Origin of the sequence: Vibrio sp. M250220 (assembly GCF_036533795.1) — a bacterium.
Taxonomy (GTDB): domain Bacteria; phylum Pseudomonadota; class Gammaproteobacteria; order Enterobacterales; family Vibrionaceae; genus Vibrio.
In genome coordinates this window covers 1-55,478 of the sequence record NZ_JATABI010000018.1, presented here as the reverse complement: position 1 = coordinate 55,478, position 55,478 = coordinate 1, and the positions used below count along the sequence as shown (strand labels likewise).

The following is a 55,478-nucleotide window of genomic DNA, read 5'->3' as shown; positions in this document are numbered from 1 at the left end:
GAAGATACGTCTTACCTAAAATTGGTTCGTCATCTTCTGTTGTTTCTACTTTCTCGCCATCCAACCAGATCTCAGCGTACGCTTTGGTTTTTGGTAGCAAGTGCTCGCTGATCTTCTTCGCCCATTCATAAGCTTCTTGATGTAACTCAGACTCAATTGGGTTGGTGGTACATAGGACGTTACGGTTTACGTCACCAGCCGTCGCTATTGAGTCAATCCCAATGCTGTTTAAGGTTTGGTGCATGAGCTTGATATTTGGCTTTAGTACACCGTGAAACTGAAACGTTTGACGTGTCGTTAGACGAATACTGCCATAAAGCGAATGTTCGGTAGCAAACTTATCAATCGCAAGCCACTGTTTTGGTGTAATGATGCCACCTGGCATGCGCGCGCGTAGCATTACATTGTGCAATGGTTCGAGTTTTTGCTTAGCACGTTCATTTCGAATGTCGCGGTCATCTTGCTGGTACATTCCGTGGAAACGAATCAGCTGAAAGTTATCTGCTGTAAATCCACCAGTAATACGGTCCTGTAAATCTTGCTCGATTGTGCCACGTAAGAAATTACTTTGAGTTTTGAGGCGTTCGTTATCCGAAAGAGGTCCTAGAACTTCACCCAATACTTCCTGCTTATTACTCATTAGTACACATCCCTTTGGTAACGTTTTGCTTTACGTAAGTCGTTAATAAATTCTTCTGCATCATCACGAGACATCTTGCCTTGTTGCTCAGCAACAATTACCAATGCTTCGTGCACATCTTTTGCCATTCGAGTTGCGTCACCACAAACATAGATATAGGCACCATCATGAATCCACTGCCAAACCTGCTCAGCATTTTCTAGGATGCGGTGTTGGACGTAGACCTTCTCTACTTGGTCACGGCTAAAAGCAACATCTAGACGATTAAGTAATCCAGATTTGAGGTACTTCTGCCACTCCACTTGATAGAGGAAGTCTTGAGTAAAGGTGCGGTCACCGAAGAATAACCAGTTCTTGCCTTCAGCATCGCGGTTATCTCGCTCTTGAATAAAGCTACGGAAAGGCGCAATACCAGTACCAGGACCAATCATAATGACGGGAGTGTTGTCATCTTGAGGCAATTTGAAGTTATTGTTGTTTTCAACAAACACTTTAACCTCCCCCCCCTCTTCCAGTCGCTGTGACAAGAAGCTTGAGGCACCGCCGTAGCGCTTATCGTCACCTTTATCATATTCAACAAGGCCAACGGTTAGATGAACTTCTTGGTCTACTTCTGACTGACTCGAAGCGATTGAGTATAGGCGAGGAGTCAAACGACGCAGCAAACCAATCAGTTGATCTGCGGTTAACTTGGTTTTCTTTTCATCAAGAACATCAACGACCTGGGTATTGGTTGCGTATTCACGCAATTGGTCTTTATCTTGAGCCAGTTTTTGTAGTTTTTTACTACCGGACAGTTCGGCGTACTTCGCGACCAGTTGTGGGTTAGATGCAGTGATCTCATATTTAGCCACCAGCGCACTATGAATTGACAGGCTTTCACCATCCACTTCAACGCTTTCCACCCCAGATAAACCCACTTTTGCTAAAATTGCGTTAGCGAGCTCAGAGCTGTTTTCAAACCATACCCCAAGCGCATCACCCGGTTGATATGTTAAGCCCGAGCCGTCCAAGTCGATTTCGATATGACGAACATCTTTCCCTGAATCACGGCCTGTAATTTTTTGGCTAGTCAGCAAAGTGGCGGTATAAGGTTTTTGCTTACTGTACTGAGAGTGTCCAGCAGCCTGAGCCACTGGAAGCTGGACTATATCCGCTTCTTGCCCAGAAGAGAGATCTTCTTTCACTGTCTCCAGCGCTTTAGCACGCCATTCAGACGCGGACGCTTCATAGTCAACATCACAATCAATTCGATCAATGAAAGCCGTCGCGCCTTGCTTCGCAAGGTAAGCGTCAAAATCTTTACCAGTTTGGCAGAAGAACTCATAGCTAGAGTCACCCAGACCAATCACACCATATTTCAGGTTCGCTAATTTAGGTGCTTTCTTAGACTGCAAAAACTCATGCAATTCAATCGCATTGTCCGGCGCTTCACCTTCACCATTCGTTGAAGCCACAATAATTACATGTGTTTCTTTGGCTAGGTTCTTACCTTTATAGTCACTGGCATCGAATAGCTCTGCTTCAATACCCAAGGCTTTTGCTTCTTGCTCTAGCGCTTCTGCAACACCTTTAGCATTGCCGGTTTGTGAAGCAAAAATAATTGATAGTTTGCCAGCAGGCTTTGCCGCTACAGCAGCAACGGCTTGGTTGATTGGTGCGGCAGCAGACACGGTCTGTGTTTGGGCCAATCCCCAAAAATATCCACTCACCCATGCCAACTGCTGAGAAGACAAGTCTGCAACGGTCTGTTGTAGCGAGTTCAGCTGTTGATCATTCAGAGGTGCTGCGATCGATGGTAGTTCTTGTGGCGTGTTTCCTTGAGAGGACACGTTCTTGTTTAAAGACATGGTCTCGACATCCCTATTCATTGCGTGATGATAGATTAACCACTCTCTTTAATAACAAGAAAGAATAGAAGTGAATGTTTTATAACTTTTTGAATTAAAGAATAGGGAGACAACAATCATCAAATGCTATTTTGCCTCTACGCGAACCTGCTTGAAACCTACCGCCATTGCTGACTTTGACGCTAGATCGAGGTCCATATAATGACACTCTTCACCGTGAGAGTCGGTCAGAAGAACAAAGCCACCACGAGCATGGCGAAATTCCACAATCCAGCTTCCTTCTTGTGCTGAAGGCTCGATAATGGCTTCTACTAGCTGATTCTCACGATATAGATTTCGAAGTTCAGTGATAGTCATGAGGTTCCTTTCTCTGGCGAAAATTCCTTATTAAGCATGGCCAATGACAGAAAAAGTGCTAAACGAAATGAACGGATATAATCAATAGATATAAAAAAACGCCGCTTTAGATAGCGACGTTTTAAAAAATAGACTCAGATGTTTAGAAAGAAAACTCTGCGCCAGCAAAGAAGCCATTAGCAAAAATAAACGGGTCGCCCTTAGTATTCGGGAACTCTTCCGACTCCAAATCAATCACGCGGTAACCACCACGGAAAGCCAATGTATTCTCACCAACAGGTAAGCGGTACTGTACACCTGCCATCAAGTCGGTACTCTTAATACCGCTACTATCACCAAAGTTCATTTCACCGATGACATCGAAATTGGTGTTAGGCACCGTGATTTCTGCATAACCGTACCAAGCCCAAATGGTTTTATCAAACGTTGTGCTAGCGCTATTTTCAGGGTTGATATATTTAGTATTACCTAGGTCACTGAACGTCATACCCGCATCGAAATGCATTAAATCATGCTCCATAACACAGTAGTACAAAGTTAAATCCAGTTTATCAAAAGCCATGTAATCAGCATCAACGCTCGTGTAGCGCAGACGTGCATCAGGCACATATTTGATACCGTGTTCAACCGCTACATAAACACTTGGTGTTGTATTACCATCTCGAGTGACCTCGTTCACTTTAGTGTCTGTTAGCCACGCTTCAGCGCCAAACTTAGTTGTTAGAGAGGACTCAGCGAAAGCTGACGCAGAAACGACAGCCGCGATGGCGATGGCGAATGCACTGGCGGTTTTAAAACCCATGGGATTAGTTCTCCAAGTATTCACTTCAGACAGCCCCGAATCGAGCTGCACATGGCTAGATAAGTATGATGTTCGTCAAATTCTAACATAGACATACCTCTAGCCAGTAAATATTTCTCAGTAGAGTCCTGTTATCGAGGCTGAACCACATAGTTCTTGAAGAACCAAACGCCAATAGCAATCATAATCAACCATGGAATGAGCTTGATCACTGCGCCAACCATTCCTAAAAGCAACATGACTACCAGAGAAAAAGCAACTCCGACAAACACGGTAACCATAGTCACTCCAGTGACCAGTAATGTTGCTACAAATACCAAAATAAAGATTAGCTCAAACATATCAATCTCCTTTGTTGTTACTAACCTCTGTTTCAGGATGCGTGCCAACCTTGACCAACATGCTAAGACATTGAAAATATAGAAAAATAAAAAAGAGCGCTATTAAATAGCACTCTTTTCTTCGATAGATAATGGTAATTTTCACCAACCCCGTAGGTAATTTTTACACATTCAACTCTTTTGGAATTTTCGCTAGTGCCGCTTCGACCACTTCTATGCCCGATCCTGGCTTATGAGCGTTTTCACTAATATGGCGGCGCCATTGACGAGCACCCGGCATGTTCTGGAACAAACCCAACATATGACGAGTAATATGACCTAAGTACGCCCCATTCGAAAGCTGCTGTTCAATGTATGGATACATTTCTTCCACAACCTGAGTACGCTTTTTAATTGGCTTATCTAATCCAAAGATCTGTTGATCGACCTCAGCTAAGATATAGGGATTCTGATATGCTTCGCGCCCTACCATCACACCATCAAGATGCTGCAAGTGCTCTTTAGTCTCTTGCAGAGTTTTAACGCCACCATTCACAGCGATCACTAAATGAGAGAAGTCTTTCTTTAGTTGATATGCGCGTGGGTAGTCCAGTGGTGGGATCTCTCGGTTCTCTTTTGGACTAAGGCCAGAAAGCCAAGCTTTACGGGCATGGATAGTAAATTGCTCACAACCGCCTTTCTCTGAGACGATAGAAACAAAGTCTGTCAGGAATTCATACGAATCTTGATCATCAATACCAATACGGGTCTTTACTGTTACAGGTACATCAACCACATCACGCATAGCTGCAACACAGTCTGCCACCAACTGAGGCTCGCCCATTAGACAAGCACCAAAGCGGCCATTCTGTACACGGTCAGATGGACAGCCAACGTTTAAGTTAATCTCATCGTAGCCACGCTCTGCCGCCAGTTTAGCGCAAGTAGCCAAGTCCTTAGGATTTGAACCGCCTAATTGCAGGGCGACTGGATGCTCTTCCTGGTTATATGCTAGGAAGTCACCTTTACCATGAATAATTGCCCCCGTGGTGACCATCTCTGTATAAAGCAGAGTCTCGTTAGTCAACAAGCGGTGGAAGTAACGGCAGTGTCGATCCGTCCAATCGAGCATGGGTGCAATGGAAAAGCGGTTAGCCGCGTATTTACTAGTATTGTCAGGTTTCATAAGGTGAGTCTCGCTATACAGTGAGCATCGTGGTCAAAACAGAATCCGCGATTATACACACAGAAGAGAAAACATTCAGGAAAAATGAGGGAATACTAAGGAATGACAATAAGCGGTTAAGTTATCTATTGATAGATCATGTGCTTGTCTATCTACACCAGTTAAAGTGCATAAGAGCATGCCACCATGACGTAGTGGTTGGATCAACACTGTGTCGAAATAAAAAAGGCCAACCCTTCGGTTAGCCAACATTTTTATAGTGTAAGACTGGGATACTCCAAGATCAATTCGTTGTCAGTGAACGTACAAACCGAGAAATAGTTAAAATACTGCACAAGCTCTCTACGGTCTGATTCAGTCATCGCTTCTTTCAATGCTACACTGGTTCGGTGTAATCCGTGTAGCCTATCGTTACTGATTTCAGCATGAATGCTATCGACCAACGTCCTTAAGTTTGATCTATCCATAAGTCTCAACCTAGCCTCTGTTGATGAATCAAAGCTGATATAAATATGTGAAACCATCTCCATATTGTCAATACAGTCAATAAAAAATAAAACTAACGAGGTAGCGTGTTAATTTCTATCATCAATGGACTGCAATCTGGGCAGCAAATTGGTTTGTCGCGAAACCAGCTCTCTGAGCTGACTAAGGCACTGGAAGAATTTGATTTTGAGCGCGGTTTACAGATCTTGGACACAAGCCGGCAATGAGAAGTGAGTAAAATGCTGTAATTTGTATCGTTTTTATTGTAGATAATGTAACTTATGCCATTAAAGTCAGGCTACTACTATTCATCCTTCGAATAAGTAACCTGCTGACATAGCGAATTGATATTACCTACAGAGCGACGATAAACCGCAAGAAATGGTATATTATTAAAAATGTCCATTGGTAACGGTGATAAGTTTGGACCAGCAGTTAGTAAAGCAAATAGAAGATATATGTGCAGCCAGAGGCGTAAGGCTTACCGCCCAACGCAAAAGAGTGTTTGAGCTGATTTGCTCAAGTCCAAAGGCTGCAAGTGCTTATGAGCTTTTAGACGAGTTAAAAGTAAGTGAACCCCAGGCCAAACCACCTACTGTGTATCGAGCCTTGGACTTTTTGCTCGAACAGGGATTCATCCACCGTGTTGAATCAACCAACAGCTATATTCAATGCTGCTCCTGCAATGCCCATAAGCATCACTCGCATCTTTTGATTTGCGACAGATGCAGCAACGTTATTGAACTGCAAGATGATAGTTTGGTAGCCTTGCTAAAGAAGAATGCGGAAGTACATGGTTTTTCCATCAACAATCACGTTATTGAATCACATGGTATTTGTCAGTCATGTGCCTCTGACAAAGCGAAATAAGATATAGAAGAAGATTATGCGCGCTGAATTTGTAAACCCGTTTTTAGCTTCATTGATGAATGTTTTGAAAACGATGGCTTCACTGGAATTGAAGCCACAGAAACCTCGTGTCAAAAAAGATGAAATTGCACGTGGAGATGTTTCAGGTTTAATCGGGATGGTAGGTCCGCAAAGCCGCGGTTCTATGTCGATTACTTTCGATGAAAACCTCGCTCTTGAAATTATGCAGAATATGCTTGGTGAACGCCCTAATGGGCTGAACGATGAAGTGACAGACATGGTGGGTGAAATCACTAACATGGTAACGGGTGGTGCAAAACGTATCCTAGCCGAAAGTGGTTTTGATTTTGATATGGCGACGCCTGTCGTTGTCTCTGGTAAAGGCCACACCATCCGTCACAAGTGCGAAGGTTCTATCATTATCATGCCGTTCACTTCTCAATGGGGTAACGCATTTATTGAGATCTGTTTTGAATAACCCTTAACAGATAAACAAATAAAAAAACGCTTCTCTAGAGAAGCGTTTTTTATTTATGCAATCACCTTACGGGCTTTCAAAACTTGTAAGCAGTCATCAACCAGCTCATCAATTGACTTTTCACCTGCCCGAAGATCAATTTCTGGATTGAGTGGTGCTTCATACTCAGAATCGATACCAGTAAAATTAGTAATCTCCCCTGCACGCGCTTTTTTATACAGACCTTTAGGATCCCTTTGTTCACACACTTCCAATGAAGTATTGACGAACACTTCTAAAAACTCGCCCTCTGGCAGCATTTCACGTACCAACTGCCTCTCTGCACGATGAGGAGAGATAAAAGCGGACAAGACGATCAAACCAGCATCCGCCATCAGCTTAGCCAATTCACCGATGCGACGGATGTTTTCACGGCGATCTTGCTCAGAGAACCCGAGATCACTACACAAACCATGACGAACATTGTCTCCATCTAACAAGTAAGTGTGATGCCCCAATTCAGCCAAACGCGTTTCTAGAGCACCGGCGACGGTCGACTTACCTGCGCCAGACAAGCCAGTAAACCAAAGTACAACGGGTTGCTGTCTTTTGAGTTTGGCGCGAAATTCTTTGTCAATCGAGTGATGATGCCAAACAACATTTTCGTCTTTAGTCGGTGTTTCCGTAGTCATAATTGAGTCCTTTTAAAACGGAAAGAAGAGTGGAATCAGCGTTAACACCAACACGGAGTAAACAATCGATAAAGGAATTCCCACTCGAACATAATCAGTAATTTTGTAATTTCCTACGCTATAAACCAAAAGGTTAGTTTGATAACCGTAGGGTGAAATAAAGCTCGCACTTGCACCAAACAACACCGCCATAATAAATGGCATAGGATCGACCCCGTAGCCCAAAGCCATACTGTAACCAATTGGAAATGCTAATGCGGCCGCAGCATTGTTAGTAACAAGCTCAGTTAAAATAAGAGTAAGCAAGTAAGTCGCAACCAAAGCACCAAAGACTCCCCACCCATTGAATCCTTCAATAAACATCTGACCCAAACTGACCGATAAACCGGATGACAACATCAGTTGTGCGATTGACAGTGCCGAACCAACGATCACAACAATATCGATGGGAAAGCGTCTACGCAATTCGGCAAGTTGGATGACGCCAGAAAAGAGCGCCGCTAAAAGAAAGACGGACAAACCTTTTATCAATGGAAACAAGTCAAGCAAAGCTAAGGATATGACACCAGCAAAACCCAATAACACACAAGTCGATTTATTCGTGTCTAGACGAGCACTTGAACCAAGCGCATTGATCAACACAAACTCTTTGCGATGGGCTTGTCTCTCTTGTTCAAAACGCTTACCAGGAACAAGTACTAAGGTATCCCCTGCATTTAGAGTGATATTCCCCAAGCCACCTTGCAAACGCTCGTGGCCACGACGAATAGCTACCACTACTGCATCAAATCGATCTCGAAAATGACTCGATTTCAGCGTCTTATTACAGAAACTGGCCGAAGAGCTGACAACGACTTCAACAAACCCTTGTCCATTAAGGTGGTGCTGACCAAATAGGGTTAAACCTTGAATCTCCTGTAAAGTGGCGACACTTTCGATATCACCACAAAACAACAATCGATCACGAGCTTGAAGGACAAAATCAGGTTCGACCGAAGGCATAGTCTGACCATCACGAACCACTTCAGCCAAGAACAACTTACGTAACGCACGTAGGTTGTTTTCACTGATGCTACGTCCAACTAGCGGCGAACCAGGCTCGACGCGCGCTTCTAAGAAATAAGGCAGCTCATCCTGTGTATGATCTTCATAATCAGGCAGAAAGTAACTCATGGGGATCAAGATCATCAAGCCACCAAGCAGCACAGACAAACCGATCAACGTGGGGGCAAAAAAACCTAAACTCGGCAAACCGGCATCTTCAACAAAGCTATTGATGATCAAGTTTGTGGATGTACCGATCAAAGTGAGCGTACCACCCAAAATCGCCGCATAAGAGAGAGGGATCAACAGTTTAGATGGGGCATGCTGCTGATTGCGCTTAATGGCACCAATCAGAGATACTACCACCGCGGTGTTATTGGTAAATGAAGAGAGTAACGCGGTTGAAATTCCAAGTTTTGCAACCACAGTGGCTAGACGACCATTAGACAATGAACGACTGACCCAACTCACCAAACGCGTTTTCTCCAATGCTGCTGAAGCCAAAATCAGCAGCACCAAAGTCAGTAGAGAAGAGTTAGTAAAATTCGTGGCAACATCACCGAGCTCAATCATTCCGCCAAGAAAAGCAATGAATGCTGCACCTGCGAAGATATAACTCGGTTTAATCCGCGTAGCCAACAGGCAGGTTACTATGCCTAATAATATTGCTAACACAAATCCTTGTTGCCACATATTACTTCCCTACCAGTAAGACGGTTACTTAAGTAACTGACTGATATCTTTTGATTCCCAGTGTGGGAAATGCTTGCGGATTAACGCGTTAAGTTCGATCTCAAATGCAGAGAAATCACCGACTTTCGTTTCCACCTGAGTCAAGCTTTCACGTACCAAGCCAGCACCAACTGTCACATTGGTTAAGCGGTCAATAATGATAAACCCACCAGTATCTTGGCATGAGGTGTAGCTATCGAGTGCCACTGACTCAGTCAGCGTCCATTCACACAAACCGATACCGTTGAGTGGTAATTCAACCGCACTATGGGTTGAAAGGTTATTGATGTCATACTGATGACGAATGGACTCAACACGACCCACTGTTTTCTTGCCAGCAATCTTGATGTCATACTCACGCCCCGGCTGAAGCGGTTGCTCTGTCATCCAAACCACATCAGCTAGGAGATGGTTACTCGATTCAATCTGCGCCTTTTCTAGAACAATTAGATCACCACGGCTAACATCAATTTCGTCTTCCAAAGTGAGCGTCACTGCCAGTCCAGCTTGTGCCTGCTCTAGGTCGCCATCAAAAGTCACAATACGAGCAACTTTCGATGTTTTGCCTGAAGGTAACGCCTTAACCTCATCACCAACGTTGATAGAACCTGACGCAATCGTGCCAGAGAAACCACGGAAATCTAGGTTTGGTCGATTCACATACTGGACTGGGAAACGGAACTCACCAACGGCCTTGTCACGATCAACGTTTACCGTTTCAAGGATCTCAAGCAAAGATGGACCTTCGAACCAACTCAAGTTCTCACTTGCATCTACAACATTGTCACCCTCTAAAGCCGACAGCGGTAAAATCTGAATATCGATTTCACCCTGTAGATTCTTAGAAAACTCCAAATATTCGTCGCGGATCTGTTCAAATCGTTGCTGTGAGTAGTCGACAAGATCCATTTTGTTCACGGCAACAACAAAGTGTTTTAAACCCAATAGATTTGAGATAAACGAATGACGACGAGTTTGATCCAACACACCTTTACGTGCGTCAATTAAGATCACCGCCAGATCACACGTTGATGCCCCTGTTGCCATATTGCGTGTGTACTGTTCATGCCCCGGGGTGTCGGCAATGATGAACTTACGTTTTTGGGTAGAGAAGTAACGGTACGCGACATCAATCGTGATCCCCTGCTCTCGCTCTGCCTGTAATCCATCGACCAACAACGCTAGGTCAGGACGCTCGCCAGTTGTGCCCACACGTTGACTGTCGTTATGTACGGCCGCTAACTGATCTTCATAGATCTGCTTTGAGTCATGCAGTAATCGGCCGATTAAAGTACTTTTGCCATCATCTACTGATCCACAGGTAAGGAATCTAAGCAGTGATTTGTATTGATGCTGTGTAAGGTAACCTTCGATACCTAGCTCTTCTAATTGAGCTTCTACTACGCTGTTCATGTTTCTTTCCTTAGATCCTAAATTAGAAGTAGCCTTGACGTTTTTTCAGTTCCATCGATCCAGACTGATCGTGGTCGATCGCGCGGCCTTGACGTTCACTCGATGTTGCCACCAACATCTCTTCAATAATGCCAGTTAACGTATTCGCATCTGACTCAATCGCCCCCGTAAGCGGGTAGCAGCCAAGAGTACGGAAACGTACGCTCTTCTCTTCAATCACTTCTCCCGGCTCTAACTTCATACGATCATCATCCACCATGATCAGCATGCCATCACGCTCAACAACAGGACGCTTTTCTGCTAGATACAGCGGAACAATGTCGATGTTCTCCAAGTAGATGTATTGCCAGATATCCAGTTCAGTCCAGTTCGATAGCGGGAAGACACGAATGCTTTCACCTTTGTTGATCTGACCGTTGTAAGTACGCCATAACTCTGGACGTTGATTCTTTGGATCCCAAGTGTGGTTCTTATCGCGGAACGAATAGACACGCTCTTTAGCACGTGATTTCTCTTCATCTCGACGAGCTCCACCAAAAGCCGCATCAAAACCATATTTATTCAGAGCCTGTTTCAGGCCTTGTGTTTTCATAATATCGGTATGCTTAGATGAGCCGTGCGTAAACGGACTACATCCCATCGCTAAACCTTCAGGGTTCTTATGCACCAAAAGCTCAAAACCATACTTTTCAGCCGTACGATCACGAAACTCAATCATCTCTTTAAATTTCCAGTCAGTATCCACGTGCAGCAGCGGGAACGGGATCTTTCCTGGGTAGAAAGCTTTGCGAGCGAGATGCAACATTACCGACGAATCTTTACCGATCGAGTACATCATCACTGGGTTATCAAACTCAGCCGCCACTTCACGGATGATATGAATACTCTCCGCTTCGAGTTGCTTGAGGTGGGTTAAACGTTCTTGGTCCATGTTAGTGCTTCCTTTACGGCTCAATACGAGCTTCTGACTAATCAAATAATGAGTTATGCGAATTGGCGCTGTTGTACGCTAGGCTGTGGAGTGAACCACGCCAGCTTGTCTGACAGTGACACCACTTCACCAATGACGATGAGAGACGGCGATTGCGCGTCTTTTGCAAGTTCAGCCAGTTGAGATAGCTGACCTTTGAATATTCTTTGGGTTGACTGAGTCCCACGCTCAATAATGGCGATTGGAGTCTCAGGGCTACGGCCGTGCTCAATCAACTGATGCTCAATATAGTCAGACTTCATTAAGCCCATATAGATCACCAGCGTTTGGTTGCCGCGAGCCAACGTAGACCAGTCCATCTGGTCACTTTCTGCTTTCAAATGCCCTGTTATAAACATTGCTGATTGAGCGTAATCTCTATGGGTTAACGGTATGCCCGCATAAGCTGTCGCACCCGCTGCGGCGGTAATACCAGGAACAACATGAAAAGAAACTCCAGCGTCCGCCAATACTTCAAGCTCTTCACCACCGCGGCCAAAAATAAACGGATCACCGCCCTTGATGCGAGCGACACGGTGACCTTGTTTAGCAAAGTCCACCAATAGCTGATTGGTTTTTTCTTGAGGGACACTATGGTGGCCAGCGCGCTTACCAACACACACCGTAATCGTGTCACTAGGAAGGAGAGACATAATGTCTTCAGAAACAAGATAGTCGTATAGCACGACATCCGCTTGCTGTAAGAAACGCATTGCCTTCAGCGTTAGCAACTCTACGTCACCAGGGCCTGCACCGATAAGTGCTACTTCACCTTTACCGAGCACGCTGCGACCAAAAGTATTTAAATCCATCTGATTGCTACGCTGTGCACGTTGAGCGTTCAAAGGGAATTGAGAAACGGTTTCCTTGCGAGCCATAATGTCATCCTTCAATGTCTATGGAAGCATTATGTATCTGTATCTTTATTACCTGAAATTCTAAAATTTCATTTTTTATATCAATTTCTGATAAGAACAATAAACCGTACCATATTCCCTTTATCGAATTTTGAGAGATTCTTTGCATAACACCAATACATAACTGCTCTAGATCACAATTAATTACCTAGTGAAACAATTGTTTCACTTCATTTTGTTAAATTAGACGGGTCTTATTTAACGCTATCGGAGCTTAAAAAATGAAAGCAGCAGTGAACCCCCTGTCTCTTGCAGTACTTGGTGGTATGTTGGCCATGGCTGGTCCAGTAATGGCAGATACGATCAAACTTCGTATTGTCGAAACGACTGATATTCACACTAACGTCATGGACTATGACTACTACAAAGACAAGCCATCGCAACAGATTGGTCTTACTCGCACTGCTACTCTGGTTAAACAAGCTCGTGCCGAAGTAGAAAACAGTGTACTTGTTGATAATGGTGACCTAATTCAAGGCAGCCCTATGGGAGACTATATGGCAGCGAAAGGCATTGAAAAAGGCGAGGTACACCCAGTATACAAAGCGATGAACCAGTTGAATTACGATGTGGGTAACATTGGTAATCATGAGTTTAACTACGGTTTAGAGTTCCTTGCAGAAACTATCAACGACGCTGATTTCCCTTATGTCAGCGCAAACGTATTCGACAAGAAAACTGGCGAGCATTACTTCAAACCATACATCATTAAATCTCATACATTTAAAGACGTTGATGGCGTAGAACACGAAATCAAAGTGGGTTACATCGGCTTTGTTCCACCGCAAATCATGGTGTGGGATAAGAAAAACCTAGAAGGCAAAGTCTTCGCTAAAGACATCAAAGAAACGGCTGATAAGCTAGTGCCTCAAATGAAAGCTGAAGGTGCCGACGTCATCGTTGCGATTCCGCACTCTGGCGTATCTTCAGACCCACATAAAGTAGGTGCAGAAAACTCTACTTACTACCTTTCTCAAGTAGATGGTATCGACGCGATTGCTTTTGGTCACTCTCATGCTGTATTCCCAGGAAAAGGCTTCGATAACATTCCAGGTATTGATAACACAAACGGTACCATCAATGGTGTAGCTGCAGTTATGCCAGGTCGCTGGGGTAGCCACGTTGGTGTCATTGATCTTGAACTGAAAGAAAAAGGCGGTAAATGGACGGTTGTAAAAGGCCAAACTGAAGCTCGTCCGATCTACGACAAGAAAACAAAAACTTCACTTGCAGAAGCAGATGCTGAGATGGTTAAAGCGCTTGAAGCTGACCACAAAGGGACTCGCGATTTCGTTAACCAGCCAATCGGTAAAGCTAACGACGTGATGTACAGCTTCTTAGCATTAGTACAAGACGATCCAACAGTACAAATTGTTAACCTTGCACAAAAGGATTACGTTGAGCGCTTTATCCAAGGCGATCCTGACCTAGCAGACATTCCTGTTCTTTCTGCTGCTGCACCATTTAAAGCTGGCGGTCGTAAAAATGATCCGGGTAACTTCACTGAAGTCGAATCTGGTCAGTTGACTTTCCGTAACGCAGCAGACCTTTACCTATACCCGAACACTCTCGTGGCGATGAAAGTAACCGGCACTGAAGTGAAAGAGTGGTTAGAGTGTACAGCGGGTCAGTTTAAGCAAATTGATATCAACAGCACTGAGCCACAAAGTCTGATTGACTGGGATGGTTTCCGTACCTACAACTTCGATGTTATTGATGGCCTGAACTATCAAATTGATGTCACTAAGCCGGCGAAATATGACGGCGACTGCAAGGTGATCAACGAAGGTGCTGAACGTATTGTTAATCTTACTTATCAAGGTAAGCCAATCGATATGAAGCAAGACTTCATCATCGCGACAAACAACTACCGTGCATACAGCAATAAGTTCCCTGGCACAGGCTCTGATTTTGTCGCGTTTGACTCACCAGATGAAAACCGTTCAGTAATCGCGGCTTACATTACTCGCGTAAGCAACGAAAAAGGTGAATTCACGCCAAGCGCAGACAACAACTGGTCATTTGCACCAATTAAGTCAGATAAGAAACTGGACATCCGTTTTGAGACTTCACCAAGTGATAAGGCGGCGAAGTTCATCGAAGAAAAAGGCCAGTATCCAATGAAACGCATCGGCACTGATGATGTAGGTTTCGCGGTTTATCAAATCGACCTTCAGAAATAACCCTCTTTTCCATTGAAACAAAGCCGCACTGTTCGTTGCGGCTTTTTTTTCATCACAGGTCAATGGTAGCGAGTTGGGGAAGTGCGCTAGAATCTCTACCTATCCCATTCAAAGATAAACACGCCATGTTTGAAAACTTTCGACAGCAATTGACCCACAATGGATTTACCAGCCAAGAAGTTGATCAACTGATTCTGTCAGCACGACAACTTGAGCTGCCGACCCGTCATATCCTGCTACATCAAGGGCAGGTGGCAGAAGAGATCTATTTTCTCGTATCAGGTATCTGTCATTCATGTTACTTGACGGAAAAAGGCAAAGAGTTCAGCAAAGAGTTCTATTGGGAAAATGACTGGCTTATCGGTTTTGAAAGCCTAATCAAACAGCAGGCCTCACCTTATCTACTCGAATCTCTTACGCCCTGCACCATGATTTCTCTCCCTATTGCCGCCCTCCGTCAGTGGCGAGATGAAAAACACAGCATTTACCTAAAGCTGCTCGAAACTCAGTTAATGTATAAAGAAAACAAAGAACGATTTATGCTGCTCTACAGCCCGGAGGAACGTTACCAACTTTTCTGCCAGCATTACCCCGAATTGCTTGAACGGCTCAATGACTATCAAGTCGCTGCTTACCTAGGCATCACACCAATCAGCTTGAGTCGTATCAAAAATCGCCACCAAAATTAACAATTGTTAATGTCGCCAAGCGATTGAGTTGCTACATTCGCCTTAACAGATATCAACAAGGCAAAACACCTATGGTCACTTGGCTACTAACTCCCTTTTCACAGCTGACAACCACTCAGCTTTATCAACTACTTAAACTCAGAGTGGATGTATTTGTCGTTGAGCAAACATGCCCATACCCCGAGCTGGATGACAAAGATCATCAAGAGGGTGTATATCATCTACTTGGTTATAAAGATGGGCTGTTGGTTGCGTGCGCTCGGTTGATACCGAAGGGATTAAGCTATCCAAGTGTCAGCATTGGACGCGTTGCTACCTTAGCAAGCCATAGAGGTGGCGGGCTTGGCCATCAGTTACTCAAGCAAGCATTGGCTGGGTGTGAATCTTTGTGGCCAGGAGAGAAAATAGAGATTGGTGCACAAGAGCATCTGGCTGACTTTTATCAGCAACATGGCTTTGTCCAAACCTCAGATATGTATCTTGAAGACGATATCCCACATATTGATATGAAGTTGGACAAATAGACGTGGCAGCTTCAGCGACCTATGTCGCGATCCTCCTGCTTATCGTAGGCAACTTAGCGGCATCTTTGTCTGATGTCGCAGTAAAATTACTGGATGGTGATGTGTCTACCTTCCAGTATGTTTTCGTTCGCCAACTGCTTTCAACTTTAGTGATCTTTCCCTTTTGGTGGCAACAAAAGCCGACTCAGAAAAAGCTCTATAGCCCAGGTCTCAACTTATTCCGTGCACAACTGATATTGATTGGCAGTGGATGCATGGTCATTGCCATCACTCACCTGACCCTAGCGACGGCAAACGCAGTCTTTTATGCCGCCCCTTTATTGATGCTACCGCTAGCTGTATTGCTTCTAGGAGAGAAAATCGCTTGGACGCGTGCGGCCGCATCACTGTTCGGTTTTGTCGGTGTATTAGTGGTTCTCAGGCCTTCAGAATTTCATTGGGCGGCGACGTTTGCCTTAGGAACAACGTTAACTCTGGCACTCTTCAACGTCACTGCGCGTAAATTACCGGCGGAACAGACCATCATCAGCACGTTATTTTGGACATCATTGCTATCTCTGCCTCTCTCATCGGTATTAGCCTTGATTTACTGGGCGCCGATAACCTATCAGCAAATCATGCTGATTTTGGCAAGTGCTGGATTAATTTTGAGTTACAACGGGTTGGCGGTCATGGCTTATCGACGAGCGCCAGCAAGCCAGATTTCTGTAGCAGAAAATTCAGGGTTAGTATTCGTCGTTATTATTGGCGTGGTTTATTTTGACGAAGTGCCAGACTGGCTGACAGTGATAGGGATAACCATGATTATGCTACCCCTTGCCCCGTGGCAAACACTGATAAAAAGCGGAAGGATGAGTTACTTACTACGACCAAAGCCACCGTCAGAAAGACGGAAGAACATAACAGACTGATTGTTCTTTTCGAGTTGAAGGATATCCAATTGCCCATTCTCCGCTAACTTAAAGCGGACAAGCTGCCCTTGCTTAATTTGGCTTAGAGGTTTGTCCGCACCTTCTACTTTTACTAAAGCGTTGAGATCCGCCATTGCTAAACCATTGCTGCGAAACACTTGCGCCAATGTATCACCACTCTTAACCTGATACTCCTTCCAAGTGTCAGAAGCCAGTGATTGCTGCTGTCTGCTTTGTTGCTCGCTCAAACTGCGTGTATCAATGTCAATCTCGACTCGTTGGACTGGCGAGGTTTGTAATTTAGTACCACCCGTCGAATCGGGTAACGGAATCACCAATAAAACCAGCAAGACAGGCACTAAGATCATTAAACCACGTTGGTGAAGTTTAGGAAGCAGGTTCCAGCGTTGTAGGACTGCCCCCTTTAGTTTGAGCCAATCAATAGCACTAAACTTTTTCTTCACTACATCAACGTAATCAACTTGCTGCTGTTTTTTCTTTTTTCTGCGATTCATCGCACCTTGTCTCCAAACGGATTTCGCTCTAAGTATAAAAACCAAGCCCCCATGAGTATAGGAATTTTCGCTCAACAAAGTAATCGCTGGGTCAAAACTTGCTATCAAGTCATAGAAAGTCGATCTTAATCTCACATTCCCCTACTCGACAGACTATATGGGAACGACCGTTTCATCATGGCGCCATTACTGGTATCCTTTACTGCTTTATACACCATACAAAGAGAGACATCATGTCTGAAGTTAAATTTGACACTGTAGAGCAAAAAGCTAGCTACGGTATCGGTCTACAGATGGGTCAGCAACTTGCTGGTTCTGGTCTAGAAGGTCTAAACGTTGACGCCATCGCTGCCGGTATCGCTACAGCACTAGTTGGTGAGCAACCAGCTATCGAAATCGACGAGATCAACAACGCTCTTCAAGAGCTACACACTCGTGTTGAAGCTGCACGCCAAGAAGCAGCAAAGGCAGCTGCTGCAGACGGCGAAGCGTTCCTAAAAGATAACGCTCTACGTCCAGAAGTAACGGTTCTTGAATCTGGTCTTCAATACGAAGTGATCACTGAAGGTACTGGTGAAATCCCAACTTCAGACAAGCAAGTTCGCGTTCACTACCACGGTGAGCTAACTGACGGTACCGTTTTCGACAGCTCAGTATCTCGCGGTCAACCAGCTGAGTTCCCAGTGACTGGCGTTATCAAAGGTTGGGTTGAAGCACTACAACTGATGCCTGTTGGTTCAAAGTGGAAACTATACATCCCACAAGATCTTGCATACGGTGAACGTGGCGCTGGCGCTGCAATTCCACCATTTGCAGCTCTAGTATTTGAAGTAGAACTACTAGATATCCTTTAATTTCCAGCAAATTAAAGCGAACAAAACGGCGGCCATTGTGTCGCCGTTTTTTATGTATGATACTTATTCGACAGATCTATCAATGATCTCGTTTTATTAAGGAAAGAAGATGAATAAGAAAATTGTACTGGTAGCGATCGTGAGCATGGCGTTAATGGGATGCCAAACTAAATCAGGTAGCAACACCAACGCAGGCAGTGATAATGCCTACAGCAGCTTAGCAAATGCCGCTTTAATGGGCGCGGTTCAGACATGGTCTTCACAAAATAGAGGCAGCACCGATTTAGTTTCTACACTGCAAAATAGTGCCAACATTTCTTCTGAACAAGCCATTGGCGGTCTAGGCTCAATGTTAGCGCTGGCGCAAAACTCGCTTAATAGCAGTCAAAGCAATGAAATGGCGGGGTTGATATCTGGTTTTGACTCTCTACAATCAAGCGGCTTAACAGCAATGATTGCCAATAATGAAACAGTTAAAAGTGCATTCTCAGCATTAGGCATGGACCCATCGCTCATCTCTACCTTTGCTCCAATTATTATCAGCGCACTGCAGAGCCAAGGAGCAAGTAATGGACTGCTGGATAGCTTAGGGGCTGTTTGGCAGTAGCGAGTAGCGATAAATTTGAAGGGTTGGCACACTAGGTCAATCTTTTTTATACCGCGATAGTTGGGCGACTATCTCAAGCACTTTTCGGCAACAAACATTCCATTAGAAAATAAATCCGATACGTTTATGTCTGCCAGAAACAAAAAAGCCGAGCATATGCTCGGCTTTTTTGTTCGTACGAACCTGATTACTCAGCAGCTTCTTCAGCAGCTGGGCGATCTACAAGCTCAATGTAAGCCATTGGAGCTTTGTCACCAGCACGGAAGCCAGCTTTTAGGATACGAGTGTAACCGCCCTGACGAGCAGCGAAACGTGGACCTAGTTCGTTAAATAGTTTTGCAACTACTTCGTTGTCACGAGTACGTGCAAATGCTAGACGACGGTTAGCAACGCTGTCAGTCTTAGCTAGTGTAATCAAAGGCTCAACTACGCGACGTAGCTCTTTTGCTTTTGGCAGTGTAGTCTTGATAACTTCATGACGTACTAGAGAGCTAGCCATGTTGCTAAACATCGCTTTACGATGTGAGCTGTTGCGGTTGAGTTGACGACCACTCTTACGATGGCGCATGACCTAATCCTTCTAACTATTATCGATTAATCTTCAGCGATAGACGCTGGTGGCCAGTTCTCAAGGCGCATGCCAAGAGAAAGACCACGTGATGCAAGTACGTCTTTAATCTCAGTAAGAGATTTTTTACCAAGGTTAGGCGTTTTAAGTAGCTCAACCTCAGTACGCTGTACAAGATCACCGATGTAGTGAATCGCTTCTGCTTTCAGACAGTTAGCAGAGCGAACTGTTAGTTCAAGATCGTCTACAGGACGCAGTAGGATCGGATCGAATTCTGGCTTCTCTTCCTTCTCCTCAGGTACACGTACATCACGAAGATCTACGAACGCATCCAATTGTTCAGCTAGGATAGTAGCTGCACGACGGATTGCTTCCTCAGGGTCTAGAGTACCGTTCGTTTCCATGTCGATAACAAGCTTGTCTAGGTCTGTACGCTGCTCTACACGAGCCGCTTCAACAGAGTAAGCAATCTTGTCTACTGGGCTGTACGTAGCGTCAACCAGTAGGCGACCAATAGGACGCTCATCTTCTTCAGTATGGATACGAGCCGAAGCTGGAACATAACCACGACCACGTTCAACTTTGATACGCATTGCGATCTCAGCGTTGTCATCTGTTAGGTGACAAATTACGTGTTCAGGGTTAGCGATCTCTACATCACCATCATGGGTGATGTCACCTGCAACCACAGGGCCCGAGCCTGATTTATTCAAAGTAATGAACACTTCATCTTTGCCTTCGGCAACGCGTACAGCAAGACCTTTAAGGTTAAGTAGGATTTCAAGAATATCTTCTTGAACGCCTTCTTTAGTGCTGTACTCATGAAGTACGCCTTCGATTTCTACTTCTGTTACAGCACAACCTGGCATAGAAGATAGAAGAATACGGCGAAGTGCATTACCAAGAGTATGGCCAAAACCACGCTCTAATGGCTCAAGAGTTACTTTTGCGTGAGTCGTGCTAACCTGTTCGATGTCAACAAGACGTGGCTTAAGAAATTCTGTTACAGAACCCTGCATTGTGTCCTCTCTTTAGTTTAAACCTTACTTAGAGTAAAGCTCGACGATCAATTGTTCGTTGATGTCAGCAGATAGATCTGAACGCTCAGGCATACGCTTGAACGTACCTTCCATCTTACCACCATCTACTTCAATCCAAGTTGGTTTTTCACGTTGTTCAGCAACTTCTAGAGCAGCCTTGATACGAGATTGCTGTTTAGCTTTCTCGCGGATAGAAACAACGTCATTAGCCGCAACATTGAAAGAAGGAACGTTTACAACTTTACCGTTAACTAGGATAGCTTTGTGGCTAACTAGCTGACGTGCTTCTGCGCGAGTTGCACCAAAGCCCATGCGGTAAACTACGTTATCAAGACGACCTTCAAGAAGCTGAAGTAGGTTTTCACCAGTGTTGCCTTTTAGGCGAGCAGCTTCTTTGTAGTAGTTACGGAATTGTTTTTCTAGAACGCCGTACATACGACGAACTTTTTGCTTCTCACGAAGCTGAACGCCATACTCAGATAGACGACCGCGACGAGCGCCGTGTACACCTGGTGCGTTATCAATTTTACACTTGGTATCGATCGCGCGTACACCAGACTTAAGGAATAAGTCAGTACCTTCGCGACGGCTAAGCTTCAGCTTAGGACCCAAATATCTTGCCATGATCTTTCTCCAGTAATCTAAAAAACGTTATACACGACGTTTCTTAGGTGGACGACAACCGTTATGAGGGATTGGTGTAGCATCAACGATGTTTGTGATGCGGAAACCAGCAGCGTTCAGTGCGCGAACAGTAGATTCACGACCTGGACCTGGACCCTTAACCATAACTTCCAAGTTCTTTAGACCGTACTCTTTAGCCATTTCAGCACAACGCTCAGCAGCAACCTGTGCAGCGAACGGAGTAGACTTACGAGAACCACGGAAACCTGAACCACCTGCAGTAGCCCATGCTAGAGCGTTACCTTGACGGTCAGTAATAGTTACGATTGTGTTATTGAAAGAAGCATGGATGTGCGCAACGCCATCTGCAACTTGCTTGCGTACGCGCTTACGAGCGCGAGTTGGTTGTTTAGCCATTGTACTCTACCTTCCCGATTATTTCTTGATCGGCTTACGCGGACCCTTACGGGTGCGAGCATTGGTTTTAGTACGCTGTCCACGTAGTGGTAGACTGCGACGATGACGAAGACCACGGTAACAGCCAAGGTCCATAAGACGCTTGATGTTCATTGAGACTTCACGACGTAGATCACCTTCTACAGTGTACTTAGCTACACCATCACGCAGTTGATCGATCTGCTCTTCAGTTAGTTCACTGATCTTAACATCTTCAGCAATGCCCACTTCAGCTAGGATAGCTTGAGAGCGAGTCTTACCGATGCCGTAGATCGCAGTTAGTGCGATTACAGCATGTTTTTGATCAGGAATGTTAATGCCTGCAATACGGGCCATTATTCACTCCTAGTGTTTCATAAAAGAATTAGCCGCAGCAAAGCCCGTTTCGGATACGCTGCGGAATACTACTTCTTTTGCACGCAAAAGGTAGGCCGAGGAATATACTCGACACTACCTTATATTTCAAGTAAAAATTTCTGCTAATTAGCCTTGGCGCTGCTTGTGCTTTGGCTCACTGCAAATCACGCGAACGACACCGTTACGCTTGATAACTTTACAGTTACGGCAGATTTTTTTAACGGAAGCACGAACTTTCATTGCTAAACTCCGTAAATGAAACCTAAATTAACGACCGTAGCCTTTTAGGTTTGCCTTTTTCAACACAGAATCATACTGTTGAGACATCAGATGAGTCTGTACCTGTGCCATAAAGTCCATAATTACAACAACTACGATAAGTAGCGATGTACCGCCGAAGTAGAAACGTACGTTCCACGCGACCATCATGAACTCCGGAATCAGACAGATAAAGGTAATGTAAAGCGCACCAGCAAGGGTTAAACGCGTCATTACTTTATCAATATACTTAGCTGTCTGCTCACCTGGGCGGATGCCGGGTACGAATGCACCTGACTTCTTCAAGTTATCTGCTGTTTCACGCGGGTTGAATACCAACGCCGTGTAGAAGAAACAGAAGAAAATTATCGCTGCTGCATAAAGCATTACATACAGAGGCTGACCTGGGCTAAGAGCCAAAGACACGTCAGTTAACCAACCGAACGCGCTGCTCTCACCATTCTGACCAAACCACTGAGCCAGTGTTCCTGGGAACAGGATAATGCTTGACGCAAAGATTGCTGGAATAACACCTGCCATATTAATTTTAAGTGGCAAGTGAGTGCTTTGTGCAGCAAATACCTTACGACCTTGTTGACGCTTCGCGTAGTTTACAACGATTCGACGTTGACCACGCTCCATGAAAACAACGAAGTAGATAACTGCAAAAGCAAGTACAGCAATCAACAACAGAAGAAGTACATGCAATTCACCTTGACGCGCTTGCTCGATTGTTTGACCGATTGCAGAAGGCAATCCAGCAACAATACCTGCAAAGATAAGTAACGAAATACCGTTACCAATTCCACGCTCAGTAATTTGTTCACCTAACCACATTAGGAACATGGTGCCGGTTACTAAACTTACGGTAGCAATAAGCGTAAACATGGTTTGGTTGATAACAACCAGATTATCGACCATGTTCGGTAGGCCTGTTGCGATACCTATAGCCTGGAATGTTGCAAGTACAAGCGTGCCGTAGCGTGTGTATTGGCTGATCTTACGACGGCCTGCTTCACCCTCTTTTTTGAGTTCAGCTAACGCTGGATGAACTACAGTTAGCAGTTGGACAACAATAGATGCCGAAATATACGGCATGATGCCCAACGCTAATATAGATGCACGCTCAAGAGCACCACCGGAGAACATGTTAAACATTTCTACGATGGTACCTTTTTGCTGTTCGAACAAATCGGCAAGTACAGCAGCGTCAATACCAGGAATCGGCACGAAAGAGCCGGCTCGGAATACTAAAAGTGCACCAATTACGAATAATAAGCGCGACTTTAGTTCACTTAAGCCGCTCTGAGCACTACGAAAATCTTGTCCTGGTTTCTTAGCCATCTGTACCTCGTTCCTCGAGATTATTCCTCGATTTTACCGCCTGCAGCTTCGATTGCAGCTTTAGCGCCTTTAGTCACACGTAGACCTTTAACAGTCACTGCTTTGTTAATTTCACCAGATAGAACAACTTTTACGAATTCGATGTTCTTAGTGATAACGTTAGCAGCTTTAAGGCTGTTTAGATCTACTACGTCACCAGTTACTTTCGCTAGCTCAGCTAGACGAACTTCAGCAGACACTAGGCTCTTACGAGAAGTGAAACCGAATTTTGGTAGACGTTGTTTTAGAGGCATCTGACCGCCTTCAAAACCTGGACGAACAGTGCCGCCAGAGCGTGACTTTTGACCTTTGTGGCCGCGGCCACCAGTTTTACCTAGGCCAGAACCGATACCACGACCTACACGTTTAGCAGTAGTCTTAGCACCAGCAGCTGGTGATAGAGTATTCAAACGCATTCTGATTACTCCTCAACTTTAACCATGTAGTAAACCTTGTTGATCATACCGCGTACGCACGGAGTATCTTCAAGTTCTACTGTGTGGTTGATTTTACGAAGACCTAGACCACGAAGCGTAGCTTTGTGCTTAGGTAGACGACCAATTGAGCTTTTAGTTTGAGTTACTTTAATAGTTGCCATGGTGTTCTTACTCCGAAATAGATTCAACAGTTAGACCACGTTTAGCAGCAACCATCTCTGGTGACTTCATGCTACCTAGTGCATCGATCGTAGCACGAACGATGTTGATAGGGTTCGTAGAACCGTATGCTTTAGATAGAACGTTGTGTACACCAGCAACTTCTAGTACTGCACGCATCGCACCACCTGCGATAACACCAGTACCTTCAGCAGCAGGCTGCATGTAAACTTTAGAGCCCGAATGGCGACCTTTCACTGGGTGGTGAAGAGTACCTTCGTTAAGCGCGACCGTAGTCATGTTACGACGAGCTTTTTCCATTGCTTTTTGGATCGCTGCAGGTACTTCACGAGCTTTGCCGTAACCGAAACCTACACGACCGTTACCGTCACCAACTACTGTTAGCGCAGTAAAGCTCATGATTCGACCACCTTTAACCGTTTTAGAAACGCGGTTAACTGCGATTAGCTTTTCTTGCAAATCATTCGCTTGAACTTGTTGTTCTTTAGCCATCTTCCAACCCTACCTTAGAATTTCAGACCAGCTTCGCGAGCAGATTCTGCTAGCGCCGCCACTCGACCGTGGTATTGGAAACCAGAACGATCAAATGCAACTGCTTCTACGCCTTTTTCAAGAGCGCGCTCAGCAACAGCTTTACCTACTGCTTTAGCTGCATCGATGTTACCAGTGTTCTTAACTTGCTCACGGATCGCTTTTTCTACAGTAGAAGCTGCTGCGATAACCTCAGAGCCGTTAGCTGCAATAACCTGAGCGTACACGTGACGAGGAGTACGGTGTACTACTAGGCGAGTTGCACCCAGTTCTGCAATCTTACGACGTGCGCGTGTAGCACGACGGATGCGAGATGCTTTCTTATCCATAGTGTTACCTTACTTCTTCTTAGCTTCTTTAGTACGCACATTTTCATCTGCGTAACGAACACCTTTACCTTTGTAAGGTTCAGGCTCACGGTAAGAACGAATGTCAGCCGCAACCTGACCAACAAGTTGTTTGTCACAACCAGTGATCACGATTTCAGTTTGGCTTGGACACTCAGCTTTAATACCCTCTGGCAATTCATGCTCAACAGGGTGAGAGAAGCCTAGAGTTAGACCTACAGCGTTGCCTTTGATAGCAGCACGGTAACCAACACCCTTAAGGGTAAGCTTCTTAGTAAAGCCTTCAGTAACGCCAACAACCATGTTGTTAACTAGAGCGCGAGCAGTACCTGCTTGAGCCCATGCGTTAACTACACCTTCGCGTGGACCGAAAGTAAGATTGTTTTCTTCCTGAGCTACAACTACTGCGTCGTTAAGAACGCGAGATAGTTCGCCTTTAGCACCTTTTACAGTGATTTCTTGGCCGTTTAGTTTCACCTCTACGCCAGCTGGAATAGCGACAGGTGCTTTTGCAACACGAGACATATTCTACTCCTATTACGCTACGTAGCAGATGATTTCACCACCAAGACCTGCTTTACGTGCAGCACGGTCTGACATAAGACCCTTGGAAGTTGAAACGATAGCAACACCAAGACCACCCATTACAGAAGGAAGTTCATCTTTCTTCTTGTAAACACGTAGACCTGGACGAGAAACACGTTTAAGTTGCTCGATTACTGGTTTAGCTTGGAAGTACTTAAGAGTAACTTCAAGCTCAGGTTTAACTTCGCCTTCAACAGCGAAATCAGTGATGTAACCTTCAGCTTTTAGTAGTGCAGCAATTGCAACTTTAAGCTTTGAAGAAGGCATTTTAACAGCAACTTTGTTTGCTGCCTGACCGTTACGAACGCGGGTCAGCATATCCGAAATCGGATCTTGCATGCTCATATGATTTACTCCAAATGATTAAGTGGCAATTACCAGCTAGCCTTACGAAGACCCGGAATCTCGCCTTTCATGCAAGCTTCACGAACCTTAATACGGCTTAGACCGAACTTACGTAGGTAACCGTGTGGACGACCAGTTTGGTTGCAACGGTTGCGCTGACGTGATGCACTTGAATCACGTGGAAGAGATTGCAGTTTAAGAACCGCATTCCAACGATCTTCTTCTGATGCGTTTACATCGCTAATGATAGCTTTAAGCGCTGAACGCTTTTCAGCGAACTTAGCTACAAGCTTCGCACGTTTTGCTTCACGTGCTTTCATTGAATTTTTAGCCATAACAGTAACCCTTCACCTTACTTACGGAATGGGAAGTTAAAGGCAGCCAGCAGAGCACGGCCTTCCTCATCAGTACCAGCAGACGTCGTAATAGTGATGTCTAGACCGCGTACTCGATCAACTTTATCAAAGTCGATTTCCGGGAAGATGATTTGCTCGCGAACGCCCATGCTGTAGTTACCGCGTCCGTCAAAAGACTTAGCGCTAACGCCACGGAAGTCACGTACACGTGGAAGAGCGATTGAAATTAAACGCTCAAGAAAATCCCACATACGTTCGCCACGCAAGGTTACTTTACAACCGATAGGGTAGCCTTCACGGATTTTGAAACCTGCAACAGATTTACGCGCTTTAGTGATAAGTGGCTTTTGACCAGAGATCGTTGCCATATCAGCAGTTGCGTTTTCTAGCAGTTTCTTATCGTTGATTGCTTCACCAACACCCATGTTTAGGGTGATTTTCTCGATTCTAGGGACTTGCATGACGCTTGTGTAGCTAAACTGTTTGGTCAGTTCAGCGACTACAGACGACTTGTAGTAATCATGCAGTTTCGCCATAGTAGAACTCCAAATTACTTCTATTAGTTAGAAACGATTTCGTTGTTAGACTTAAAGAAACGAACTTTCTTACCATCTTCAAAACGGAAACCGATACGGTCAGCTTTACCAGTAGCTGCGTTAAAGATTGCAACGTTAGAAGCATCAATAGCTGCTTCTTGTTCAACGATGCCACCTTGTTGACCTAGAGCCGGAACCGGCTTTTGGTGCTTCTTAACAAGGTTGATACCTTCAACGATAACTTTACCAGTTGCTAGAACCTTAGTTACTTTACCTTTCTTGCCTTTGTCTTTACCAGCAAGAACGATTACTTCGTCATTACGACGGATTTTAGCTGCCATTTCTACGTGCTCCTTACAGAACTTCTGGAGCCAGTGAAACGATCTTCATGAACTTATCGCCACGAAGCTCACGTGTCACAGGGCCAAAGATACGTGTACCGATAGGTTGCTCAGTATTGTCATTAAGCAATACACAAGCATTACGGTCGAAGCGAATGACAGAACCGTCTGGACGACGAACGCCTTTGCGAGTGCGCACGACAACCGCCTTCAGAACATCACCTTTCTTAACTTTACCGCGAGGAATAGCTTCCTTCACAGTAACTTTGATGACGTCACCGATATGTGCATAACGGCGGTGTGAGCCACCCAGGACCTTAATACACATTACCTTGCGCGCGCCAGAGTTATCAGCTGCGTCAAGTGTACTTTGCATTTGGATCATTGTTAGTGCTCCGCTAAATATTAATAACTAGACCCATCACGGGTCGGGCTGCCTCTTTAAAAGGGACGCGAATTGTACCACCCTTTTTTGTGATTGGGTAGTCAAAAAATAAACGGCCCCAAAATAATTTTGGAGCCGTTTAATTTCATAGAATTAGCTAAGGATTAACCTTTCACTTTTTCTAGAACTTTTACCAAAGTCCAAGACTTAGTCTTAGACAGTGGACGACACTCTGCGATTTCAACTTTGTCGCCTAGGCCACATTCGTTGTTTTCGTCATGTGCGTGTACTTTAGTCGTACGCTTTACGAATTTACCGTAAATTGGGTGTTTAACCATGCGTTCGATAGCAACAACGATAGACTTGTCCATCTTGTCGCTAACTACACGACCTTGTTGAGTACGTTTTACTTCGCTCATTATGCGCCTGCCTTCTCAGTCAAAACAGTTTTCACACGTGCGATATCACGGCGTACAGCTTTCAGAGTATGAGTTTGCTGTAGCTGACCAGTTGCAGCTTGCATGCGCAAGTTGAACTGTTCGCGTAGCAAATTCAATAGCTCAGCGTTAAGCTCTTCAACGCTTTTCTCGCGTAGATCTTGTGCTTTCATCACATCACCTGCTTAGTTACAAATGTAGTTTTGAATGGCAGTTTGCGAGCCGCTAGACGGAACGCTTCACGAGCCAATTCTTCAGGTACACCACCCATTTCGTACATAACCTTACCAGGTTGGATTTGGGCTACCCAGTACTCAACGTTACCTTTACCCTTACCTTGACGAACTTCAAGTGGTTTTTCTGTGATAGGTTTGTCTGGGAACACACGGATCCAGATTTTACCTTGACGCTTAACGTGACGTGTCATTGCACGACGTGCCGCTTCGATTTGACGAGCAGTTAGACGACCACGGCCTACAGCTTTAAGACCGAATTCGCCGAAGCTTACATCAGTACCTTTAGCTAGACCACGGTTACGACCAGTCTGAACCTTACGGAACTTAGTACGTTTAGGTTGTAGCATCTGTCGACTCCTTACTTACGGCCTTTGCGCTGCTTCTTAGGCTTATCGCCTTTAGGCTCTACAGCGTTAGCTGCTGGCATACCGCCTAGAATCTCACCTTTGAAGATCCAAACTTTAATGCCGATCACACCGTATTGGGTGTGAGCCGAAGAAGTTGCGTAATCAATGTCAGCACGTAGAGTGTGTAGAGGTACACGACCTTCACGGTACCACTCAGAACGTGCGATTTCAGCGCCGCCTAGACGACCGCTTACTTCTACTTTGATGCCTTTAGCGCCTAGACGCATAGCGTTTTGTACCGCGCGCTTCATAGCACGACGGAACATAACACGACGCTCTAGCTGAGACGCGATGCTATCACCAACAAGCTGTGCATCTAACTCAGGTTTACGTACTTCAGCGATGTTAATTTGCGCTGGTACACCTGCGATTTTAGCTACAGCTGCACGTAGTTTTTCTACGTCTTCACCTTTCTTACCGATTACTACGCCTGGACGAGCAGTGTGAATAGTCACACGGATGCTCTTAGCAGGACGCTCGATAACGATGCGTGAAAGTGATGCTTTTTTCAGTTCACTTGTAAGGAACTGACGTACCTTGAAGTCGCCGTCTAGGTTGTCAGCGAATTCTTTGGTGTTAGCAAACCATGTAGCATTCCAAGGCTTAACGATGCCTAAACGAATACCATTAGGATGTACTTTTTGACCCATTGCTTACTCTCCTAGTCTCTTAGCGATCTGCTACAACAACAGTGATGTGGCTTGAACGCTTCAAGATACGATCCGCACGACCTTTAGCACGAGGCATAATACGCTTCATGATTGGGCCTTCATCTACGAAGATTTTTGCGACATTTAGATCGTCAATATCTGCGCCTTCATTGTGCTCCGCGTTAGCGATAGCTGACTCAAGAACTTTCTTGATCAGTTCAGCAGCTTTTTTGTTGCTGAAAGTCAGGATTTCTAGAGCCTGGTCTACAGATTTTCCACGAATTTGGTCCGCAACTAAGCGAGCTTTCTGAGGCGAAATGCGAGCAAAGTTATGTTTAGCTAGTGCTTCCATCATCTACTCCTTAACGCTTCTTAGCTTTCTTATCCACGACATGGCCGCGGTAAGTACGTGTTGGTGCGAATTCACCCAGTTTGTGACCGATCATTTCTTCGGTTACGAATACTGGTACGTGCTGACGACCATTATGGACAGCGATGGTCAAACCGATCATCGTAGGGATGATCATTGAACGACGGGACCAAGTCTTAATAGGCTTTTTGTCTCCGCTTTCCACCGCTTTCTCTACCTTCTTCAGCAAGTGTAGGTCAATAAATGGACCTTTCTTGAGAGAACGTGGCATGGCGATTCCTCTTTAAATAGATTACTTGTTACGACGACGTACGATGTACTTGTCAGTGCGTTTGTTCTTACGAGTCTTGAAGCCTTTAGTTGGCTGACCCCATGGTGAAACTGGGTGACGACCACCAGAAGTACGGCCTTCACCACCACCGTGTGGGTGGTCTACTGGGTTCATCACAACACCACGAACGGTTGGACGAACACCGCGCCAGCGGTTAGCACCAGCTTTACCAAGTTCACGTAGCATGTGCTCAGAGTTACCAACTTCACCGATTGTTGCACGGCCTTCAGATAGTACTTTGCGCATTTCGCCAGAACGTAGACGGATAGTTACGTATGCACCGTCGCGAGCAACGATTTGAGCATATGCACCAGCCGAACGAGCTAGCTGACCACCTTTACCAGGTTTTAGTTCAACGTTGTGTACTGTTGAACCTACTGGGATGTTACGCATTGGTAGAGTGTTACCAGCTTTGATTGGTGCATCAACACCAGACTGGATAGCATCACCAGCTTGAACACCTTTAGGTGCTAGGATGTAACGACGCTCACCGTCTGCGTACAGAACTAGAGCGATGTTAGCGCTACGGTTTGGATCGTATTCTAGACGCTCAACTTTCGCTGGGATACCGTCTTTAGTACGTTTGAAGTCAATTACACGGTAGTGGTGCTTGTGACCACCGCCGATGTGACGTACTGTAATACGACCGTTGTTGTTACGACCACCATTCTTAGAGTTTTTCTCTAGAAGAGGTGCGTATGGCTTGCCCTTGTGTAGGTCAGCGTTAACAACTTTAACAACGTGACGACGACCAGGGGAAGTCGGCTTACATTTAACAATAGCCATTTCTCAACTACTCCTGTTATTCCGCGCCGCCAACGAAGTCAAGATCTTGACCTTCTTTCAAAGTAACGTACGCTTTCTTAACGTCGCTGCGGCGACCTTGGCGTAGACCTTGACGTTTGGTCTTACCCTTATTGATAAGAGTATTTACAGACTTAACTTCAACTTCAAATAGCTTTTCTACAGCTGCTTTGATCTCTTTTTTAGTTGCATCTTTAGCTACTTTGAAAACGATAGTGTTCGCTTTCTCAGCTGCCATAGTTGCTTTTTCAGAGATGTGCGGTGCACGTAGAACTTTTAGGATACGCTCTTCAGTGATCATGCTAGCATCTCCTCAACTTGCTTAACTGCGTCTGCAGTCATTACAACTTTGTCGAACGCGATTAGAGACACTGGGTCGATACCAGCTACGTCACGTGCGTCAACTTTGTATAGGTTACGAGCAGCTAGGAATAGATTTTCATCTACTTCGCTAGTCACGATTAGAGCGTCTGTTAGCTCAAGCTCTTTCAGCTTAGCTACAAGCTCTTTAGTTTTTGGTGCTTCTACTGAGAAGTTATCAACAACGATTAGACGCTCTTGACGAACTAGCTCAGAAAGAATGCTCTTCATAGCACCACGGTACATTTTCTTGTTTACTTTTTGGCTGTGATCTTGTGGTTTCGCAGCAAAAGTAACACCACCTGTACGCCAGATTGGGCTACGAATTGTACCAGCACGAGCACGGCCAGTACCTTTTTGACGCCATGGCTTAGCGCCACCGCCAGATACTTCAGAACGTGTTTTCTGAGCACGTGTACCTTGACGAGCACCTGCTGCGTATGCAACAACTACTTGGTGTACAAGAGCTTCGTTAAACTCACGTCCGAAAGTAGTTTCGGAAACAGTTAGTGCATCAGCACCTTTAACCATTAGTTCCATTACTTACTCCTGAGACGTTATGCTTTAACAGCTGGTTTAACGATCACGTTGCCGCCAGTTGCGCCTGGGACTGCACCTTTAATAAGAAGCAGGTTGCGCTCAGCGTCAACACGTACGATCTCTAGGTTTTGAGTCGTTACACGCTCAGCACCCATGTGACCTGCCATTTTCTTGCCTTTAAATACGCGACCTGGAGTCTGACATTGACCGATAGAACCAGGAGCACGGTGAGACAATGAGTTACCGTGAGTAGCATCTTGAGTGCGGAAGTTCCAACGCTTAACAGCGCCTTGGAAACCTTTACCTTTAGATGTACCAGTAACGTCTACTTTCTTAGTATCGTTGAATAGTTCAACTGTTAGCTCAGCGCCAACTGCAAACTCTTCACCGTTTTCCAAACGGAATTCCCAAAGACCACGACCAGCTTCAACACCTGCTTTAGCAAAGTGACCTGCTTCTGGTTTAGTTACGCGGTTAGCTTTCTTAGCACCAGTAGTAACCTGGATTGCTGCGTAGCCATCTGTCTCAAGAGTTTTAACTTGAGAAACACGGTTAGCTTCAACCTCAACAACTGTTACTGGGATAGAAACGCCTTCTTCAGTAAATACGCGGGTCATGCCCACTTTACGACCGATTAGACCAATCATTCTTCTAATCTCCCTTAACCTAGGCTAATTTGAACGTCAACGCCCGCAGCAAGGTCTAGACGCATTAGAGCATCAACAGTTTTGTCTGTTGGCTCAACGATGTCGATTAGACGCTTGTGAGTACGGATTTCGTACTGGTCACGTGCTTTCTTGTTAACGTGTGGAGAGATAAGAACTGTGAAACGCTCTTTACGAGTAGGCAGTGGGATTGGACCACGAACCTGTGCGCCAGTGCGCTTAGCTGTTTCAACGATTTCCGCTGTAGAAGCATCGATTAGTTTGTAATCGAAAGCTTTTAGGCGGATACGGATACGTTGGTTCTGCATGAGACAGAGCTCCAATATTAAAAATTACACAAACAATATCGCCACTCAGACTCGTTAAAACGAGAGAATGCCGATTGATTTATGTGAAACCGTAGCATCCAAGATTAGGACGCATTGTCAGTTAATTTTCGATCAACCATCCCTACATGTCAGAGTCACCTCTGGGAATAGTTATTCCGAAGAATAGATAGCTAATTGTATTAACCGCGAACATAAGCTGAGTTTACATTACCTGACAAATCAATAAGATAAGTCAGCTCCTCGCTGCTCATTGGTTCACAACTGGCTTAACCAGTGCGCTGCATTATACAGATCACAGTTTTACTTGCAAGTGCTGGGTGAAAAATAAACGGGGGGAAGAGATGCGAGATGCGAGATGCGAGATGCGAGATGCGAGATGCGAGATGCGAGATGCGAGAAAGTTTTGAAGGGTTGACAGTGCGGGTCAACCCTTTTCTTTTAAATTCAGACAATTAGACTGAGAGACTAGCCTGCACTGCCTGCAACTTTCGACTCGCTCACCACAAGTTCCTCTCGAAGGACGAAGCCCGCTCTCGGAGCGAAGCGTTCTAGTCTCTCGCTATGCGAGTCTCTGGCGTACCGCTTCAAACAAACAAATGCCTGAAGCAACTGATACGTTCAAGCTTGAAACGGTTCCGGCCATAGGGATTTTAATCAGGTCATCACAGGTTTCGCGCGTTAGTCGGCGCATGCCGTCACCCTCAGCCCCCATAACAATAGCAAGTGGGCCAGTCAGTTTCGCTTGATAAATGTCATGAGTCGCTTCACCCGCAGTGCCTACAAACCAAATGCCCTGCTCTTGTAGCGTACGCATTGTACGAGCGAGGTTTGTAACTCGAACTAGCGGTACCATTTCAGCCGCACCACAAGCCACTTTACTTACTGTCGCCGTAATGTTGGCAGAGCGGTCTTTAGGCACAATCACCGCAGCCACGCCAGCCGCGTCAGCATTACGCAAACAAGCACCTAGGTTATGCGGATCAGTGACACCATCTAACACCAATAAAAGCGGGGCTTCGTGTTGAGCAAGGATGTCATCAAGGTCATGTTCGTTGAGCTGTTTCGCTGGCTTAACACGAGCCATAATACCTTGGTGGTTTGCCCCACTCGCTTTTTCGTCCAATGTTTTGCGCGTCATCTGTTGGATCGAAACACCACACACGTTAAGTTCATTGAGGATCGGCATCAGGCGATCGTCTTGGCGACCTTTAAGCACAAACGCTTCAATAAAGCGCTCTGGTTCACGACTTAGTACTGCTTTAACTGCGTGAATACCGTAAATATATTCGTTACTCATTTAAAAACCTGTTCGTTTAGTTCACTGTGCTGCTTTTTTGCTACGTTTGGTCTTCTTCGGCTTATTGCCAGCTTTCTTCTTGCGAGCTTTTGTCACCTTAGGCTTTTTCGCTGCCTCTTTAGGTTCAGGTCGCTTAGTCGGCTCGACTTCAGCCGCCGCTCGTCCACCCTTGGTCGCAACACGTTTTTTCTCTTTGGCTTTTCTCTTTGCCTCTGCGACACGTTTCTTGGCCGTCTTTCCTTCGCCGCGTAGCTTACGACTTGTTTCTACTAATTCAAAGTCTATTTGTCTGTCATCCAGATTGACCGACAGGACTTTCACTTTGACCGCATCACCCAAGCGATAAATCGCACCAAAGCTTTCACCGATAAGTCTTTGACCGATCGGATCAAATTGGTAGTAATCATTAGCAAGTGCCGAAATATGCACTAAACCATCAATGTGCAAATCCGTTAAACGAACAAAGAATCCAAAACTGGTAACATTGGCAATAACGCCTTCTAGCTCTTCACCGACGTGATCTTGCATGTATTCACATTTCAGCCAATCAGAGACTTCACGAGTCGCATCGTCAGCTCGTCGCTCTGTCATCGAACACTGCTCACCGTAAAAATCCATATCATCGAATGAGTAGTGGTATCCCCCTGTCGGTGTCCAACGGTCTTGATTACGCCCCTCTTCTTTCGCGATGAGATACTTGATTGCACGATGTAACAATAAGTCTGGGTAGCGACGAATAGGAGAGGTAAAATGCGCGTAACGTTTCAGTGCCAAACCGAAGTGGCCACAGTTATCCGCGTTGTACACCGCTTGCTTCATTGAACGAAGCAACATGGTTTGAATGAGCTCCCTGTCTTGACGCTCAGCAATCTGTTTAACCAGATCAGCATAGTCTGTTGGTGAAGGCTCCAAACCACCATTGAGGTGCAAGCCCAACTCGCCTAAGAAATCGCGGAAACCTTGTAGGCGAAGCTCACCTGGAGATTCATGAATACGATACAGTGCAGCTTCTTTTGCTTTCTCAACCAAAGATGCTGACGCGATGTTTGCCAAAATCATGCATTCCTCGATGAGCTTATGCGCATCGTTACGAATGACGGGCTCAATACTCTCAATCTTGCGCTCCGCATTGAAAATGAACTTGGTTTCTACCGTTTCGAATTCAATCGCACCACGGTTATCGCGAGCGCGTTTCAGAACTTTATACATTTTGTGCAGTTCTTCTAGGTGAGGAACTAATGGCTCATAACGAGTTCGTAGTTCTTCATTTCCCTCAAGAATGTCATGCACCTTGCTGTAAGTCAGACGAGCATGAGAGTTCATCACCGCTTCGTAGTGTTTGTAGCCCGACAGCTTACCGGACTCTGATATTGTCATTTCACACACCATACACAAGCGGTCAACCTGTGGGTTAAGTGAACAGAGACCATTTGACAGTACTTCTGGCAACATAGGTACAACTTGCGATGGGAAGTAAACTGAGTTACCACGATTTGTTGCTTCTTTATCTAAAGCGGTATCTGGTCTTACGTAGTAGCTCACATCTGCGATGGCGACCCATAAACGCCAACCGCCACCTTTTTTCGCTTCACAGTAAACGGCATCATCGAAGTCACGCGCATCTTCGCCATCGATTGTCACGAGTGGCAGCTCACGGAGGTCAACACGCCCTACTTTGGCTTCTTCAGGCACTTCTTCGCCTAAGTTGGCAATCTGCTTATCAACAGCCTCAGGCCATTCGTGAGGGATCTGATGTGTACGAATCGCAATTTGTGTCTCCATACCCGGCGCCATGTTTTCGCCAAGTACTTCAATAACCTTACCCATCATACCTCGTGAGCGCGTTCCGCGATCGGTGATCTCGATAACAACGACATTACCCATACGTGCACCTGCACGTAAATCGTTCGGGATCAGAATGTCCTGTGAGATTCGAGAGTCATCAGGCACAACATATGAGTAGCCATATTCCATAAAGAAACGTCCTACTATTTGTGTCTGACGCTCTTCTAAAACGCGAACTAACCGACCTTCCTTACGTCCGCGCTTAGAGTTTTCTGTTGGCTGAACCAGTACATAATCACCGTGGATGATATTTTTCATTTGGTGATGAGGCAGAACAATATCATTATCCTTGCCCACACTGCCTTCTGGACGAACCCAACCATGACCATCTTTGTGGCCAATTACGTAGCCCTTCACCATCTCCAGTTTTTCTGGCAAGGCGTAGCACTGACGACGCGTAAAGACCAGTTGTCCATCACGCTCCATCGCACGCAGTCTACGACGCAGACCTTCATAGTGCTCTTCTCCATTCAACTGCAATGCGTCAAATAGATCATTGCGGTTCATGGGAACACCCGCTTGATGCAAAAACTCAAGAATAAACTCTCGGCTTAGGATTGGGTTTTCGTAGTTCTCCGACTCACGATCTGCAAATGGGTCGTTAGGAATAATGTCTGACATAGGCGCGCCTAATAAAGGAAGGAATTTAAATCTAGTATATCTGACTCACTGATTAAGCTACAGGTAAGTCGAAACAAATTCTTGAAATTTCACTGCCTTTTCATCAGCACTATGGTTTGCTAAAAAACAACAATGCCCAGCGAAAGCTAGGCATTGTGTTGTTAGGTTATGGTCACCGGAGTGCAATCGGATAACTCTCTACCAGAATGTGTCGCGCTTCTTAGCTCGGGCAACAATGTTCTGCGGCATTCGTCGCTCTAATCCCTGCCTAAGTACACTAATACGCTTATGGGTTCGCTGGTCTGCCGTCACCGAATTATAAAGCCAGCGATAAGCATCTTCGTAATCAAGTGGACTCCCATAATCACGCAACAATAGCTCCGCCAAATGAATACGAGCATTGAGGTTCCCCATCGATGCCGCTTCACGCAAATATGGAATCGCACGTTCTTTATCTTGCTGAACTAATGTTCCACGAGAATAGTAACGACCAATTTGTTCAAGTGCGGCGGGCAAACCTTGATGAGCAGCATTTTCCATGTAATAGAGACCTAGCTCTACATCCTGATCAACACAGACCCCCCACGCTAGCATATCTCCGTATAAAAACTCATACGCAGGTAAGCTAATGCGAGTCGCACGTGCAACAATATCCTCAACAAGCTGGCAGTTATCGGCTTTAACGCGTTCTAAATGCTGGTTGTTGTTGATAAGGTTAATTAGTTCGGCTTCGGTATAAATTGGTATCGGCTCACCGATCTCAGACAACTCATTTGCCTGTACCACTGAGGCACTAAACGCCAACACCATCGAAGCAGCTAATTTTCTTAGCTTCATTTTCTGCACTCTTAACTTCGACTATGGACACTAACCCAAGGTCAGCATCAGATTTGCCACTTACGCGGCAAGCTTGATACTAGTATCGGCAATTGGTGCTAACTCTTTAATCAAAATTGCCGCTCTATGGCAAATTGTTGCCATAAGTATCGAGAATCGCAAGAAAAATAGATATAAAAAAACCGGTGCCTAGCACCGGTTTCTAATAACTGATAACAATCAATAATTAAGATTCGAATGGGTGAACCTTGATGATTGTTTCGTTACGGTCAGGACCAGTAGAGATGATATCTACCGTTACGCCTGTTAGCTCTTCAATACGCTTGATGTAATCTAGAGCCGCTTTTGGTAGCGCATCAATAGATGTCGCGCCAAATGTGTTCTCTGACCAACCTGGCATAGTTTCGTAGATTGGTGTCGCTTCTTCAAATGCTTCTGCAGCCATTGGAGAAACTTCTAGGATAGAACCATCTTTCATCTTGTAGCCAGTACAGATTTTTAGCTCTTCCAAACCATCTAGAACGTCTAGTTTAGTTAGACAGAAACCAGAAATAGAGTTGATTTGTACCGCACGACGCATTGCTACAGCATCGAACCAACCAGTACGACGTAGACGACCCGTTGTCGCGCCGAACTCTTGACCAACACTACCAAGGTGCTTACCTACTGGGTCTTGCTTATCTAGACCATCGTAAAGTTCTGTTGGGAATGGACCAGAACCTACGCGAGTACAGTACGCTTTAGTAATACCAAGAATGTAACCGATGTGACGAGGACCGAAACCAGAACCCGCAGCAACGCCACCAGCAGTTGTGTTAGAAGAAGTTACGTATGGGTATGTACCGTGGTCGATATCTAGTAGTGTACCTTGAGCACCTTCAAACATGATCTTGTCGCCGCGCTTACGTGCTGCATCAAGTTCATTAGTTACGTCGATAACCATAGAGGTAAGTAGGTCAGCGTAACCCATGCATTGCTCTAGAACTTCGTCATAGCTTACTGTTTCAGCTTTGTAGAAGTGCTCTAGCTGGAAGTTATGGAATTCCATTACTTCTTTTAGCTTCTCTGCGAATACTTCTTTATCGAATAGGTCGCCAACACGTAGACCGCGACGAGCAACTTTATCTTCGTAAGCTGGACCGATACCACGACCCGTTGTACCAATTGCTTTGTTACCACGAGCGATTTCACGCGCTTGGTCAATAGCGATATGGTAAGGAAGAATTAGAGGACAAGCTTCAGAAACGAAAAGACGCTCACGCACCGGAATACCGCGCTCTTCTAGAGGCTTCATTTCTTTAATTAAAGCTTCAGGTGATAGTACAACACCATTGCCGATAACACATTTGATGTTATCGCGAAGGATACCTGATGGAATCAAGTGAAGAACGGTTTTTTGACCGTCAATGACTAGAGTGTGGCCTGCATTGTGACCGCCTTGGTAACGAACCACATATTTTGCATCTTCAGTTAAAAGGTCAACAATTTTACCTTTACCTTCGTCACCCCATTGGGTGCCTAGAACGACTACGTTATTTCCCATCTTTCCAGTTCTGATTGCTAGTTAAAAATGGATTCTAGCACCGAATCACATTTCTTGCAGTCATTTTTTAATCATGCAAGTGTAATATGGTGCTATTCCATTAGAGATTAATATAAGGCCGAAATAAATCAGTCCGTTAGGTAAACTTTTAGAGCTATCGTCTTTTTTTGGGCTATTCATCAGCATAGATTTTAACGGTCAAATCACCATTAACATCGATACCTGCGCGATACATTCCCGAGCTATTCATCGAGTAATGTAGCTCTCCTTGAGCATCAACTGCGATTAAGCCGCCTTCCCCACCCATTTGTTTTAATTCACCCTGAATAACGGTTTCACACGCGGTATGAACATCTTGTTTCAAATAACGCATTCTAGCTGCTACATCACCAGCGACCGTTTTACGAATAAAGTATTCACCCATACCGGTTGTTGAGACCGCAACATTACCATTCTCTGCGTAAGTTCCCGCACCAATGATCGATGAATCACCAACACGACCATACTTTTTGTTGGTGATGCCACCAGTGCTTGTCGCTGCGGCTAGATTTCCATACTGATCTAAGGCCACGGCGCCAACGGTGCCGTATTTTTTATCATCTGGGTATTTAGATTCTGAGAGAGCAAAGAGCCCTTTCTCTTTCATTGACAGTAGCTGCTCATAGCGACGCTCGGTGAAAAAGTAGTCTTGCTCGGTATACTCATAGCCGAGTTCAAAAGCGAACTCCTCTGCTCCGTCGCCAATCAGCAATACATGATTGCTGTTTTTCATAACATCACGCGCAAGCTCAATGGGATTGCGAACATGACGTACTCCAGCAACAGCGCCTGCATCTAGCTCTTTACCGTGCATGACTGAAGCATCCATTTCAACCATCTCTTTGTGGGTCAATACAGATCCTCTACCAGCGTTGAAGTTTACCGAATCCTCTAAAACCTTGACCGCAGCGACGACCGCATCTAGTGCATCGCCTGATTCGAGTAGTATTTTATGACCAGCACGAACAGACGTTTCTAGATCGGCCAAAATCGAAGCTTTCAGCTCTTCACTCATCTGCTCACGTAAAATAGTCCCTGCACCGCCATGAATAGCGATAGAGAAAGGTTGAGTCATCGTCGATATCTCCAGTACATCTCGCGGGTTTAATCATAAAAAAAGGCGCTTCCCAACATAATGGGAAACGCCTTCTCTAACGCTTAGCTAGACACTAACAATTAGTGTGAGCCACAGCTACCGCCACCGCAGCAGCCATCTTTTTTCTCAGCACCGTGGTCATGACCTTCGCCACCACAACAGCCACCCTCGTGGTCATGGTCATGATCATGACCACAGCCACCCGCTTGATGAACGTGACCGTGTTCGATTTCTTCTTGAGTCGCTTCACGTACCGCTACAACTTCCACGTCAAATGTTAGCGTTTGACCTGCAAGCATGTGGTTGCCATCAACAACCACTTCATCGCCATCAACTTCTGTTACTTCAACAGGGATTGGACCTTGGTCTGTATCCGCTAGGAAACGCATACCTACTTCAATCTGGTCAACACCTTGGAATACTTCCGCTGGAACGCGTTGTACTAGTGCGTCGTTGTGCTCACCGTAAGCTTCTTCTGGAGAAACTGTCACAGAGAACTTAGCACCTGCTTCTTTACCTTCTAGCGCTGTTTCAAGACCAGTGATTAGGTTGTCATTGCCGTGAAGGTAATCTAGTGGCGCTTCAGCTGTAGATTGATCAACGACTACACCGTCTTCCAGTTTTACTTGGTAAGCAAGACTTACAACTACGTTCTTTTCAATTTTCATATTGACTCCAAGGAGGATAAAGGACCCTAACATTCGTTAGTGTCGGCATACTTTCTACGGGGCATATTATGGGGATGATTTAGAGAAACACAATCAATCCGGCTTAAAAATACCGATCATATTTTGCCCACCATGGTCGCTACTATCAACCGATTGTGGTGTACGTTGATCCTGATGACCGCACTCAACACACTCTACTAATTCAATATTATTCTCTATCCACCAGCGTAAAGTGTCTTGTTGTGAACACTTTGGACAACTAGCGCCTGCGATAAATCTTTTCTTCATTTCTCTCGTTTCACTGTTAATCCCAGAAGTTTTTTGATTGCTGATCGTTTTCTAACTCACGACCAAAAATCTCTTCCAGTTCTTTTCGGGCTTCTTTGGCTCTTTGGGCCAATTGTTTATCATCATTATGCTGAGGAAGCAGCTCTTTCAGCATAGCATTATCAAGTTTTCTAAAGTGAGCTTCCGCTCTCTTTGCCTGATATGGGTGCATACCTAAACTAACGAGAGCCTGTCGACCAAGATCAAGCGCCCCTAAGAAGGTCTCACGGGAATAACTGTCAACACCTTGGCTCAGTAATTGGTATGCCTCAACACGACTTCGTGCTCGGGCTAATAGTTTCAAGCGCGGAAAATGCGTCTGACACAATCCAATAATCTTCATGATTTCATCAGGTGAATCGGTACAGATTATCATTGCCTCAGCTTTATCCGCACCGGCAGCTCGTAATAAGTCAAGTTGGGTCGCGTCACCATAAAATACTTTGTAGCCATATTTACGCAGTAACTTAATCTGGCTCGCATCACTTTCGAGTACCGTCACTTTAATTTTGTTGGCATACATCAGACGGCCGACAATCTGCCCAAAACGCCCAAAGCCCGCAATAATCACTCTTGGCTGCTTGTTGACGACATCACTTTGCAACCTACCCTCAAGTTCGGTGTTAAGTCCTCGTGCATACCAGCGGCTTTGTGCCATCAATAATAATGGCGTCGTGACCATGGATAAACTGACCACCACCAAAAGAAACGCGGTTTGCTGTTGGTCGAGTAATCCTTCACTACTTGCTGCGGTAAAAATAACGAATGCGAACTCGCCACCCTGACTAAGAATTGCCGCCATTTTGCTGCGAGATTTCGCTCGACTACCAGACAAACGCGCAAGTAGGTAAAGAATCAGACCTTTTACAACCACTAAACCAATGACCGCAGACAGCACGGCAATGGGTTGCAAAGCCAACAGACCAAGATTCACCGCCATACCAACAGCGATAAAGAACAACCCAAGCAACAGCCCTTTGAACGGTTCGATGGCAATTTCTAGCTCGTGTCGATACTCACTTTCCGCCAAGAGAACCCCGGCAAGAAACGTCCCCAACGCCATAGACAGACCAAGTTGCTTCATTGATAAGGCAATGCCAATCACAAGCAGTAATGCAGCTACGGTAAAGAGTTCACGTACACCACTGAGTACAACATATCGAAACAGAGGTCTCAGTAGGAAGTGGCCGCCAATTAATAACCCCCCTACGCCTGCAAGCATCCATATCGCATCAAGCCAATCTCCGGCGGTATTCCCAGCTAAGACAGGAAGCAGTGCAAGCATTGGGATCACAGCAATGTCTTGAAATAGTAAGACCGCAAAACCTGATTGACCTGTTTCACTGCCTCCCAAACCTTGCTCTTCAATGACTTTTAAGGCGATAGCGGTGGATGACAACGCGAGTCCCATGCCAATAGTTAAACTGGTTTGCCAAGATGCTCCCACAACATAGGCAACGCTGGCGATGACTGAGGTTGTCACCACGACTTGTGCACCACCTAATCCAAGGATAGGGCCTTTCATTTGAAGCAGTTTTTTCGGATTTAATTCGAGTCCAATCAGAAACAGCAGCAACACCACGCCAAACTCAGCAAAATGAAGAATAGCGTCGACATCTTTGATTAAACCAAGCCCCCACGGGCCGATGGCAACACCCGCCAATAGATAGCCAAGAACGGAACCGAGACCAAGGCGTTGAGCAAGAGGAACAGCAACAACAGCTGCGGTCAGGAAAATAACGCTACTCTGTAGAAAATCATTCTCAAGCGCCATTTTCACCTCCCACCATCTCCGCCACTTCACTCCGAAGTGGATCACTCAGCCATAGGCGGTAACGCTCAGCATGCTGACAACGTTCCATTTCAGACACATTTCGTGCCCAGTACAAGACCAGTGGTTCTATCCAATGCATCTGGCACAAGGCCGCCGTCAATTCAAATGGTTGCAAAATTTCCGATAGCGGGTAGCGGTTATAACCTGTCTTACCGAAAGCTCCTTCTTGGCCCCCCGTCGTGATCACGCTTCGCCAATATTTACCCTTTAAAGCTTCACCTTTACCAAAGGCAAAGCCTTTTCCAATAACACGGTCTAGCCACTCTTTAAGTAACGCCGGACAGGAATACATAAAGAGCGGATGGTGGAAGACAATCACATCATGCTCAGCCAGTAATTTTTGTTCAGCACTGACATCAATAAAGAAGTCTGGATAATGTGCATAAAGATCGTGCACAGTGACGTGATCAAGCGATTCTATTTTCTTGATCATCATTTGGTTAGCCACAGACGTTTGTGACTCAGGGTGAGCATACAACACCAATACCTTGGGCTTATCGGAGGATAGAGTTTGCATTCGTTCGACAGCAATCCTTTTACTGTTTATAGCCTACTAAGCATTATTTATCGTTATCAGTTTGTTATACGTTGTTAGTCGTGATAACGCAATGATCGACATAGCTTGTTAAGTGCCCTACTATTCGACGCAATACGAGTAACGACAAAGCAAAAGATTATGATTACCTTCTCTGGCATCCAGCTTCTTCGCGGTGGTAAACCACTTCTTGAACAAGCTTCAGCAACCATCCAGCCTGGCGATAAAGTCGGTTTGGTCGGAAAAAATGGTTGTGGTAAATCGACACTATTCGCCCTGATCAAGGATGAACTTTCTATTGATGCGGGTAACTTTAGCAAACCCGCACATTGGGAGATGGCTTGGGTAGCACAGGAAACCCCAGCGTTAGAGCGCAGCGCCATTGAATACGTCATTGATGGTGACCGAGAGTATCGCCGTCTAGAATCGGAGTTACTCGATGCTGAGCAAAAAGATCACGGCACATTGGTCGCTGAAATACATGGTCAAATAGAAACCATTGGCGGCTACAGCATTCGTGCTCGAGCAGCGGAGCTCCTTGATGGTCTTGGTTTTAGCCAGCAGCAAATGAGTTGGAACTTAACTCAGTTCTCCGGCGGCTGGCGTATGCGTCTTAACTTGGCACAAGCTCTTCTATGTCGCTCAGATCTACTGCTACTCGATGAGCCAACCAACCACTTAGACCTTGATGCGGTTATGTGGCTAGAACGCTGGCTACAAAATTACCCAGGTACGCTGGTTCTTATCTCTCACGACCGAGATTTCTTAGATCCTATCGTAGGTCGAATCATTCACGTCGAGAACCAAAGACTAAATGAGTACACGGGTAACTACTCATCATTTGAAGAGCAGCGTGCTCAAAAACTGATTCTGCAACAAGCTCAGTTTGAGAAACAGCAGAAGCAGATGTCCCACATGCAAAGCTACATTGACCGTTTCCGCTACAAAGCCTCGAAAGCGCGTCAAGCTCAAAGCCGAATCAAAGCGCTGGAGCGTATGGAGAAAGTTCTGCCCGCACAGTTGGATAACCCATTCAGTTTCCAGTTCCGCGATCCTGATGCACTTCCTAACCCAATCATCATGATGGACGAAGTCTCGGCGGGATATAGTGACAATCTGATTTTAGAAAAGATTCGCCTTAACTTGGTGCCTGGTAGTCGAATTGGCTTACTTGGACGTAATGGTGCGGGTAAATCGACCCTGATTAAGCTCCTTTCTCGAGAACTCAAACCTCAAGGTGGTGACTTAACCTACTCTCAAGGGGTTAAGATTGGCTACTTTGCGCAGCATCAGCTAGAAACTTTGCACCCAGAGGAAACCCCTCTGCAACACATGATGCAAATTGCGCCTGACAAAAACGAACTCGAGCTACGTAACTACCTCGGCAGTTTTGGCTTTCAGGGTGATAAAGCACTAGAAAAAGTAGCCCCCTTCTCTGGCGGTGAAAAAGCGCGTCTTGTTCTCGCTCTGATTGTTTGGCAAAAACCAAACCTTTTACTTCTCGATGAACCAACCAACCACCTCGATCTCGATATGCGTCAAGCCTTAACTATGGCGCTACAAACGTTTGAAGGCGCAATGGTCATTGTTTCCCACGACCGCTACTTACTTCGTGCGACAACAGACGATCTTTACTTGGTTCACGATCGCCAAGTGGCTCCATTTGATGGTGACCTAAACGATTACTACAAGTGGCTGACTGAACAACAAAAATCGGAACGCCGTGAAGCGCAAGCACAACAACCAGAGAAAAAGTCTGAAAACAGTGCGGCGGCGAAAAAAGACCAAAAACGCCGTGAAGCAGAATTTCGCAAACAGACTGCACCTATTCGCAAAAACCTGACAAAACTTGAAGAGAAAATGGATAAGTTGGGAGAAGCCTTGGCACAAGCAGAGGCCCAATTATCAGATAACTCACTTTATGACGCCGAAAATAAAGCTAAACTTAACCAAGTACTAGCACTTCAAGCAGAAAGTAAAAGCTTGCTTGAAGAGGTCGAAATAGAGTGGATGGCTCTACAGGAAGAGCTAGAGCAGATGGAACAGGAGTTCAATAGTCAATGAGTTCAAAGCCCGCCTCAATTTCTCTAACACTCGAACGCTTATGGCAATTTAGCCTACAGTACTATAGCGTGCGAGAAGTAAAAGAGGCGTGCTTACATCTGCAAAACCAATTTAAAGGCAACGTTAACCTACTGTTGTTACTCAAGTGGCTTGATGAACAGCAGGTCTGCTTTGGCGAAGAGGACTGGCATCGCGTAGAAGAGTGTTTAGGCCGTTCCGAAGCCTTACTTCTGAGCTATAGGGAGTTACGACGTAAGTTGAAGTTCCACCTACCTGATACTCTGTATCGCGAGTCACTCCAATTTGAGTTGCAACTAGAAAAGCAGCAACAATCCGATCTGGTTGACTGTATTAACACCATCGAATTGAGTACGAATCACGCAGAACCCCTGACCTTGCGCTACTGCCGTCAATTAGGTGGCGAACAACTCTATTCAGCCTTTGCCGACCCCATAGACAACATTGCCAACCTGTAGAGAGCCTTTATGACTCAATTTGTTGCTGCTAAAGGATTAACAAATCCTCACCTACAAACACTCGCACCGCGATTTATTCGGAAGAAAGCCTTATTTGAACCCGTCTGGCAAACTTTAGATACGCCTGATGGTGACTTTCTTGATATTGCTTGGAGTGAAAACGTCGATCAGCAATCAAACACTGATAAGCCTATTTTTGTTCTTTTTCACGGCTTGGAAGGCTGTTTTTACAGTCCGTATGCGAATGGTCTAATGGATGCCTTCGCCAAACAAGGTTGGCTCTCTGTGATGATGCATTTTCGTGGCTGTAGTGGTAAGCCCAACAGACTCGCCCGCGCCTATCACTCCGGCGAGGTGGAAGACGCACGCTTTTTCTTAGAGCACCTCAACCAACGTTTCCCAACACAGACCAAGGTCGCGGTTGGCATTTCTTTGGGTGGAAATATGCTGGCCAACTATCTCGCTACCTACAACAGCCAGCCTTTACTCGATGCCGCAACCATTGTTTCTGCGCCACTCGACCTATCGGCCTGCTCAGAACGTATCGAGCAAGGCTTTTCCAAGTTGTACAAAAGCTATTTGCTGTCATCGCTAAAGAAAAACGCTCTACAAAAACACCATCTGTTAAAAGGCGAGTTGGGATTGAGCTATCAGAATATCAAGCGTGTCACTAAATTGTACGAGTTCGATGACCTTATCACCGCACCTTTGCATGGTTTCAAAGATGCAGCCGATTATTATCACCAGTGCTCAGGGATACATCGACTCAAAGAAATCACGCTGCCAACACAGATCATCCACGCCAAGGATGACCCGTTCATGACCGAAGATGTCATCCCCAAATACGTGCTGCCCGATAACATCGACTATCGGCTGTTTGAACAAGGTGGCCATGTGGGATTTGTTACAGGTAGCGCACTCAAGCCAAGATTTTGGTTAGAAGAAGCTCTGCCTGCCTACTATGAAAGTCTTGCCGCTTCGGCATAATAGCGCGCACAATTCACCGAACATAAAATGAAGAGGTCTTTATGATCGTCCCATGGCAACAAATTGCACCGGAGACACTGGAGAATCTGATACGCGAGTTTATTCTTCGCGAAGGAACAGACTATGGTGATGTCGAAGTTTCACTACAAGACAAAGTTGACCAAATCCACTCTCAACTAGAGTCAGGGGAAGCGGTTGTGGTTTATTCAGAACTGCATGAAAGTGTCGATATCCAACTAAAGAACCGTTTTTGATTTAGAGAACTGCATACAGTCAATGTCTGCTAAAGCATGTTATAGTGGGCATTGATTCATGGAATGTAACTTACAGACAAGGTTTGTCATGTCCGCTAAACACCCTATTATTGCCGTGACTGGTTCATCTGGCGCTGGCACAACGACTACCTCGGAAGCCTTCCGCAAAATGTTCAATATGATGAACGTTAAAGCCGCGTGGGTCGAAGGGGATAGCTTCCACCGCTTTACTCGCCCTGAAATGGATGTCGAAATCCGTAAGGCTCGCGAGCAAGGCCGTCACATCAGTTACTTTGGCCCACAAGCGAACGACTTTGGTGGCCTAGCCGAGTTTTTCCGTAAATACGGACACGAAGGTAATGGTCAGGTACGTCGCTACCTCCATACGTTTGACGAGGCAGTACCTTATAACCAGATGCCCGGTACTTTTACGCCTTGGCAAGACCTACCCGAAAACTCCAATGTACTCTTTTATGAAGGGCTACACGGGGGGGTGGTAGATGGTGACGTTAACGTCGCACAACATGTCGACTTTCTAATAGGCATGGTGCCGATCGTCAACTTAGAATGGATTCAAAAGTTTGTTCGTGATACTCGCGATCGCGGTCATTCTCGTGAAGCCGTCATGGACTCAATAGTACGTTCAATGGACGACTATCTAAACTATATTACTCCACAGTTTTCCCGAACTCATATCAACTTTCAGCGCGTTCCAACCGTTGACACATCAAACCCTTTAAATGCGAAAGGGATACCGAGTTTGGACGAAAGTTTCGTTGTCATTCGACTTCGTGGTATCAAGAATGTCGATTTTCCATACCTACTGGCTATGATTGATGGTTCGTTTATGTCACGCCACAACACCATTGTTGTACCAGGCGGAAAAATGAGTTTTGCGATGGAATTAATTGTTCGCCCTATCCTGCAACAATTGATAGAAACGGGCAAAATCGGTTAAGACTCACAACTAGAACACGATTACTTTTCATACCGTGATCATGTGCACAGTTTTGCGTGCCAAAAAGCCTGTTGTACCCGATTAAAATCAAGAAATCATGCTAGAAAAAGGATACTATTTGTAACCGACACATAAGTTGGCTTGCAGCATTTATAAAGTGCTCTTATCCTAGTAGGTCTTAATTAAGGCTTAGCTTAAACATGGAAAGCGGCAAGCGTACCCTGCAGAGGAAGTGAGATATTATGGTTCTAGGTAAACCTCAAACCGACCCAACATTAGAGTGGTTCCTTTCACATTGTCATATTCATAAGTACCCTTCAAAAAGCACGCTAATTCACGCGGGCGAGAAAGCGGAAACTTTGTACTACATTGTTAAAGGTTCTGTTGCGGTTCTTATCAAAGACGAAGAAGGTAAGGAGATGATCCTTTCTTACCTAAACCAAGGTGACTTCATCGGTGAACTTGGTCTATTCGAAGAAGACCAAGAGCGTACCGCATGGGTTCGAGCAAAATCTCCTTGTGAAGTTGCGGAAATCTCATTCAAGAAGTTCCGTCAGCTTATCCAAGTGAACCCAGATATCTTAATGCGCCTTTCAGCGCAGATGGCAAGTCGTCTACAAGTGACGAGCCAAAAAGTGGGCGATCTAGCATTCCTAGACGTAACGGGTCGTATTGCTCAAACGCTACTAAACCTAGCGAAGCAACCTGATGCAATGACTCACCCAGATGGCATGCAAATCAAGATCACTCGCCAAGAGATTGGTCAAATCGTTGGCTGTTCTCGCGAAACAGTTGGCCGTATCTTGAAGATGCTTGAAGAGCAGAACCTAATTTCTGCACACGGTAAAACAATCGTTGTTTACGGTACTCGTTAATTTCGATTAAGCACTAAATTATAAAAGCCACCAATGGAAACATTGGTGGCTTTTTGTTTTCGAGAATCGAGAAAATTATGGCTTATTGGGGACTAGTTTCGTCAACACCTTTAACCACAAAGCTGTTATCAACTTCTACCCGCCACTATCTTTTGAAGCCCCATCTCGGAACGCAGTGTTCTCGAAGGGCGCAGCCCGTTCTAAATGCTCGCAGGACGAAGTCCGGTCTCGACTCTCGCTTCTGCTCTTTACCCGTTAGTGCTTTCGAAGATCTTGTCAGCAGACGCTGCCACAAATCCTGGGTAAAGCTCACCATTAGGCATTGGGTAACGTTTAGCAAACTCGTAGAAGCCTCCAGGGATGATTTCACTACCTTCAGTAAACTGAACCGGCACTTTATCAGACATCGTTGAAGATTGCTCAAGCAACACTTCTGGCGTGCCTTTTACTTCACCACCAAACTCATTGATAGTAAAGCCGGCAGAGCGCAGATGATCATTCACACCTTTCACTTCATCAAAAGCATTAAGCTGGTTCACACTTACGGTAAAGTGGTTTGCTCCGTAGCCATGTGCCGCTAACCAAGCCGCGTATTCGCTTTCTTTAGCCAGCGTCTGGTAATCCGCATGACTAATATCCCATAGTCGGCCACCATACAAGAACTCATGACCTTTTAGCTTATCGGTGTCTACTTGCTCGACTAGCTTGGTAACAATCGCTTGAAGTTCACTAGAACACTCATCAACTTTTAGTTCACTGATAAATACTTTTGGCTGTTTTGGATCGGGATGTTCAAAATGTTTCGCCGCGAGCTTTTTGCTTTCAAAAACGTAATCGCCACACGGCTTGTAGCCAGCATCTAGAAAAGGTTGTGCTAGAGTCGCGATACCTAACGGCTCAACGTTGAAAGTACGTAATGCAATATGGTCATTGATCAATGCTTCGTCTTCTTGCAGAAGTTGGTGTACTTTTTCAGCAGAGGGACACAAGCGTTGAATATAGTCATTCCATAACTGCTGGAATAAAACATCTGGCGTCATAACGCCTCCTTGTATAGGGGTTGTTTACGTTCAAAAATGCCTCCTGGCTCTGGGAGGCAAAAAGGGAAATATCTAATCGAACTTCACGCTCTACAGTTCAACACCTGGGCTTAATGTTTCAGGAAGAAGTGTCTCGCCACCTTCCATCGAAGCCATTGGGTACGCACAGTAATCCGCTGCATAGTAAGCACTTGGCCTTAGGTTGCCAGAAGCGCCTGGGCCACCGAACGGTGCATCACCACTTGCTCCAGTGAGCTGACGGTTACGGTTAACGATGCCTGCTCGAATATGGTCAACAAAGTAGTTCCACTCGCTATCGTCTGTCGAGACTAGGCCAGCAGATAACCCAAAGCGTGTGTCGTTGGCAAGTTCAACCGCTTTTTCAAGACCTTGGTAGCGTACGACCTGTAGCAGAGGGCCAAAGTACTCTTCATCAGGTAGCTCTGCAATCGCAGTAACGTCAATAATACCCGGAGTAACAAAGGCGGCTTCACCCGCTTTCGCTTCAACCAAACTGACACCACCCAGTGTTTGCAAGTTTGCCTGTGCAGCAAGGATAAAGTCTGCCGCTGCTTTAGAAATCTGCGGCCCCATGAATGGTGCAGGTTCTGCGAATGGCTGATCGACGCGAATCTTATTGGTCGCTTGTACAAGCTTATTGACCAATAGATCACCCTTCTCACCAACAGGAACATATAGGCGACGAGCACATGTACAACGCTGGCCAGCACTAATGAATGCAGATTGAATAATGGTATAAACCGTTGCGTCCAGATCACCGTAATTTTCAGAGATAACCATAGGGTTGTTACCCCCCATCTCTAGAGCCAGCATTTTGCCCGGCTGACCTGCGAACTGACGGTGAAGGATGTGACCAGTATTGGCACTGCCCGTAAAGAGAACGCCATCTAGCCCTTTAGAACTGGCTAGAGCGATACCTGTCTCTTTCGCACCTTGGACAAGGTTGATGACACCTTTTGGCAAGCCAACCTGATCCCACAGCTTCATGGCAAATTCACCCGTAAATGGCGTCTGCTCAGAAGGTTTGAATACAACTGTATTACCTGCAAGCAATGCAGGCACGATGTGACCATTTGGTAGATGACCTGGGAAGTTGTATGGACCAAACACAGCCATCACGCCTAGTGGACGGTGACGCAAAACAATTTGGTTACCCGCAGCTTCACGCTGTGCTTCGCCAGTACGCTCATGATAAGCACGGATCGAAATTGCGATCTTGCCAGCCATTGCTGCTGCTTCAGTACGAGTTTCCCAAATTGGTTTACCCGTTTCTTTCGCGATAATCTGCGCGATTTCTTCGCTGTTCTCTTTTACCTTTTCGGCAAAAGCGAGTACGAAGGCTTCACGTTCTTCAAAACTTAGTTTTTTCCAGCCAACAAATGCATTACGCGCGGCAGAAACCGCCTGTTCAACTTGCTCTGGCGTTGCACTCTCGCCCTGCCAGATTACTTCATTGTTGTAAGGGCTGGTTGAGTTCATTGACTCACCCAGACCTGCTACCCACTCTCCGGCAATCCAATGTGTCATAATATGTTCCTTCAGATTCTGCGTAATATCTGGCTCTATTACTGAGCCAACATGCGAACGAATTCGCCTTCACCAACTCTCAGCGCGTGCGCCACTTCTGGAGAAAGAATAACTGTCTCTGAAGCTTGGTCATAAGCGGCTTTCGTTGCCGTCGCGCGGAAATCTTCAAACGAAGTGTTTGAGATTAAGTAGTCTTGAGAACTTGAGTGTTCCGCGATCTTCACTTTGGCTCGGAAAGAGTGACGCACCGATTCAATATTGCGCACATCACACTCTACCGTCGGGCCGCCATCGAAGATGTCGACGTAGTTACGGCAAGTAAAGCCCTCTTTCTCTAATAAGCGTAAAGCGGGTTTAGTATTTTCGTGTACTTGACCAATCACTGCCTGTGCTTCTTTACTTAGCAAGTTGATGTAGATTGGTAGTTTAGGCATTAGGTCAGCGATAAAGCCTTTCTTACCTATACCTGTAAGGTAATCCGCCATTGTGAAGTCAATGGAGAAGAAATGTTCTTGTAGCCATTGCCAGAATGGTGAGTTGCCTTCTGCATCTGAGACGCCGCGCATTTCAGCAAATACCGTTTTCGAGAAACGGTGTGGATGCTCAGCCATCATTAAAAAACGACATTTAGACATTAAACGACCATTCAAACCACGACGGAAGTCTGGGCGTAAGAACAGAGTACAGATCTCGCTACAACCCGTGTAGTTGTTACCAAATGTCAGCAGCTTCACGACGTTGTTTACGCCTAGCTTAGCTGATGCGTGAACGATGGTACTAATATGGTATGAGTAAAAAGGAACATCCCAACCGATGGACGCTTCGATACCTGTACAACCAGCAACTTCGCCAGTCTCACTATCAAAGCCAACCATTAGATAACCTTCGTCACCCGGTGAGGTTACGTCAGGCTTAGTAAAGCTGTACTCTGAATGAGTAATTCGGTTTTTTAACAGTTCTTCGTTAATTGGTAGAGATGTGAATCCGTGACCAGACTCCACTGCGCACGTGTGCAGCGCATCGTAGTCCGACATTGCGATAGGGCGAACAACCAGCATCGATACTCCCTCCTGATGCAAGTAACTTAAGTTTCGAGTCGAAAAGTAGCGAGTAACGAGACTAGAAACCGCTATCTCGCTACTCGTAACTCGAAGCTTTTATTCTTATTTAACTAGCGTCGCTAGAGCTTTATCCAGTCTTGCTAGACCTTCTTCAATTTCTTCTTTAGTGATGACTAGTGATGGGGTGAAGCGAACAACGTTTGTTCCTGCTACCAGCACCATTAGACCTTCTTTGCCCGCCGCAACAAGTACGTCACGAGCACGACCTTGCCATTCATCATTCAATGCTGCACCAAGCAGCAGACCTTTACCACGAACTTCAGAGAACATGTTGTACTTGTCGTTCAGTTTCGCTAGTCCTTCACGGAACAAAACTTCACGCTCTGCAACACCCGCTAATGTTTCTGGTGCGCTCACCACATCCACGACGGCTTCAGCAACGGCACACGCTAATGGGTTACCGCCATATGTAGAACCATGAGTACCCACTTTCAGATGTTGAGCTAGCTCTGTCGTCGTTAGCATTGCGCCGATAGGGAAACCGCCACCAAGTGACTTCGCTGTGCTCAGGATATCTGGCGTTACGCCTAAACCTTGGTATGCGTAGAAATGACCGGTACGGCCATTACCTGTTTGTACTTCATCGAAAATAAGTAGAGCATTGTGTTTATCACACAATTCACGAACCGTTTGAACAAATTCATCGGTTGGAGAGATGATGCCGCCTTCGCCTTGCAGTGGCTCCATCATGATTGCACACGTACGATCTGAGATATGCTCACGTAGAGCTTCTACATCATTGTATGGTAGGTGTGTAACATCGCCTGGTTTAGGACCAAAACCGTCCGAGTATGCCGCTTGACCACCCACAGTTACCGTAAAGAATGTACGACCGTGGAAGCCTTGTTTGAAGGCGATAATTTCTGATTTTTCTGGACCAAACTTATCTGCTGCGTAACGACGGGCAAGCTTCAGAGCTGCTTCGTTGGCTTCTGCGCCAGAGTTCGCGAAGAATACTTTTTCCGCAAAGCTCACCTCTGTTAGCTTTTTCGCTAAACGCAGAGCTGGCTCATTAGTCATAACATTACTTAAGTGCCAAATCTTCTGAGCTTGATCAGTCAGTGCATTGACCATCGCTGGGTGACAATGACCTAAGCAGCTCACGGCAATACCACCCGCAAAGTCGATATATTCTGTGCCTTGCTGATCCCAAACTCGAGCACCCTCGCCTTTGACTGGAATCATTTCCATTGGGTTATAACAAGGTACCATTACCTCATCAAACAAACCGCGTTCTACTTTATTTTGTTCAGTCATTGCACATTCCCTCTAGATACCGCATGCATAGCGAATATGGTGTCCTTACTTCCAATCAATGAAATAAGATATTGTTTTGCCATTAAGCAATCACGGCATTGTATTTACATTTAATTAACCATTTCAATAGTGATTTATTCTTTTTAGCACCCGATACGGAGCCCAACACTCATCACCTCTGAGTATTTATGCATCACGCTGCGACTTTTATGAAGCAATATATTCTTATAGGTGCGATAAGCTATGGTTAATCATAGTTCGGATAAGGGGTCTAACGTAGGCGAGGTAAAGATCACGCATACTTTTTCACATAATATTCGCGATGGGAAATATGAAAGAAATGTTAAGAAAAGTGATCTAAGTCCGGCTTTGTCTGGATAAGATAAAGAGAAATAGAGCGTTTAAATCGGTTTTCGAGCGAGAAAGTTAGCCAAGATCTGGTGTCCCTGCTCCGTTTTAATCGACTCAGGGTGAAACTGAACTGCATCAATCGGTAAAGACTTGTGCTGGTAACCCATGATCTCATCCATTGAACCGTCTTCGAACTCGGTCCAAGCGGTCAGCTCAAAACAGTCAGGTAACGTTCCGTTTTTCACCACCAATGAATGGTATCGAGTGACCGTCAGCGGATTATTCAAGCCAGCAAAGACACTGCGATCATTATGGCGAATTGGCGAGGTTTTACCATGCATCACCTGACGCGCTCGCACAACTTCACCACCAAACACTTGCGCAATCGCCTGATGTCCCAAGCAAACACCTAGAATCGGTAGTTTGGTTGAAAAGTGTTTGATCGCATCTAAAGAGATACCCGCCTCATTGGGAGTACAAGGCCCTGGAGATATAACCAAATGAGTCGGGGCTAAGGCTTCAATTTCATCAAGGGTGATTTCATCATTGCGCACAACTTTAACCTCTGCACCCAGTTCACAGAAGTACTGGTAAAGGTTGTAAGTAAAAGAGTCGTAATTATCGATAATCAGCAGCATGACTTCAGGACTAGCGTTGACAAATTTAGTGGTTAAGGGCGGGTATTGTGCAATATGAGCAAAGAAAGGCAAGCGTTATCATAAAGGTAATTTCCGACTCAACTACCAATGAAGCGTAAAAGCCCCTACAAGTCGATATGATTTTTATGATGAAAAACGTAGAACAGATTAACCGAACAGTGTATGTATCATTTTTTATAAAGTATTGATACAAAGGAAGTTTAATTGCGACACATGTGACATCTATTCAATTGATTTTATATCCAAACTATAGATATAAAAGCACAAGCTAGGTAACCTTTGAGTCACTCATAAACAACTCAATAGGGCATGCTGTGGGGTATAAGACCGTTGAACTTATCCATTTGATGGCGCACGAATTTCAGCAAG

The 55,478-nt window shown here is 45.4% G+C and carries 69 protein-coding genes (1 of these 69 running past the window's edge); 14 read left to right on the top strand and 55 right to left on the bottom strand.

Features of this window, described 5'->3' with window-relative positions; translation table 11 throughout:
• The 7 genes from cysI to QTN94_RS08840 all read right to left on the bottom strand — a co-directional run.
• Window positions 1-640: the beginning of an assimilatory sulfite reductase (NADPH) hemoprotein subunit gene (gene cysI / locus QTN94_RS08870; protein ID WP_331417953.1), read on the bottom strand. It extends 1,082 nt beyond the left edge of the window; 640 of the gene's 1,722 nt are visible here — the first part of the coding sequence; its start codon is at window positions 638-640; the stop codon falls past the left edge of the window.
• The gene (locus tag QTN94_RS08865; RefSeq protein ID WP_331427456.1) at window positions 640-2,490 is read right to left on the bottom strand and encodes an assimilatory sulfite reductase (NADPH) flavoprotein subunit; all 1,851 of its coding nucleotides are present in this window, start codon (window positions 2,488-2,490) and stop codon (window positions 640-642) included. Before QTN94_RS08865 ends, cysI begins: the two co-directional genes overlap by 1 nt.
• Before the next feature lie 126 nt (window positions 2,491-2,616).
• The gene (locus QTN94_RS08860) at window positions 2,617-2,847 is read right to left on the bottom strand and encodes a hypothetical protein (RefSeq protein WP_269377133.1); all 231 of its coding nucleotides are present in this window, start codon (window positions 2,845-2,847) and stop codon (window positions 2,617-2,619) included.
• 142 nt (window positions 2,848-2,989) lie between these two features.
• On the bottom strand, window positions 2,990-3,649 hold the full coding sequence (locus tag QTN94_RS08855; RefSeq protein ID WP_331427455.1) for a TIGR04219 family outer membrane beta-barrel protein: 660 nt from the start codon (window positions 3,647-3,649) through the stop codon (window positions 2,990-2,992).
• A 131-nt stretch (window positions 3,650-3,780) separates the two neighbouring features.
• On the bottom strand, window positions 3,781-3,990 hold the full coding sequence (gene pspG, locus QTN94_RS08850) for an envelope stress response protein PspG (RefSeq protein ID WP_331427454.1): 210 nt from the start codon (window positions 3,988-3,990) through the stop codon (window positions 3,781-3,783).
• A gap of 163 nt (window positions 3,991-4,153) precedes the next feature.
• Entirely contained in the window at window positions 4,154-5,155 is a 1,002-nt protein-coding gene (dusA, locus tag QTN94_RS08845) for a tRNA dihydrouridine(20/20a) synthase DusA (protein WP_138972805.1), read from the bottom strand.
• A gap of 254 nt (window positions 5,156-5,409) precedes the next feature.
• A complete protein-coding gene (locus QTN94_RS08840; RefSeq protein WP_331427453.1) occupies window positions 5,410-5,622 on the bottom strand; it encodes a hypothetical protein in 213 nt (70 codons plus the stop codon).
• Window positions 5,623-6,046: 424 nt separating this feature from the next.
• Here QTN94_RS08840 and zur point away from each other — a divergent pair, with 424 nt between their 5' ends.
• The gene (gene zur, locus QTN94_RS08835; protein WP_138972797.1) at window positions 6,047-6,511 is read left to right on the top strand and encodes a zinc uptake transcriptional repressor Zur; all 465 of its coding nucleotides are present in this window, start codon (window positions 6,047-6,049) and stop codon (window positions 6,509-6,511) included.
• A 16-nt stretch (window positions 6,512-6,527) separates the two neighbouring features.
• Window positions 6,528-6,989, top strand: a complete 462-nt coding sequence (locus tag QTN94_RS08830) for a chemotaxis protein CheX (RefSeq protein ID WP_006878545.1) — start codon at window positions 6,528-6,530, stop codon at window positions 6,987-6,989.
• A 53-nt stretch (window positions 6,990-7,042) separates the two neighbouring features.
• Here QTN94_RS08830 and cysC read toward each other — a convergent pair whose 3' ends face one another.
• From cysC to cobA, 5 genes are read right to left on the bottom strand one after another with little or no spacing between them, the layout of a single operon-like run.
• Entirely contained in the window at window positions 7,043-7,660 is a 618-nt protein-coding gene (gene cysC, locus QTN94_RS08825; RefSeq protein WP_138972796.1) for an adenylyl-sulfate kinase, read from the bottom strand.
• Between the two features lie 12 nt (window positions 7,661-7,672).
• Window positions 7,673-9,397, bottom strand: coding sequence for an SLC13 family permease (locus tag QTN94_RS08820; protein ID WP_138972795.1), 1,725 nt, complete (start codon window positions 9,395-9,397; stop codon window positions 7,673-7,675).
• Window positions 9,398-9,421: 24 nt separating this feature from the next.
• The gene (gene cysN, locus QTN94_RS08815) at window positions 9,422-10,849 is read right to left on the bottom strand and encodes a sulfate adenylyltransferase subunit CysN (RefSeq protein WP_138972794.1); all 1,428 of its coding nucleotides are present in this window, start codon (window positions 10,847-10,849) and stop codon (window positions 9,422-9,424) included.
• A 22-nt stretch (window positions 10,850-10,871) separates the two neighbouring features.
• Window positions 10,872-11,804 (bottom strand): sulfate adenylyltransferase subunit CysD, encoded by a 933-nt coding sequence (gene cysD, locus QTN94_RS08810; RefSeq protein WP_276608347.1) that lies wholly within the window; start codon window positions 11,802-11,804, stop codon window positions 10,872-10,874.
• 29 nt (window positions 11,805-11,833) lie between these two features.
• Window positions 11,834-12,697 (bottom strand): uroporphyrinogen-III C-methyltransferase, encoded by an 864-nt coding sequence (cobA, locus tag QTN94_RS08805; RefSeq protein ID WP_331417940.1) that lies wholly within the window; start codon window positions 12,695-12,697, stop codon window positions 11,834-11,836.
• A 260-nt stretch (window positions 12,698-12,957) separates the two neighbouring features.
• On the opposite strand from cobA, the gene cpdB reads away from it, so the two are divergent.
• From cpdB to QTN94_RS08785, 4 genes are all read left to right on the top strand, one after another.
• Window positions 12,958-14,919, top strand: coding sequence for a 2',3'-cyclic-nucleotide 2'-phosphodiesterase (gene cpdB / locus QTN94_RS08800; protein WP_331427452.1), 1,962 nt, complete (start codon window positions 12,958-12,960; stop codon window positions 14,917-14,919).
• 125 nt (window positions 14,920-15,044) lie between these two features.
• The gene (locus tag QTN94_RS08795; protein WP_331417955.1) at window positions 15,045-15,608 is read left to right on the top strand and encodes a Crp/Fnr family transcriptional regulator; all 564 of its coding nucleotides are present in this window, start codon (window positions 15,045-15,047) and stop codon (window positions 15,606-15,608) included.
• A gap of 71 nt (window positions 15,609-15,679) precedes the next feature.
• Complete coding sequence (locus QTN94_RS08790) at window positions 15,680-16,132, top strand: GNAT family N-acetyltransferase (protein WP_138972791.1); 453 nt, start codon at window positions 15,680-15,682, stop codon at window positions 16,130-16,132.
• Window positions 16,133-16,134: 2 nt separating this feature from the next.
• Window positions 16,135-17,043 carry a DMT family transporter gene (locus QTN94_RS08785; protein ID WP_331417938.1) on the top strand — a complete coding sequence of 303 codons (909 nt, stop codon included), beginning with the start codon at window positions 16,135-16,137 and terminating at the stop codon, window positions 17,041-17,043.
• Here the strand turns inward: QTN94_RS08785 and QTN94_RS08780 are convergent.
• Window positions 16,989-17,558: a LysM-like peptidoglycan-binding domain-containing protein gene (locus QTN94_RS08780; protein WP_331417937.1), complete on the bottom strand. Its 570-nt coding sequence runs from the start codon at window positions 17,556-17,558 to the stop codon at window positions 16,989-16,991. The two genes, QTN94_RS08785 and QTN94_RS08780, sit on opposite strands and share 55 nt — an antisense overlap.
• A gap of 233 nt (window positions 17,559-17,791) precedes the next feature.
• On the opposite strand from QTN94_RS08780, the gene QTN94_RS08775 reads away from it, so the two are divergent.
• A complete protein-coding gene (locus QTN94_RS08775; RefSeq protein ID WP_138972788.1) occupies window positions 17,792-18,412 on the top strand; it encodes an FKBP-type peptidyl-prolyl cis-trans isomerase in 621 nt (206 codons plus the stop codon).
• Window positions 18,413-18,521: 109 nt separating this feature from the next.
• Window positions 18,522-19,019 carry a DUF2780 domain-containing protein gene (locus QTN94_RS08770; protein ID WP_331417954.1) on the top strand — a complete coding sequence of 166 codons (498 nt, stop codon included), beginning with the start codon at window positions 18,522-18,524 and terminating at the stop codon, window positions 19,017-19,019.
• Window positions 19,020-19,206: 187 nt separating this feature from the next.
• Here QTN94_RS08770 and rplQ read toward each other — a convergent pair whose 3' ends face one another.
• The 37 genes from rplQ to kefG form a co-directional block, all read right to left on the bottom strand.
• Window positions 19,207-19,587 carry a 50S ribosomal protein L17 gene (gene rplQ / locus QTN94_RS08765; protein WP_005383141.1) on the bottom strand — a complete coding sequence of 127 codons (381 nt, stop codon included), beginning with the start codon at window positions 19,585-19,587 and terminating at the stop codon, window positions 19,207-19,209.
• 26 nt (window positions 19,588-19,613) lie between these two features.
• A complete protein-coding gene (locus QTN94_RS08760; protein WP_004410407.1) occupies window positions 19,614-20,606 on the bottom strand; it encodes a DNA-directed RNA polymerase subunit alpha in 993 nt (330 codons plus the stop codon).
• A gap of 24 nt (window positions 20,607-20,630) precedes the next feature.
• Complete coding sequence (gene rpsD / locus QTN94_RS08755; RefSeq protein ID WP_269377110.1) at window positions 20,631-21,251, bottom strand: 30S ribosomal protein S4; 621 nt, start codon at window positions 21,249-21,251, stop codon at window positions 20,631-20,633.
• Between the two features lie 27 nt (window positions 21,252-21,278).
• Complete coding sequence (rpsK, locus tag QTN94_RS08750) at window positions 21,279-21,668, bottom strand: 30S ribosomal protein S11 (RefSeq protein ID WP_001118870.1); 390 nt, start codon at window positions 21,666-21,668, stop codon at window positions 21,279-21,281.
• 18 nt (window positions 21,669-21,686) lie between these two features.
• Window positions 21,687-22,043: a 30S ribosomal protein S13 gene (rpsM, locus tag QTN94_RS08745; protein ID WP_005450559.1), complete on the bottom strand. Its 357-nt coding sequence runs from the start codon at window positions 22,041-22,043 to the stop codon at window positions 21,687-21,689.
• A gap of 147 nt (window positions 22,044-22,190) precedes the next feature.
• On the bottom strand, window positions 22,191-22,304 hold the full coding sequence (gene rpmJ / locus QTN94_RS08740) for a 50S ribosomal protein L36 (RefSeq protein ID WP_000868186.1): 114 nt from the start codon (window positions 22,302-22,304) through the stop codon (window positions 22,191-22,193).
• A 27-nt stretch (window positions 22,305-22,331) separates the two neighbouring features.
• Window positions 22,332-23,666: a preprotein translocase subunit SecY gene (gene secY / locus QTN94_RS08735; RefSeq protein WP_004410423.1), complete on the bottom strand. Its 1,335-nt coding sequence runs from the start codon at window positions 23,664-23,666 to the stop codon at window positions 22,332-22,334.
• A gap of 20 nt (window positions 23,667-23,686) precedes the next feature.
• Window positions 23,687-24,121, bottom strand: coding sequence for a 50S ribosomal protein L15 (rplO, locus tag QTN94_RS08730; protein WP_138972784.1), 435 nt, complete (start codon window positions 24,119-24,121; stop codon window positions 23,687-23,689).
• 5 nt (window positions 24,122-24,126) lie between these two features.
• On the bottom strand, window positions 24,127-24,303 hold the full coding sequence (gene rpmD, locus QTN94_RS08725; RefSeq protein WP_000201159.1) for a 50S ribosomal protein L30: 177 nt from the start codon (window positions 24,301-24,303) through the stop codon (window positions 24,127-24,129).
• Between the two features lie 7 nt (window positions 24,304-24,310).
• On the bottom strand, window positions 24,311-24,814 hold the full coding sequence (rpsE, locus tag QTN94_RS08720; protein WP_138972783.1) for a 30S ribosomal protein S5: 504 nt from the start codon (window positions 24,812-24,814) through the stop codon (window positions 24,311-24,313).
• A 14-nt stretch (window positions 24,815-24,828) separates the two neighbouring features.
• On the bottom strand, window positions 24,829-25,182 hold the full coding sequence (gene rplR / locus QTN94_RS08715) for a 50S ribosomal protein L18 (RefSeq protein ID WP_038175185.1): 354 nt from the start codon (window positions 25,180-25,182) through the stop codon (window positions 24,829-24,831).
• 9 nt (window positions 25,183-25,191) lie between these two features.
• Window positions 25,192-25,725, bottom strand: coding sequence for a 50S ribosomal protein L6 (gene rplF / locus QTN94_RS08710; RefSeq protein WP_269377108.1), 534 nt, complete (start codon window positions 25,723-25,725; stop codon window positions 25,192-25,194).
• A 12-nt stretch (window positions 25,726-25,737) separates the two neighbouring features.
• Window positions 25,738-26,130, bottom strand: coding sequence for a 30S ribosomal protein S8 (gene rpsH / locus QTN94_RS08705; protein WP_006878391.1), 393 nt, complete (start codon window positions 26,128-26,130; stop codon window positions 25,738-25,740).
• 29 nt (window positions 26,131-26,159) lie between these two features.
• Window positions 26,160-26,465, bottom strand: a complete 306-nt coding sequence (gene rpsN, locus QTN94_RS08700; protein ID WP_004745888.1) for a 30S ribosomal protein S14 — start codon at window positions 26,463-26,465, stop codon at window positions 26,160-26,162.
• A gap of 17 nt (window positions 26,466-26,482) precedes the next feature.
• Window positions 26,483-27,022, bottom strand: a complete 540-nt coding sequence (gene rplE / locus QTN94_RS08695; protein WP_331427451.1) for a 50S ribosomal protein L5 — start codon at window positions 27,020-27,022, stop codon at window positions 26,483-26,485.
• A 23-nt stretch (window positions 27,023-27,045) separates the two neighbouring features.
• On the bottom strand, window positions 27,046-27,363 hold the full coding sequence (gene rplX, locus QTN94_RS08690) for a 50S ribosomal protein L24 (RefSeq protein WP_004745885.1): 318 nt from the start codon (window positions 27,361-27,363) through the stop codon (window positions 27,046-27,048).
• A gap of 13 nt (window positions 27,364-27,376) precedes the next feature.
• Entirely contained in the window at window positions 27,377-27,748 is a 372-nt protein-coding gene (gene rplN, locus QTN94_RS08685; RefSeq protein WP_004745883.1) for a 50S ribosomal protein L14, read from the bottom strand.
• A 164-nt stretch (window positions 27,749-27,912) separates the two neighbouring features.
• Window positions 27,913-28,167: a 30S ribosomal protein S17 gene (rpsQ, locus tag QTN94_RS08680; RefSeq protein WP_138972780.1), complete on the bottom strand. Its 255-nt coding sequence runs from the start codon at window positions 28,165-28,167 to the stop codon at window positions 27,913-27,915.
• Window positions 28,167-28,358 (bottom strand): 50S ribosomal protein L29, encoded by a 192-nt coding sequence (gene rpmC, locus QTN94_RS08675; protein WP_004410456.1) that lies wholly within the window; start codon window positions 28,356-28,358, stop codon window positions 28,167-28,169. Before rpmC ends, rpsQ begins: the two co-directional genes overlap by 1 nt.
• Window positions 28,358-28,768 (bottom strand): 50S ribosomal protein L16, encoded by a 411-nt coding sequence (rplP, locus tag QTN94_RS08670; RefSeq protein WP_005379577.1) that lies wholly within the window; start codon window positions 28,766-28,768, stop codon window positions 28,358-28,360. Before rplP ends, rpmC begins: the two co-directional genes overlap by 1 nt.
• A gap of 11 nt (window positions 28,769-28,779) precedes the next feature.
• Window positions 28,780-29,478: a 30S ribosomal protein S3 gene (rpsC, locus tag QTN94_RS08665; RefSeq protein WP_114787361.1), complete on the bottom strand. Its 699-nt coding sequence runs from the start codon at window positions 29,476-29,478 to the stop codon at window positions 28,780-28,782.
• A gap of 19 nt (window positions 29,479-29,497) precedes the next feature.
• Entirely contained in the window at window positions 29,498-29,830 is a 333-nt protein-coding gene (gene rplV / locus QTN94_RS08660; RefSeq protein WP_004410462.1) for a 50S ribosomal protein L22, read from the bottom strand.
• A 10-nt stretch (window positions 29,831-29,840) separates the two neighbouring features.
• The gene (gene rpsS / locus QTN94_RS08655; protein ID WP_004745876.1) at window positions 29,841-30,119 is read right to left on the bottom strand and encodes a 30S ribosomal protein S19; all 279 of its coding nucleotides are present in this window, start codon (window positions 30,117-30,119) and stop codon (window positions 29,841-29,843) included.
• Between the two features lie 21 nt (window positions 30,120-30,140).
• Window positions 30,141-30,965, bottom strand: a complete 825-nt coding sequence (gene rplB / locus QTN94_RS08650; protein WP_138972779.1) for a 50S ribosomal protein L2 — start codon at window positions 30,963-30,965, stop codon at window positions 30,141-30,143.
• 16 nt (window positions 30,966-30,981) lie between these two features.
• The gene (gene rplW / locus QTN94_RS08645; RefSeq protein ID WP_093278415.1) at window positions 30,982-31,284 is read right to left on the bottom strand and encodes a 50S ribosomal protein L23; all 303 of its coding nucleotides are present in this window, start codon (window positions 31,282-31,284) and stop codon (window positions 30,982-30,984) included.
• Entirely contained in the window at window positions 31,281-31,883 is a 603-nt protein-coding gene (rplD, locus tag QTN94_RS08640) for a 50S ribosomal protein L4 (RefSeq protein ID WP_138972778.1), read from the bottom strand. Before rplD ends, rplW begins: the two co-directional genes overlap by 4 nt.
• A gap of 17 nt (window positions 31,884-31,900) precedes the next feature.
• Window positions 31,901-32,530: a 50S ribosomal protein L3 gene (rplC, locus tag QTN94_RS08635; protein ID WP_138972777.1), complete on the bottom strand. Its 630-nt coding sequence runs from the start codon at window positions 32,528-32,530 to the stop codon at window positions 31,901-31,903.
• A 14-nt stretch (window positions 32,531-32,544) separates the two neighbouring features.
• Window positions 32,545-32,856, bottom strand: coding sequence for a 30S ribosomal protein S10 (gene rpsJ / locus QTN94_RS08630; RefSeq protein WP_004410492.1), 312 nt, complete (start codon window positions 32,854-32,856; stop codon window positions 32,545-32,547).
• A 580-nt stretch (window positions 32,857-33,436) separates the two neighbouring features.
• On the bottom strand, window positions 33,437-34,174 hold the full coding sequence (rlmB, locus tag QTN94_RS08625) for a 23S rRNA (guanosine(2251)-2'-O)-methyltransferase RlmB (protein WP_138972776.1): 738 nt from the start codon (window positions 34,172-34,174) through the stop codon (window positions 33,437-33,439).
• Window positions 34,175-34,195: 21 nt separating this feature from the next.
• Window positions 34,196-36,640 carry a ribonuclease R gene (gene rnr, locus QTN94_RS08620; protein ID WP_331427450.1) on the bottom strand — a complete coding sequence of 815 codons (2,445 nt, stop codon included), beginning with the start codon at window positions 36,638-36,640 and terminating at the stop codon, window positions 34,196-34,198.
• A gap of 198 nt (window positions 36,641-36,838) precedes the next feature.
• A complete protein-coding gene (motX, locus tag QTN94_RS08615) occupies window positions 36,839-37,477 on the bottom strand; it encodes a flagellar protein MotX (RefSeq protein WP_138972774.1) in 639 nt (212 codons plus the stop codon).
• A 226-nt stretch (window positions 37,478-37,703) separates the two neighbouring features.
• Window positions 37,704-39,020 carry an adenylosuccinate synthase gene (locus tag QTN94_RS08610; RefSeq protein WP_138972773.1) on the bottom strand — a complete coding sequence of 439 codons (1,317 nt, stop codon included), beginning with the start codon at window positions 39,018-39,020 and terminating at the stop codon, window positions 37,704-37,706.
• Between the two features lie 172 nt (window positions 39,021-39,192).
• Window positions 39,193-40,134 carry an isoaspartyl peptidase/L-asparaginase family protein gene (locus QTN94_RS08605; protein WP_331427449.1) on the bottom strand — a complete coding sequence of 314 codons (942 nt, stop codon included), beginning with the start codon at window positions 40,132-40,134 and terminating at the stop codon, window positions 39,193-39,195.
• 101 nt (window positions 40,135-40,235) lie between these two features.
• Window positions 40,236-40,823 carry a peptidylprolyl isomerase gene (gene slyD / locus QTN94_RS08600; protein WP_331427448.1) on the bottom strand — a complete coding sequence of 196 codons (588 nt, stop codon included), beginning with the start codon at window positions 40,821-40,823 and terminating at the stop codon, window positions 40,236-40,238.
• Between the two features lie 93 nt (window positions 40,824-40,916).
• Window positions 40,917-41,111 (bottom strand): YheV family putative zinc ribbon protein, encoded by a 195-nt coding sequence (locus QTN94_RS08595; RefSeq protein ID WP_138972770.1) that lies wholly within the window; start codon window positions 41,109-41,111, stop codon window positions 40,917-40,919.
• Window positions 41,112-41,127: 16 nt separating this feature from the next.
• Window positions 41,128-42,924 (bottom strand): glutathione-regulated potassium-efflux system protein KefB, encoded by a 1,797-nt coding sequence (gene kefB / locus QTN94_RS08590; RefSeq protein WP_331427447.1) that lies wholly within the window; start codon window positions 42,922-42,924, stop codon window positions 41,128-41,130.
• A complete protein-coding gene (kefG, locus tag QTN94_RS08585) occupies window positions 42,914-43,501 on the bottom strand; it encodes a glutathione-regulated potassium-efflux system ancillary protein KefG (RefSeq protein ID WP_138972768.1) in 588 nt (195 codons plus the stop codon). Before kefG ends, kefB begins: the two co-directional genes overlap by 11 nt.
• Window positions 43,502-43,660: 159 nt before the next feature.
• On the opposite strand from kefG, the gene QTN94_RS08580 reads away from it, so the two are divergent.
• The 6 genes from QTN94_RS08580 (at window position 43,661) to crp (ending at window position 49,133) form a co-directional block, all read left to right on the top strand.
• Window positions 43,661-45,583 (top strand): ABC transporter ATP-binding protein, encoded by a 1,923-nt coding sequence (locus QTN94_RS08580; RefSeq protein WP_138972767.1) that lies wholly within the window; start codon window positions 43,661-43,663, stop codon window positions 45,581-45,583.
• Window positions 45,580-46,059 (top strand): TIGR02444 family protein, encoded by a 480-nt coding sequence (locus QTN94_RS08575; protein WP_138972766.1) that lies wholly within the window; start codon window positions 45,580-45,582, stop codon window positions 46,057-46,059. The genes QTN94_RS08580 and QTN94_RS08575 overlap by 4 nt, the downstream gene beginning before the upstream one ends.
• A gap of 9 nt (window positions 46,060-46,068) precedes the next feature.
• A complete protein-coding gene (locus QTN94_RS08570; protein ID WP_331417931.1) occupies window positions 46,069-47,046 on the top strand; it encodes a hydrolase in 978 nt (325 codons plus the stop codon).
• Window positions 47,047-47,087: 41 nt separating this feature from the next.
• Window positions 47,088-47,300 carry a YheU family protein gene (locus QTN94_RS08565; protein ID WP_138972764.1) on the top strand — a complete coding sequence of 71 codons (213 nt, stop codon included), beginning with the start codon at window positions 47,088-47,090 and terminating at the stop codon, window positions 47,298-47,300.
• Between the two features lie 88 nt (window positions 47,301-47,388).
• Complete coding sequence (locus QTN94_RS08560) at window positions 47,389-48,258, top strand: phosphoribulokinase (protein ID WP_138972814.1); 870 nt, start codon at window positions 47,389-47,391, stop codon at window positions 48,256-48,258.
• 242 nt (window positions 48,259-48,500) lie between these two features.
• Window positions 48,501-49,133: a cAMP-activated global transcriptional regulator CRP gene (gene crp, locus QTN94_RS08555; protein ID WP_004410522.1), complete on the top strand. Its 633-nt coding sequence runs from the start codon at window positions 48,501-48,503 to the stop codon at window positions 49,131-49,133.
• A 248-nt stretch (window positions 49,134-49,381) separates the two neighbouring features.
• On the opposite strand, the gene QTN94_RS08550 is transcribed toward crp, so the two are convergent.
• The 5 genes from QTN94_RS08550 to QTN94_RS08530 all read right to left on the bottom strand — a co-directional run bounded on the left by QTN94_RS08550 (window position 49,382) and on the right by QTN94_RS08530 (window position 55,088).
• A complete protein-coding gene (locus QTN94_RS08550; RefSeq protein ID WP_331427446.1) occupies window positions 49,382-50,173 on the bottom strand; it encodes a DUF1338 domain-containing protein in 792 nt (263 codons plus the stop codon).
• 90 nt (window positions 50,174-50,263) lie between these two features.
• Window positions 50,264-51,721 carry a succinylglutamate-semialdehyde dehydrogenase gene (gene astD, locus QTN94_RS08545; RefSeq protein WP_331417929.1) on the bottom strand — a complete coding sequence of 486 codons (1,458 nt, stop codon included), beginning with the start codon at window positions 51,719-51,721 and terminating at the stop codon, window positions 50,264-50,266.
• Window positions 51,722-51,759: 38 nt separating this feature from the next.
• Window positions 51,760-52,779 carry an arginine N-succinyltransferase gene (gene astA, locus QTN94_RS08540; RefSeq protein ID WP_331427445.1) on the bottom strand — a complete coding sequence of 340 codons (1,020 nt, stop codon included), beginning with the start codon at window positions 52,777-52,779 and terminating at the stop codon, window positions 51,760-51,762.
• Between the two features lie 105 nt (window positions 52,780-52,884).
• Window positions 52,885-54,099, bottom strand: coding sequence for an aspartate aminotransferase family protein (locus tag QTN94_RS08535; protein ID WP_138972760.1), 1,215 nt, complete (start codon window positions 54,097-54,099; stop codon window positions 52,885-52,887).
• A gap of 401 nt (window positions 54,100-54,500) precedes the next feature.
• On the bottom strand, window positions 54,501-55,088 hold the full coding sequence (locus QTN94_RS08530; protein ID WP_138972813.1) for an aminodeoxychorismate/anthranilate synthase component II: 588 nt from the start codon (window positions 55,086-55,088) through the stop codon (window positions 54,501-54,503).
• Between the last annotated feature and the right edge of the window lie 390 nt (window positions 55,089-55,478).

Coding starts and splice junctions, on each gene's coding strand:
- QTN94_RS08865 (WP_331427456.1), bottom strand. CDS start 2,490: ATGTCTTTAAACAAGAACGTGTCCTCTCAAGGAAACACGCCACAAGAA.
- QTN94_RS08860 (WP_269377133.1), bottom strand. CDS start 2,847: ATGACTATCACTGAACTTCGAAATCTATATCGTGAGAATCAGCTAGTA.
- QTN94_RS08855 (WP_331427455.1), bottom strand. CDS start 3,649: ATGGGTTTTAAAACCGCCAGTGCATTCGCCATCGCCATCGCGGCTGTC.
- pspG (WP_331427454.1), bottom strand. CDS start 3,990: ATGTTTGAGCTAATCTTTATTTTGGTATTTGTAGCAACATTACTGGTC.
- dusA (WP_138972805.1), bottom strand. CDS start 5,155: ATGAAACCTGACAATACTAGTAAATACGCGGCTAACCGCTTTTCCATT.
- QTN94_RS08840 (WP_331427453.1), bottom strand. CDS start 5,622: ATGGATAGATCAAACTTAAGGACGTTGGTCGATAGCATTCATGCTGAA.
- QTN94_RS08830 (WP_006878545.1), top strand. CDS start 6,528: ATGCGCGCTGAATTTGTAAACCCGTTTTTAGCTTCATTGATGAATGTT.
- cysC (WP_138972796.1), bottom strand. CDS start 7,660: ATGACTACGGAAACACCGACTAAAGACGAAAATGTTGTTTGGCATCAT.
- QTN94_RS08820 (WP_138972795.1), bottom strand. CDS start 9,397: ATGTGGCAACAAGGATTTGTGTTAGCAATATTATTAGGCATAGTAACC.
- cysN (WP_138972794.1), bottom strand. CDS start 10,849: ATGAACAGCGTAGTAGAAGCTCAATTAGAAGAGCTAGGTATCGAAGGT.
- cobA (WP_331417940.1), bottom strand. CDS start 12,697: ATGGCTCGCAAGGAAACCGTTTCTCAATTCCCTTTGAACGCTCAACGT.
- cpdB (WP_331427452.1), top strand. CDS start 12,958: ATGAAAGCAGCAGTGAACCCCCTGTCTCTTGCAGTACTTGGTGGTATG.
- QTN94_RS08795 (WP_331417955.1), top strand. CDS start 15,045: ATGTTTGAAAACTTTCGACAGCAATTGACCCACAATGGATTTACCAGC.
- QTN94_RS08790 (WP_138972791.1), top strand. CDS start 15,680: ATGGTCACTTGGCTACTAACTCCCTTTTCACAGCTGACAACCACTCAG.
- QTN94_RS08780 (WP_331417937.1), bottom strand. CDS start 17,558: ATGAATCGCAGAAAAAAGAAAAAACAGCAGCAAGTTGATTACGTTGAT.
- QTN94_RS08775 (WP_138972788.1), top strand. CDS start 17,792: ATGTCTGAAGTTAAATTTGACACTGTAGAGCAAAAAGCTAGCTACGGT.
- QTN94_RS08770 (WP_331417954.1), top strand. CDS start 18,522: ATGAATAAGAAAATTGTACTGGTAGCGATCGTGAGCATGGCGTTAATG.
- rplQ (WP_005383141.1), bottom strand. CDS start 19,587: ATGCGCCATCGTAAGAGTGGTCGTCAACTCAACCGCAACAGCTCACAT.
- QTN94_RS08760 (WP_004410407.1), bottom strand. CDS start 20,606: ATGCAGGGTTCTGTAACAGAATTTCTTAAGCCACGTCTTGTTGACATC.
- rpsD (WP_269377110.1), bottom strand. CDS start 21,251: ATGGCAAGATATTTGGGTCCTAAGCTGAAGCTTAGCCGTCGCGAAGGT.
- rpsK (WP_001118870.1), bottom strand. CDS start 21,668: ATGGCTAAACAACCAACTCGCGCTCGTAAGCGCGTACGCAAGCAAGTT.
- rpsM (WP_005450559.1), bottom strand. CDS start 22,043: ATGGCCCGTATTGCAGGCATTAACATTCCTGATCAAAAACATGCTGTA.
- rpmJ (WP_000868186.1), bottom strand. CDS start 22,304: ATGAAAGTTCGTGCTTCCGTTAAAAAAATCTGCCGTAACTGTAAAGTT.
- secY (WP_004410423.1), bottom strand. CDS start 23,666: ATGGCTAAGAAACCAGGACAAGATTTTCGTAGTGCTCAGAGCGGCTTA.
- rplO (WP_138972784.1), bottom strand. CDS start 24,121: ATGCGTTTGAATACTCTATCACCAGCTGCTGGTGCTAAGACTACTGCT.
- rpmD (WP_000201159.1), bottom strand. CDS start 24,303: ATGGCAACTATTAAAGTAACTCAAACTAAAAGCTCAATTGGTCGTCTA.
- rpsE (WP_138972783.1), bottom strand. CDS start 24,814: ATGGCTAAAGAACAACAAGTTCAAGCGAATGATTTGCAAGAAAAGCTA.
- rplR (WP_038175185.1), bottom strand. CDS start 25,182: ATGGATAAGAAAGCATCTCGCATCCGTCGTGCTACACGCGCACGTCGT.
- rplF (WP_269377108.1), bottom strand. CDS start 25,725: ATGTCTCGTGTTGCAAAAGCACCTGTCGCTATTCCAGCTGGCGTAGAG.
- rpsH (WP_006878391.1), bottom strand. CDS start 26,130: ATGAGCATGCAAGATCCGATTTCGGATATGCTGACCCGCGTTCGTAAC.
- rpsN (WP_004745888.1), bottom strand. CDS start 26,465: ATGGCTAAAAATTCAATGAAAGCACGTGAAGCAAAACGTGCGAAGCTT.
- rplE (WP_331427451.1), bottom strand. CDS start 27,022: ATGGCGAAACTGCATGATTACTACAAGTCGTCTGTAGTCGCTGAACTG.
- rplX (WP_004745885.1), bottom strand. CDS start 27,363: ATGGCAGCTAAAATCCGTCGTAATGACGAAGTAATCGTTCTTGCTGGT.
- rplN (WP_004745883.1), bottom strand. CDS start 27,748: ATGATCCAAATGCAAAGTACACTTGACGCAGCTGATAACTCTGGCGCG.
- rpsQ (WP_138972780.1), bottom strand. CDS start 28,167: ATGAGCGAAGTAAAACGTACTCAACAAGGTCGTGTAGTTAGCGACAAG.
- rpmC (WP_004410456.1), bottom strand. CDS start 28,358: ATGAAAGCACAAGATCTACGCGAGAAAAGCGTTGAAGAGCTTAACGCT.
- rplP (WP_005379577.1), bottom strand. CDS start 28,768: ATGCTACAACCTAAACGTACTAAGTTCCGTAAGGTTCAGACTGGTCGT.
- rpsC (WP_114787361.1), bottom strand. CDS start 29,478: ATGGGTCAAAAAGTACATCCTAATGGTATTCGTTTAGGCATCGTTAAG.
- rplV (WP_004410462.1), bottom strand. CDS start 29,830: ATGGAAGCACTAGCTAAACATAACTTTGCTCGCATTTCGCCTCAGAAA.
- rpsS (WP_004745876.1), bottom strand. CDS start 30,119: ATGCCACGTTCTCTCAAGAAAGGTCCATTTATTGACCTACACTTGCTG.
- rplB (WP_138972779.1), bottom strand. CDS start 30,965: ATGGCTATTGTTAAATGTAAGCCGACTTCCCCTGGTCGTCGTCACGTT.
- rplW (WP_093278415.1), bottom strand. CDS start 31,284: ATGATCACTGAAGAGCGTATCCTAAAAGTTCTACGTGCACCGCACATC.
- rplD (WP_138972778.1), bottom strand. CDS start 31,883: ATGGAACTAATGGTTAAAGGTGCTGATGCACTAACTGTTTCCGAAACT.
- rplC (WP_138972777.1), bottom strand. CDS start 32,530: ATGATTGGTCTAATCGGTCGTAAAGTGGGCATGACCCGCGTATTTACT.
- rpsJ (WP_004410492.1), bottom strand. CDS start 32,856: ATGCAGAACCAACGTATCCGTATCCGCCTAAAAGCTTTCGATTACAAA.
- rlmB (WP_138972776.1), bottom strand. CDS start 34,174: ATGAGTAACGAATATATTTACGGTATTCACGCAGTTAAAGCAGTACTA.
- rnr (WP_331427450.1), bottom strand. CDS start 36,640: ATGTCAGACATTATTCCTAACGACCCATTTGCAGATCGTGAGTCGGAG.
- motX (WP_138972774.1), bottom strand. CDS start 37,477: ATGAAGCTAAGAAAATTAGCTGCTTCGATGGTGTTGGCGTTTAGTGCC.
- QTN94_RS08610 (WP_138972773.1), bottom strand. CDS start 39,020: ATGGGAAATAACGTAGTCGTTCTAGGCACCCAATGGGGTGACGAAGGT.
- QTN94_RS08605 (WP_331427449.1), bottom strand. CDS start 40,134: ATGACTCAACCTTTCTCTATCGCTATTCATGGCGGTGCAGGGACTATT.
- slyD (WP_331427448.1), bottom strand. CDS start 40,823: ATGAAAATTGAAAAGAACGTAGTTGTAAGTCTTGCTTACCAAGTAAAA.
- QTN94_RS08595 (WP_138972770.1), bottom strand. CDS start 41,111: ATGAAGAAAAGATTTATCGCAGGCGCTAGTTGTCCAAAGTGTTCACAA.
- kefB (WP_331427447.1), bottom strand. CDS start 42,924: ATGGCGCTTGAGAATGATTTTCTACAGAGTAGCGTTATTTTCCTGACC.
- kefG (WP_138972768.1), bottom strand. CDS start 43,501: ATGCAAACTCTATCCTCCGATAAGCCCAAGGTATTGGTGTTGTATGCT.
- QTN94_RS08580 (WP_138972767.1), top strand. CDS start 43,661: ATGATTACCTTCTCTGGCATCCAGCTTCTTCGCGGTGGTAAACCACTT.
- QTN94_RS08575 (WP_138972766.1), top strand. CDS start 45,580: ATGAGTTCAAAGCCCGCCTCAATTTCTCTAACACTCGAACGCTTATGG.
- QTN94_RS08570 (WP_331417931.1), top strand. CDS start 46,069: ATGACTCAATTTGTTGCTGCTAAAGGATTAACAAATCCTCACCTACAA.
- QTN94_RS08565 (WP_138972764.1), top strand. CDS start 47,088: ATGATCGTCCCATGGCAACAAATTGCACCGGAGACACTGGAGAATCTG.
- QTN94_RS08560 (WP_138972814.1), top strand. CDS start 47,389: ATGTCCGCTAAACACCCTATTATTGCCGTGACTGGTTCATCTGGCGCT.
- crp (WP_004410522.1), top strand. CDS start 48,501: ATGGTTCTAGGTAAACCTCAAACCGACCCAACATTAGAGTGGTTCCTT.
- QTN94_RS08550 (WP_331427446.1), bottom strand. CDS start 50,173: ATGACGCCAGATGTTTTATTCCAGCAGTTATGGAATGACTATATTCAA.
- astD (WP_331417929.1), bottom strand. CDS start 51,721: ATGACACATTGGATTGCCGGAGAGTGGGTAGCAGGTCTGGGTGAGTCA.
- astA (WP_331427445.1), bottom strand. CDS start 52,779: ATGCTGGTTGTTCGCCCTATCGCAATGTCGGACTACGATGCGCTGCAC.
- QTN94_RS08535 (WP_138972760.1), bottom strand. CDS start 54,099: ATGACTGAACAAAATAAAGTAGAACGCGGTTTGTTTGATGAGGTAATG.
- QTN94_RS08530 (WP_138972813.1), bottom strand. CDS start 55,088: ATGCTGCTGATTATCGATAATTACGACTCTTTTACTTACAACCTTTAC.